58 protein-coding genes, 2 tRNA genes, 3 other RNA genes and 1 other annotated feature (2 of these 64 running past the window's edge) are annotated in these 56,953 nt (G+C 51.3%); of the genes, 28 read left to right on the forward strand and 35 right to left on the reverse strand.

All coding sequences use genetic code 11. The features are described from left to right. The 7 genes from NAZ64_RS00435 to NAZ64_RS00465 all read right to left on the reverse strand — a co-directional run. Positions 1-51, reverse strand: a non-coding RNA gene (locus NAZ64_RS00435) — RtT sRNA; it reaches 173 nt to the left of the window's first position. Positions 52-95: 44 nt separating this feature from the next. Continuing rightward, positions 96-227: non-coding RNA, RtT sRNA (locus tag NAZ64_RS00440), on the reverse strand. A gap of 44 nt (positions 228-271) precedes the next feature. Then, a tRNA-Tyr gene (locus NAZ64_RS00445) sits at positions 272-356 on the reverse strand. A 34-nt stretch (positions 357-390) separates the two neighbouring features. Further along, a non-coding RNA gene (locus NAZ64_RS00450) (RtT sRNA) lies at positions 391-522 on the reverse strand. 44 nt (positions 523-566) lie between these two features. Next, positions 567-651: transfer RNA gene (locus tag NAZ64_RS00455), tRNA-Tyr, on the reverse strand. Positions 652-809: 158 nt separating this feature from the next. After that, the gene (purU, locus tag NAZ64_RS00460; RefSeq protein WP_001191156.1) at positions 810-1,652 is read right to left on the reverse strand and encodes a formyltetrahydrofolate deformylase; all 843 of its coding nucleotides are present in this window, start codon (positions 1,650-1,652) and stop codon (positions 810-812) included. A gap of 50 nt (positions 1,653-1,702) precedes the next feature. Continuing rightward, positions 1,703-2,161 carry a YchJ family protein gene (locus NAZ64_RS00465; protein WP_001540172.1) on the reverse strand — a complete coding sequence of 153 codons (459 nt, stop codon included), beginning with the start codon at positions 2,159-2,161 and terminating at the stop codon, positions 1,703-1,705. Between the two features lie 110 nt (positions 2,162-2,271). Here NAZ64_RS00465 and rssA point away from each other — a divergent pair, with 110 nt between their 5' ends. The 3 genes from rssA (at position 2,272) to galU (ending at position 5,392) form a co-directional block, all read left to right on the forward strand. Beyond that, positions 2,272-3,177, forward strand: coding sequence for a patatin-like phospholipase RssA (gene rssA, locus NAZ64_RS00470; RefSeq protein ID WP_076726670.1), 906 nt, complete (start codon positions 2,272-2,274; stop codon positions 3,175-3,177). A 90-nt stretch (positions 3,178-3,267) separates the two neighbouring features. Beyond that, positions 3,268-4,281, forward strand: a complete 1,014-nt coding sequence (gene rssB / locus NAZ64_RS00475) for a two-component system response regulator RssB (RefSeq protein WP_000193432.1) — start codon at positions 3,268-3,270, stop codon at positions 4,279-4,281. 202 nt (positions 4,282-4,483) lie between these two features. Further along, complete coding sequence (gene galU, locus NAZ64_RS00480) at positions 4,484-5,392, forward strand: UTP--glucose-1-phosphate uridylyltransferase GalU (protein ID WP_000729450.1); 909 nt, start codon at positions 4,484-4,486, stop codon at positions 5,390-5,392. Between the two features lie 131 nt (positions 5,393-5,523). Here the strand turns inward: galU and hns are convergent, their stop codons facing one another. After that, positions 5,524-5,937, reverse strand: a complete 414-nt coding sequence (gene hns, locus NAZ64_RS00485) for a histone-like nucleoid-structuring protein H-NS (protein WP_001287383.1) — start codon at positions 5,935-5,937, stop codon at positions 5,524-5,526. A gap of 662 nt (positions 5,938-6,599) precedes the next feature. Here hns and tdk point away from each other — a divergent pair. Next, complete coding sequence (gene tdk, locus NAZ64_RS00490; RefSeq protein WP_000068097.1) at positions 6,600-7,217, forward strand: thymidine kinase; 618 nt, start codon at positions 6,600-6,602, stop codon at positions 7,215-7,217. Positions 7,218-7,415: 198 nt separating this feature from the next. Here tdk and adhE read toward each other — a convergent pair whose 3' ends face one another. After that, positions 7,416-10,094, reverse strand: a complete 2,679-nt coding sequence (gene adhE, locus NAZ64_RS00495) for a bifunctional acetaldehyde-CoA/alcohol dehydrogenase (RefSeq protein WP_000301678.1) — start codon at positions 10,092-10,094, stop codon at positions 7,416-7,418. 476 nt (positions 10,095-10,570) lie between these two features. Between adhE and NAZ64_RS00500 the strand changes: the two genes are divergently transcribed. The 7 genes from NAZ64_RS00500 (at position 10,571) to NAZ64_RS00530 (ending at position 18,496) form a co-directional block, all read left to right on the forward strand. Continuing rightward, positions 10,571-11,218, forward strand: coding sequence for a YchE family NAAT transporter (locus NAZ64_RS00500; protein ID WP_000615840.1), 648 nt, complete (start codon positions 10,571-10,573; stop codon positions 11,216-11,218). 776 nt (positions 11,219-11,994) lie between these two features. After that, complete coding sequence (gene oppA, locus NAZ64_RS00505) at positions 11,995-13,626, forward strand: oligopeptide ABC transporter substrate-binding protein OppA (protein ID WP_061380500.1); 1,632 nt, start codon at positions 11,995-11,997, stop codon at positions 13,624-13,626. A gap of 122 nt (positions 13,627-13,748) precedes the next feature. Then, complete coding sequence (gene oppB, locus NAZ64_RS00510) at positions 13,749-14,669, forward strand: oligopeptide ABC transporter permease OppB (RefSeq protein ID WP_000911097.1); 921 nt, start codon at positions 13,749-13,751, stop codon at positions 14,667-14,669. Positions 14,670-14,683: 14 nt separating this feature from the next. Continuing rightward, positions 14,684-15,592 carry an oligopeptide ABC transporter permease OppC gene (gene oppC / locus NAZ64_RS00515; RefSeq protein ID WP_000979653.1) on the forward strand — a complete coding sequence of 303 codons (909 nt, stop codon included), beginning with the start codon at positions 14,684-14,686 and terminating at the stop codon, positions 15,590-15,592. Positions 15,593-15,603: 11 nt separating this feature from the next. After that, complete coding sequence (oppD, locus tag NAZ64_RS00520; RefSeq protein WP_000058857.1) at positions 15,604-16,611, forward strand: ABC transporter ATP-binding protein; 1,008 nt, start codon at positions 15,604-15,606, stop codon at positions 16,609-16,611. Further along, positions 16,608-17,612: a murein tripeptide/oligopeptide ABC transporter ATP-binding protein OppF gene (oppF, locus tag NAZ64_RS00525; RefSeq protein WP_000994697.1), complete on the forward strand. Its 1,005-nt coding sequence runs from the start codon at positions 16,608-16,610 to the stop codon at positions 17,610-17,612. The genes oppD and oppF overlap by 4 nt, the downstream gene beginning before the upstream one ends. Positions 17,613-17,659: 47 nt before the next feature. Continuing rightward, entirely contained in the window at positions 17,660-18,496 is an 837-nt protein-coding gene (locus tag NAZ64_RS00530) for an ion transporter (RefSeq protein ID WP_000059073.1), read from the forward strand. Positions 18,497-18,543: 47 nt separating this feature from the next. Here the strand turns inward: NAZ64_RS00530 and NAZ64_RS00535 are convergent, their stop codons facing one another. After that, entirely contained in the window at positions 18,544-18,873 is a 330-nt protein-coding gene (locus NAZ64_RS00535; protein ID WP_000425070.1) for an HI1450 family dsDNA-mimic protein, read from the reverse strand. A gap of 33 nt (positions 18,874-18,906) precedes the next feature. Beyond that, positions 18,907-20,367 (reverse strand): cardiolipin synthase, encoded by a 1,461-nt coding sequence (gene cls / locus NAZ64_RS00540; protein ID WP_000206886.1) that lies wholly within the window; start codon positions 20,365-20,367, stop codon positions 18,907-18,909. Positions 20,368-20,509: 142 nt separating this feature from the next. Here cls and NAZ64_RS00545 point away from each other — a divergent pair, with 142 nt between their 5' ends. Next, positions 20,510-20,683, forward strand: coding sequence for a YciY family protein (locus NAZ64_RS00545; protein ID WP_001531561.1), 174 nt, complete (start codon positions 20,510-20,512; stop codon positions 20,681-20,683). 43 nt (positions 20,684-20,726) lie between these two features. Here the strand turns inward: NAZ64_RS00545 and NAZ64_RS00550 are convergent, their stop codons facing one another. Continuing rightward, positions 20,727-21,023, reverse strand: coding sequence for a YciI family protein (locus NAZ64_RS00550; RefSeq protein ID WP_000967605.1), 297 nt, complete (start codon positions 21,021-21,023; stop codon positions 20,727-20,729). A gap of 223 nt (positions 21,024-21,246) precedes the next feature. Between NAZ64_RS00550 and tonB the strand changes: the two genes are divergently transcribed. Next, positions 21,247-21,969, forward strand: a complete 723-nt coding sequence (gene tonB, locus NAZ64_RS00555) for a TonB system transport protein TonB (RefSeq protein WP_001531563.1) — start codon at positions 21,247-21,249, stop codon at positions 21,967-21,969. A gap of 59 nt (positions 21,970-22,028) precedes the next feature. On the opposite strand, the gene yciA is transcribed toward tonB, so the two are convergent. From yciA to NAZ64_RS00575, 4 genes are all read right to left on the reverse strand, one after another. After that, complete coding sequence (gene yciA, locus NAZ64_RS00560; RefSeq protein ID WP_000210317.1) at positions 22,029-22,430, reverse strand: acyl-CoA thioester hydrolase YciA; 402 nt, start codon at positions 22,428-22,430, stop codon at positions 22,029-22,031. A 160-nt stretch (positions 22,431-22,590) separates the two neighbouring features. After that, on the reverse strand, positions 22,591-23,130 hold the full coding sequence (locus NAZ64_RS00565) for a septation protein A (RefSeq protein WP_000808682.1): 540 nt from the start codon (positions 23,128-23,130) through the stop codon (positions 22,591-22,593). 56 nt (positions 23,131-23,186) lie between these two features. Then, a complete protein-coding gene (locus NAZ64_RS00570) occupies positions 23,187-23,930 on the reverse strand; it encodes a YciC family protein (RefSeq protein WP_000028507.1) in 744 nt (247 codons plus the stop codon). 25 nt (positions 23,931-23,955) lie between these two features. After that, positions 23,956-24,360, reverse strand: a complete 405-nt coding sequence (locus tag NAZ64_RS00575; protein ID WP_000114955.1) for a YkgJ family cysteine cluster protein — start codon at positions 24,358-24,360, stop codon at positions 23,956-23,958. Positions 24,361-24,695: 335 nt separating this feature from the next. On the opposite strand from NAZ64_RS00575, the gene ompW reads away from it, so the two are divergent. Further along, entirely contained in the window at positions 24,696-25,334 is a 639-nt protein-coding gene (gene ompW / locus NAZ64_RS00580) for an outer membrane protein OmpW (RefSeq protein ID WP_000714801.1), read from the forward strand. An 81-nt stretch (positions 25,335-25,415) separates the two neighbouring features. Here ompW and NAZ64_RS00585 read toward each other — a convergent pair whose 3' ends face one another. The 10 genes from NAZ64_RS00585 to trpL all read right to left on the reverse strand — a co-directional run bounded on the left by NAZ64_RS00585 (position 25,416) and on the right by trpL (position 34,816). Then, positions 25,416-26,294 (reverse strand): manganese catalase family protein, encoded by an 879-nt coding sequence (locus NAZ64_RS00585; RefSeq protein WP_076935304.1) that lies wholly within the window; start codon positions 26,292-26,294, stop codon positions 25,416-25,418. 19 nt (positions 26,295-26,313) lie between these two features. Next, the gene (locus NAZ64_RS00590) at positions 26,314-26,820 is read right to left on the reverse strand and encodes a ferritin-like domain-containing protein (RefSeq protein WP_001109977.1); all 507 of its coding nucleotides are present in this window, start codon (positions 26,818-26,820) and stop codon (positions 26,314-26,316) included. Between the two features lie 73 nt (positions 26,821-26,893). Further along, the gene (locus NAZ64_RS00595) at positions 26,894-27,397 is read right to left on the reverse strand and encodes a YciE/YciF ferroxidase family protein (protein WP_001022826.1); all 504 of its coding nucleotides are present in this window, start codon (positions 27,395-27,397) and stop codon (positions 26,894-26,896) included. 89 nt (positions 27,398-27,486) lie between these two features. Further along, positions 27,487-27,669 carry a con-10 family general stress protein gene (locus tag NAZ64_RS00600; RefSeq protein ID WP_000807657.1) on the reverse strand — a complete coding sequence of 61 codons (183 nt, stop codon included), beginning with the start codon at positions 27,667-27,669 and terminating at the stop codon, positions 27,487-27,489. Between the two features lie 479 nt (positions 27,670-28,148). Beyond that, on the reverse strand, positions 28,149-28,955 hold the full coding sequence (trpA, locus tag NAZ64_RS00605; RefSeq protein WP_000443031.1) for a tryptophan synthase subunit alpha: 807 nt from the start codon (positions 28,953-28,955) through the stop codon (positions 28,149-28,151). Further along, complete coding sequence (gene trpB, locus NAZ64_RS00610; protein WP_000209485.1) at positions 28,955-30,148, reverse strand: tryptophan synthase subunit beta; 1,194 nt, start codon at positions 30,146-30,148, stop codon at positions 28,955-28,957. Before trpB ends, trpA begins: the two co-directional genes overlap by 1 nt. A gap of 9 nt (positions 30,149-30,157) precedes the next feature. Continuing rightward, positions 30,158-31,516, reverse strand: coding sequence for a bifunctional indole-3-glycerol-phosphate synthase TrpC/phosphoribosylanthranilate isomerase TrpF (gene trpCF / locus NAZ64_RS00615; RefSeq protein WP_045341240.1), 1,359 nt, complete (start codon positions 31,514-31,516; stop codon positions 30,158-30,160). Between the two features lie 3 nt (positions 31,517-31,519). Further along, a complete protein-coding gene (gene trpD / locus NAZ64_RS00620) occupies positions 31,520-33,115 on the reverse strand; it encodes a bifunctional anthranilate synthase glutamate amidotransferase component TrpG/anthranilate phosphoribosyltransferase TrpD (RefSeq protein WP_220569853.1) in 1,596 nt (531 codons plus the stop codon). Next, complete coding sequence (locus tag NAZ64_RS00625) at positions 33,115-34,677, reverse strand: anthranilate synthase component 1 (RefSeq protein ID WP_220569854.1); 1,563 nt, start codon at positions 34,675-34,677, stop codon at positions 33,115-33,117. The genes trpD and NAZ64_RS00625 overlap by 1 nt, the downstream gene beginning before the upstream one ends. Positions 34,678-34,699: 22 nt before the next feature. Next, positions 34,700-34,795 (reverse strand) — a sequence feature (Trp leader region). After that, on the reverse strand, positions 34,772-34,816 hold the full coding sequence (trpL, locus tag NAZ64_RS00630) for a trp operon leader peptide (RefSeq protein WP_010989026.1): 45 nt from the start codon (positions 34,814-34,816) through the stop codon (positions 34,772-34,774). Its footprint overlaps the feature before it by 24 nt. Before the next feature lie 121 nt (positions 34,817-34,937). Here trpL and rnm point away from each other — a divergent pair, with 121 nt between their 5' ends. From rnm to rluB, 3 genes are all read left to right on the forward strand, one after another. Continuing rightward, positions 34,938-35,819, forward strand: coding sequence for an RNase RNM (gene rnm, locus NAZ64_RS00635; RefSeq protein WP_000500448.1), 882 nt, complete (start codon positions 34,938-34,940; stop codon positions 35,817-35,819). A 7-nt stretch (positions 35,820-35,826) separates the two neighbouring features. Then, positions 35,827-36,447: an L-threonylcarbamoyladenylate synthase gene (locus NAZ64_RS00640; RefSeq protein WP_000077250.1), complete on the forward strand. Its 621-nt coding sequence runs from the start codon at positions 35,827-35,829 to the stop codon at positions 36,445-36,447. Between the two features lie 100 nt (positions 36,448-36,547). Beyond that, positions 36,548-37,423, forward strand: coding sequence for a 23S rRNA pseudouridine(2605) synthase RluB (gene rluB, locus NAZ64_RS00645; RefSeq protein WP_001291233.1), 876 nt, complete (start codon positions 36,548-36,550; stop codon positions 37,421-37,423). 86 nt (positions 37,424-37,509) lie between these two features. Here rluB and cobO read toward each other — a convergent pair whose 3' ends face one another. Then, complete coding sequence (gene cobO, locus NAZ64_RS00650; protein ID WP_001278862.1) at positions 37,510-38,100, reverse strand: cob(I)yrinic acid a,c-diamide adenosyltransferase; 591 nt, start codon at positions 38,098-38,100, stop codon at positions 37,510-37,512. Further along, on the reverse strand, positions 38,097-38,858 hold the full coding sequence (locus NAZ64_RS00655; RefSeq protein ID WP_000559309.1) for a YciK family oxidoreductase: 762 nt from the start codon (positions 38,856-38,858) through the stop codon (positions 38,097-38,099). Before NAZ64_RS00655 ends, cobO begins: the two co-directional genes overlap by 4 nt. A gap of 237 nt (positions 38,859-39,095) precedes the next feature. Here NAZ64_RS00655 and sohB point away from each other — a divergent pair, with 237 nt between their 5' ends. Continuing rightward, positions 39,096-40,142, forward strand: coding sequence for a protease SohB (gene sohB, locus NAZ64_RS00660; RefSeq protein WP_000422082.1), 1,047 nt, complete (start codon positions 39,096-39,098; stop codon positions 40,140-40,142). A 41-nt stretch (positions 40,143-40,183) separates the two neighbouring features. Here sohB and NAZ64_RS00665 read toward each other — a convergent pair whose 3' ends face one another. Next, a complete protein-coding gene (locus tag NAZ64_RS00665) occupies positions 40,184-40,435 on the reverse strand; it encodes a YciN family protein (protein ID WP_000548616.1) in 252 nt (83 codons plus the stop codon). 402 nt (positions 40,436-40,837) lie between these two features. On the opposite strand from NAZ64_RS00665, the gene topA reads away from it, so the two are divergent. The 5 genes from topA to acnA all read left to right on the forward strand — a co-directional run bounded on the left by topA (position 40,838) and on the right by acnA (position 48,466). After that, positions 40,838-43,435 carry a type I DNA topoisomerase gene (gene topA / locus NAZ64_RS00670; RefSeq protein WP_000513593.1) on the forward strand — a complete coding sequence of 866 codons (2,598 nt, stop codon included), beginning with the start codon at positions 40,838-40,840 and terminating at the stop codon, positions 43,433-43,435. A 404-nt stretch (positions 43,436-43,839) separates the two neighbouring features. After that, complete coding sequence (gene cysB / locus NAZ64_RS00675) at positions 43,840-44,814, forward strand: HTH-type transcriptional regulator CysB (RefSeq protein ID WP_079785504.1); 975 nt, start codon at positions 43,840-43,842, stop codon at positions 44,812-44,814. 280 nt (positions 44,815-45,094) lie between these two features. Then, positions 45,095-45,235 carry a YmiA family putative membrane protein gene (locus tag NAZ64_RS00680; protein WP_213083417.1) on the forward strand — a complete coding sequence of 47 codons (141 nt, stop codon included), beginning with the start codon at positions 45,095-45,097 and terminating at the stop codon, positions 45,233-45,235. A 280-nt stretch (positions 45,236-45,515) separates the two neighbouring features. Next, positions 45,516-45,608 (forward strand): small membrane protein YmiC, encoded by a 93-nt coding sequence (gene ymiC, locus NAZ64_RS00685; protein WP_223148964.1) that lies wholly within the window; start codon positions 45,516-45,518, stop codon positions 45,606-45,608. Between the two features lie 182 nt (positions 45,609-45,790). Continuing rightward, positions 45,791-48,466, forward strand: coding sequence for an aconitate hydratase AcnA (gene acnA / locus NAZ64_RS00690; RefSeq protein ID WP_000099475.1), 2,676 nt, complete (start codon positions 45,791-45,793; stop codon positions 48,464-48,466). Positions 48,467-48,521: 55 nt separating this feature from the next. Here the strand turns inward: acnA and ribA are convergent, their stop codons facing one another. Next, positions 48,522-49,112 (reverse strand): GTP cyclohydrolase II, encoded by a 591-nt coding sequence (gene ribA / locus NAZ64_RS00695; RefSeq protein WP_001176284.1) that lies wholly within the window; start codon positions 49,110-49,112, stop codon positions 48,522-48,524. 195 nt (positions 49,113-49,307) lie between these two features. On the opposite strand from ribA, the gene pgpB reads away from it, so the two are divergent. The 5 genes from pgpB to yciH all read left to right on the forward strand — a co-directional run bounded on the left by pgpB (position 49,308) and on the right by yciH (position 52,960). Then, entirely contained in the window at positions 49,308-50,072 is a 765-nt protein-coding gene (pgpB, locus tag NAZ64_RS00700; protein ID WP_000948636.1) for a phosphatidylglycerophosphatase B, read from the forward strand. Between the two features lie 149 nt (positions 50,073-50,221). Next, positions 50,222-50,530, forward strand: coding sequence for a LapA family protein (locus NAZ64_RS00705; protein ID WP_000876301.1), 309 nt, complete (start codon positions 50,222-50,224; stop codon positions 50,528-50,530). Between the two features lie 6 nt (positions 50,531-50,536). Beyond that, positions 50,537-51,706, forward strand: a complete 1,170-nt coding sequence (lapB, locus tag NAZ64_RS00710; protein ID WP_000891378.1) for a lipopolysaccharide assembly protein LapB — start codon at positions 50,537-50,539, stop codon at positions 51,704-51,706. Between the two features lie 190 nt (positions 51,707-51,896). Next, entirely contained in the window at positions 51,897-52,634 is a 738-nt protein-coding gene (gene pyrF / locus NAZ64_RS00715; RefSeq protein WP_134944755.1) for an orotidine-5'-phosphate decarboxylase, read from the forward strand. Further along, entirely contained in the window at positions 52,634-52,960 is a 327-nt protein-coding gene (yciH, locus tag NAZ64_RS00720) for a stress response translation initiation inhibitor YciH (RefSeq protein WP_483640841.1), read from the forward strand. The genes pyrF and yciH overlap by 1 nt, the downstream gene beginning before the upstream one ends. Before the next feature lie 119 nt (positions 52,961-53,079). On the opposite strand, the gene osmB is transcribed toward yciH, so the two are convergent. From osmB to NAZ64_RS00745, 5 genes are all read right to left on the reverse strand, one after another. After that, positions 53,080-53,298: an osmotically-inducible lipoprotein OsmB gene (osmB, locus tag NAZ64_RS00725; protein ID WP_000481166.1), complete on the reverse strand. Its 219-nt coding sequence runs from the start codon at positions 53,296-53,298 to the stop codon at positions 53,080-53,082. A 258-nt stretch (positions 53,299-53,556) separates the two neighbouring features. Beyond that, the gene (gene yciT / locus NAZ64_RS00730) at positions 53,557-54,309 is read right to left on the reverse strand and encodes a DNA-binding transcriptional regulator YciT (RefSeq protein WP_001088594.1); all 753 of its coding nucleotides are present in this window, start codon (positions 54,307-54,309) and stop codon (positions 53,557-53,559) included. A gap of 86 nt (positions 54,310-54,395) precedes the next feature. Continuing rightward, positions 54,396-54,575 (reverse strand): YciZ family protein, encoded by a 180-nt coding sequence (locus tag NAZ64_RS00735; RefSeq protein ID WP_001279854.1) that lies wholly within the window; start codon positions 54,573-54,575, stop codon positions 54,396-54,398. A gap of 121 nt (positions 54,576-54,696) precedes the next feature. Beyond that, on the reverse strand, positions 54,697-56,679 hold the full coding sequence (gene pdeR / locus NAZ64_RS00740) for a cyclic di-GMP phosphodiesterase (RefSeq protein WP_076936412.1): 1,983 nt from the start codon (positions 56,677-56,679) through the stop codon (positions 54,697-54,699). A gap of 261 nt (positions 56,680-56,940) precedes the next feature. Then, on the reverse strand, positions 56,941-56,953 hold the 3' end of the coding sequence (locus NAZ64_RS00745; protein ID WP_000485041.1) for an exoribonuclease II. The gene runs 1,922 nt beyond the window's last position; 13 of the gene's 1,935 nt are visible here — the last part of the coding sequence; its start codon lies beyond the right edge, outside the window; the stop codon is at positions 56,941-56,943.

The following is a 56,953-nucleotide window of genomic DNA, read 5'->3' on the forward strand; positions in this document are numbered from 1 at the left end:
TCGAATCGAACCTTAGTCGAAGCTTCTCATCCTTCCCCGTACAGAGAGATATGAGACACTGTGCTTAACGGGGATAAGATACGCGACGGGAGTGATGGTGGTGGGGGAAGGATGACTCAGCGCTGCGCGCTTCGCCCTTCGGGTCGTTGCCGTTGGCAACGCTTTCTCGCTTTCGCTCGAATCGAACCTTAGTCGAAGCTTCTCATCCTTCCCCGTACAGAGAGATATGAGACACTGTGCTTAACGGGGATAATATACGCGACGAGAGTGATGGTGGTGGGGGAAGGATTCGAACCTTCGAAGTCGATGACGGCAGATTTACAGTCTGCTCCCTTTGGCCGCTCGGGAACCCCACCAGGGGTAATTCAAATTGTAGGTAAAGCTTGAAGATGGTGGTGGGGGAAGGATTATTCGTCGCTTCGCTCCTCACCCTACGGGCCGTTGCCGTTGGCAACGTTCTCTCGCTTTCGCTCGAGTCGAACCTTAATCGAAGGTTCTCACCCTTCCCCGACAAGTGCAAACTTCTGCATTGCTCATCGAGTTAACTACATCGCTGTAGTGAATAATGGTGGTGGGGGAAGGATTCGAACCTTCGAAGTCGATGACGGCAGATTTACAGTCTGCTCCCTTTGGCCGCTCGGGAACCCCACCACGGGGTAATGCTTAATACTGGCCCGCTTCCTTTCGGAAAGCGGGGCGCATCATATCAAATGACACGCCGCTGTAAAGCATTCCTTTGCCTGAAATGAACTGTTTGCGTACTTTTCATCCGTAACGGATTAAAGCTAATCAATTCATATTACTGACGATTAAAGAATAATCGTCCGATTGCCGTAAACAAAGACCCGCTGCGCCAGAACCTGATACAGCGCGCGGCTTAATACGTTTTTCTCAACGTCGCGCCCGGCACGCATCATATCTTCTGCTGTGTAGGTGTGATCGACGTGAATCACATCTTGCATAATGATCGGACCTTCATCCAGATTATCATTCACATAGTGCGCGGTAGCGCCGATGATTTTCACGCCGCGCTCATAGGCCTGATGATAAGGGCGCGCGCCGATAAATGCCGGCAGGAATGAGTGGTGGATATTGATAATTTTGTTCGGAAAGCGCGCCACAAAACCTGGCGTCAAAACACGCATATACTTGGCCAGCACCACATAGTCCGGTTGATGAGCATCAATGGCGTCCGCCATCTTCGTGTCATGCTCTTCACGCGTTAATCCCTCATGGCTGACCAGTTCGAAAGGAATCTCAAAACGTTCAACCAGCGAGCGTAACGTTTCATGGTTGCCAATGACCGCAGCGATTTCAACATCCAGCCCGCCATAGTTGGCTTTCATCAGCAGGTCGCCCAGACAATGCGCCTCTTTGGTAACCAGAATCACTACCCGACGGCGTCCGGCGGGATTGAGTTCACGAACAGAGCCTTCCGGTAAGGCGCTGTCCAGATCGGCCAGAAGAGTGGAATCATTGAAGATGCCTTCCAGCTCGGTCCGCATAAAAAAGCGTCCGGTGCGATGGTCCACAAATTCATTGTTTTGCACAATATTAAGCTCGTGCTTATAGCAAATGTTGGTAATCCGCGCGATAAGGCCTTTTTGATCGGGACAAATAGTACGCAGAACTTTACGTTGTAGTGATTGCATTGCCGGAAAAATCCTGTTGAGAGTGTTTGTTGTATCGATACTGTCAGGCATCACTGGCCGCAGCACTTTTTAAATTTTTTGCCTGAACCGCACGGGCAGGGATCATTTCGACCCAACTGCGGGCGGGTACCGTCAATATAATACCACTGACCGTTTTCTTTGATAAAACGAGAGCGTTCGATAATCGCCCCGGTTTTCCCTTGTTCGGAAAAGCGCGCGATAAAACTAACATACCCTGTATTTTCTGCTTCTGACCAGGTATGTTCAAAAATAGTCAGGCCGAGCCACCTGGTATTGGCAAATCCGGCGATGATATCATCACGAAACGCGGCCGCATTGCAGGTTGGATGCCAGCTCTTAATTAAGTAATCTGCGTCTTTCATCACAAAAGCGCAGTAACGAGAGCGCATGAGATGTGACGGATCGGGTGCTACTCGTTCTCCGGACACAATACGACCACAACATAGGCTATACTCGTCAGCGCTACCACAGGGACAAGGCTGAGACACAATAATCTCCCTGAATATAAAAAACGGCGTTGAACGCCAGGGTGGCATTATGTTAACTGAGCAGTGGCGATGTTGCTACGTCTTGAAGCCAGGGGAAGTCGTTAAGTACGATGAGAAAAATGAAAATAGGGCTGGCGCTGGGATCTGGCGCAGCAAGAGGATGGTCTCATATTGGGGTCATCAAAGCCCTCAAGCAAACAGGCATTGATATTGATATCGTTGCGGGATGCTCAATAGGTTCACTGGTCGGCGCCGCGTATGCCTGTAATAAATTATCGGCGCTTGAACAGTGGGTATGTTCATTCCGCTACTGGGATGTTTTACGCCTGATGGATGTATCCTGGGGCAGAGGAGGGTTGCTTCGCGGCGAACGCGTATTTAATCACTATCGGGATATTATGCCCGTCACGGATTTTGACCACTGTTCAAGACGTTTTGGCGCGGTCGCGACGAATCTTAGCACGGGACGAGAGCTATGGTTTACTGAAGGCGATCTACACCTTGCTGTACGCGCGTCGTGCAGTATGCCAGGGCTGATGTCTCCGGTTGAACATAACGGTTACTGGCTGGTAGATGGCGCGGTCGTTAATCCGGTACCTGTTTCGTTAACCAGGGCGCTGGGAGCTGATATCGTTATTGCGGTAGACCTGCAACATGATGCCCACCTCATGCAGCAAGATTTGCTCTCTGTAAATGTCGGGAATATCAATGAAGAGAGCGATGATGCGCTGCCCTGGCATAAGCGTTTAAAAGAACGTTTCAGTGGCCTGACTTCACGCCGTGGCGTGAGTTCGCCTGGGGCAATGGAAATCATGACAACCTCCATTCAGGTGTTGGAAAATCGTCTTAAACGTAACCGTATGGCTGGCGATCCGCCTGATATTCTCATTCAACCATTCTGTCCGCAAATCTCTACGCTGGATTTTCATCGCGCCCATGCCGCTATTGCGGCGGGTCAGTTAGCCGTAGAGAAAAAGATGGACGAACTTATACCCTTGGTGCGTACCGACGTTTAATGTACCTTTTACGATCACTTAAGCAAATTCTGACAGGCGCAAGCGGCAATACCATGCCACTATTGATTAAAGCCAGTCAGGGGAGAGAACATGACGCAGCCATTGGTCGGAAAACAGATTCTTATTGTTGAAGACGAGCCTGTATTTCGCTCGCTTCTGGATTCGTGGTTTTCCTCTTTGGGAGCGACAACGGCATTGGCAGGCGACGGGGTGGATGCCCTGGAGTTGATGGGGCGTTTTACCCCTGATCTCATGATATGTGATATCGCTATGCCGAGAATGAACGGTCTCAAACTGGTAGAAAACTTACGTAATCGCGGAGACCAGACGCCTATTCTGGTTATTTCCGCAACAGAAAATATGGCGGATATCGCCAAAGCGTTACGCCTTGGGGTTGAAGATGTCTTGCTGAAGCCGGTAAAAGATCTCAACCGCTTGCGGGAAACCGTATTCGCTTGCTTATACCCTAATATGTTTAACTCGCGGGTTGAAGAAGAAGAACGCCTGTTTCGTGACTGGGATGCAATGGTGAGTAATCCGACCGCCGCAGCGCAATTGTTGCAGGAATTGCAGCCCCCGGTACAGCAGGTGATTTCTCATTGCCGCATTAATTACCGGCAGCTCGTCTCCGCCGATCAGCCTGGACTGGTGCTGGATATTGCGCCGCTATCTGATAACGAACTGGCATTTTATTGCCTGGATGTCACCCGGGCGGGCGATAACGGCGTGTTAGCCGCATTGTTGCTGCGGGCGCTATTTAACGGCTTATTGCAGGATCAGCTCGGCCAACAAAAGCACCGTTTACCGGAGTTAGGCGCGCTATTAAAACAGGTAAATCATCTGCTCAGACAAGCCAATTTACCTGGGCAATTCCCGCTATTTGTCGGCTACTATCACAGTGAGCTCAAAAATTTGATTCTCGTCTCCGCCGGATTGAACGCCACTTTAAATACGGGCGCTCATCAGGTTCAAATTAGCAGCGGCGTGCCGCTAGGAACATTGGGTAACGCCTACCTTAACCAATTAAGCCAGCGTTGCGACTCATGGCAGTGTCAAATATGGGGCGCAGGAGGGCGTCTGCGATTGATGTTGTCTGCGGAATGACCAAACGGAAGAGTGAGCGGAAATTGCTTTACCGGCCTTTCCCGACGAGTGTTACTATCTGCGGCAGATTTATAAGTATTTGTCTTAATTATACCAATATAAGTCCTTTTTGGACCTGAGGCTTGTTCTGGTACTGATATACTGGAACACGATACAGATTAATGAACACGTTCAATACATGAACAGTCCAGGAGAATTTTAAATGGCTGCCCTTAATTCGAAAGTCAAAAAAGCCGTTATCCCGGTCGCGGGATTGGGAACCAGGATGCTGCCAGCGACCAAAGCTATCCCGAAAGAGATGCTGCCGCTGGTTGATAAGCCATTAATTCAGTACGTCGTGAACGAATGTATCGCTGCTGGCATTACTGAAATCGTGCTTGTTACGCACTCGTCTAAAAACTCTATTGAAAACCACTTTGATACCAGTTTTGAGCTGGAAGCGATGCTGGAAAAACGCGTTAAGCGTCAGCTTCTGGAGGAGGTTCAGTCTATTTGCCCTCCGCATGTCACTATTATGCAGGTACGTCAAGGGCTGGCAAAAGGCCTGGGCCATGCCGTATTGTGCGCGCATCCCGTTGTCGGAAACGAACCTGTCGCTGTTATTCTGCCAGACGTTATTCTTGACGAATATGAGTCCGACCTGTCTCAGGATAACCTGGCTGAAATGATCCGCCGTTTCGACGAAACCGGCAATAGCCAGATTATGGTTGAGCCAGTAGAAGATGTGACTGCATACGGCGTGGTCGATTGCAAAGGCGTTGAGCTGGCGCCGGGCGAAAGTGTGCCGATGGTTGGCGTGGTTGAAAAACCAAAAGCGGATGTCGCGCCGTCTAACCTTGCGATTGTCGGGCGTTATGTGTTGAGCGCGGATATCTGGGCGTTGCTGGCGAAAACCCCTCCGGGCGCCGGGGATGAAATTCAGTTGACCGATGCTATCGATATGCTGATCGAAAAAGAAACGGTTGAAGCCTACCACATGAAGGGTAAAAGCCATGACTGTGGTAATAAGTTAGGATATATGCAGGCATTCGTTGAATATGGCATCCGTCATAATTCGCTGGGTGCTGAATTTAAAGCCTGGCTTGAAGAAGAAATGGGTATTAAGAAGTAACGATACGTTATAAATTTTTTAACAGAAGCGCTGGTAAATCCGGCGCTTTTTTTATGCCTGGGGTCGTCAACGGAGAACTCAGGCAAAAAAAATCCCGCCAGCGGCGGGATTTTAAGCATCCAGGAAGTAAATTATTCCTTGATCAGGAAATCTTCCAGTTGCTTACCTTGTTCTTCCATTGCTTTTTTGATTACAGCCGGTGTACGACCCTGGCCAGTCCAGGTTTTAGTTTCACCGTTTTCGTCAACATAGCTATATTTAGCCGGACGAGCTGCGCGTTTAGCTTTGGTGCCGGATTTAGCGGCAGCCATGCTATTCAGCAGTTCATTCGGGTCAATGCCGTCGGCAATTAACATTTCACGATACTGTTGCAGTTTACGAGTGCGTTCTTCCACTTCAGCAGCAGCAGCGCTTTCTTCTTCACGACGCTCATTAACGACAACTTCTAATTTTTCCAGCATTTCTTCAAGCGTTTCCAGAGTACATTCTCTTGCCTGCGCACGAAGAGTACGGATGTTGTTCAGAATTTTAAGTGCTTCGCTCATTGTAGTAATCTCAAACTTATATTGGGGTGGTTTGTTGAGCTAATAATAGAGCGATAAATTCAGTTGTGCAATAGCCAGGAATGTAAGGAATTCAAAATTACGCTTTATTAAGCACACGTTTTAATTATCTCAACTTAAATTTTCCTTGAGGCGCCGCACAAAAAAGAGCTTATTGGCAGGGGGGATACTCATCGTCTGTCGCTAAAAATTTAGGAGTTAGGTCACATTTTATCATGATGAAATACGATCTCATTGCAGAGATATCAATCTCTTGTATTAGCTTTCCTTACAAGAAAACCCTATTACTTTGCACCGGGTATGAGTAACGGTAACAATAAGTACAAGGTTTTCATATTGGCGGGTGATGATAAGCATTGTTGATGAATTTTAACGGCATAATTTGTGAAGGAATGTGTATATACCCTTCATACTTCAAGTTGCTTATGTGTTGGCTACGCTCGTTCACCCCAGTCACATAGTTATCTATGCTCCTGGGGACTCACTCCCTTGCCGCCTTTAAGCAACTCGAATTATTTTGGGTATAGTGAGCGATGTTTGTACAATTCTTAATACTCACCGGAGCGTGAGCCGCGCCGTCGCGTCGGTAAATTATGGTACAATCCCGCCAATCTTTATTTCACTCAGGTGAGGTCCTGCGACCAATGGCACAGCTATATTTCTACTATTCGGCAATGAATGCGGGTAAGTCGACTGCACTGCTGCAATCTTCATACAATTATCAGGAACGCGGGATGCGTACCGTCGTATATACGGCGGAAATCGACGATCGTTTCGGCGCAGGCAAAGTCAGCTCTCGTATCGGTTTGTCGTCGCCGGCAAAATTGTTTAACCAAAATACATCCTTGTTTGAAGAGATTCGTGCCGAGAGCGCGCGGCAGACAATACATTGCGTGTTAGTCGACGAAAGCCAGTTTTTGACTCGCCAGCAGGTTTATCAATTATCCGAGGTTGTCGACAAATTAGATATTCCAGTACTTTGCTATGGGCTACGAACAGACTTTCGTGGGGAGCTCTTTGTCGGCAGCCAATACTTGCTGGCATGGTCAGATAAGCTGGTGGAATTAAAAACTATCTGTTTCTGCGGTCGTAAAGCCAGTATGGTTCTGCGCCTTGATCAGGACGGCAGGCCTTATAACGAAGGCGAACAGGTGGTTATTGGCGGGAATGAACGCTACGTTTCAGTTTGCCGTAAGCATTATAAGGACGCGCTGGAGGAGGGCTCACTGACGGCGATTCAGGAGCGTCATCGGCACATATGATACCCGAGGTAACGATCGGCTTATAAAACGCCCTGTAGCGCTTTGGACGTCATTATTCAGGCCTCCTGACGAAGGGCGTGCCGTGAGCGCGTAGGCCAGGTGATAAGCATAGCGCCTTCAGGCATCAGATAAACCGGTAAAACAAAAAAAAACGGCCTCAATTGAAGCCGTTATTGTCATGCTAAAGCAGATAACGAATTAAGCGGATTTTTTCGCTTTTTTCTCTGCTTTCGGTGCGGCAACGACGTCTTTCTTCGCTGCAACTTCACCTTCGGTGAAATCACGACCGTAGTAGGTATCCAGCAGAATCTGTTTCAGTTCGGAGATCAGCGGATAACGCGGGTTAGCGCCGGTGCACTGGTCATCGAAGGCATCTTCAGACAGTTTGTCAACGTGTGCCAGGAAGTCAGCTTCCTGCACGCCTGCTTCACGGATAGACTTAGGAATGCCCAGCTCAGCTTTAATGCTTTCCAGCCATGCCAGCAGTTTTTCAATCTTAGCGGCGGTACGGTCGCCCGGCGCGCTCAGGCCCAGGTGGTCAGCAATTTCAGCGTAACGACGGCGTGCCTGCGGACGATCGTACTGGCTGAAAGCGGTCTGCTTGGTCGGGTTGTCATTCGCGTTGTAGCGGATAACGTTACAAATCAGCAGGGCGTTCGCCAGACCGTGCGGAATGTGGAACTGAGAGCCCAGTTTGTGCGCCATGGAGTGACATACACCGAGGAAGGCGTTGGCAAACGCGATACCGGCGATAGTCGCTGCACTGTGAACACGTTCACGCGCAACCGGGTTTTTAGACCCTTCGTGGTAAGACGCCGGCAGGTTTTCTTTCAGCAGTTTCAGGGCCTGCAGAGCCTGACCGTCAGAGAACTCAGAAGCCAGTACGGAAACATAAGCTTCCAGGGCGTGAGTTACCGCATCCAGACCACCGAACGCACACAGGGACTTCGGCATATCCATCACCAGGTTGGCGTCGACAATCGCCATATCCGGGGTCAGGGCGTAGTCAGCCAGCGGATATTTCTGACCGGTTGCATCGTCGGTCACAACCGCAAACGGTGTGACTTCAGAACCGGTACCGGAAGTGGTGGTGACGGCGATCATTTTCGCTTTCACGCCCATTTTCGGGAACTTGTAGATACGTTTACGGATGTCCATAAAGCGCAGCGCCAGTTCTTCGAAGTGAGTTTCCGGGTGTTCGTACATGACCCACATGATTTTCGCGGCGTCCATCGGGGAACCGCCGCCCAGCGCGATGATTACGTCCGGTTTGAAGGAGTTCGCCAGCTCAGCGCCTTTGCGAACAACGGAAAGCGTCGGGTCGGCTTCAACTTCGAAGAAGACTTCGGTTTCAACGCCAGCCGCTTTCAGCACAGAGGTGATCTGGTCTGCATAGCCGTTGTTGAACAGGAAGCGGTCAGTCACGATGAGCGCACGTTTGTGGCCATCAGTAATCACTTCATCCAGCGCGATGGGCAGAGAGCCACGGCGGAAGTAGATAGATTTCGGAAGTTTGTGCCACAACATGTTTTCAGCTCGCTTAGCAACGGTTTTCTTGTTGATCAGGTGTTTCGGACCAACGTTTTCAGAGATGGAGTTACCACCCCAGGAACCACAACCCAACGTCAGGGAAGGTGCGAGTTTGAAGTTGTACAGGTCACCGATACCACCCTGAGAGGCCGGGGTGTTGATCAGGATACGCGCGGTTTTCATCATCTGGCCGAAGTAAGCAACGCGTTCTGGCTGGTTATCCTGGTCAGTGTACAGGCAGGAGGTGTGACCGATACCGCCCATAGCGACCAATTTTTCTGCTTTTTCTACCGCTTCTTCGAAATCTTTCGCACGATACATCGCCAGAGTCGGAGACAGTTTTTCGTGTGCGAACGGTTCGCTTTCGTCAACGACCGTAACTTCACCGATCAGAATCTTGGTGGTTTCTGGTACGGAGAAGCCTGCCAGTTCAGCAATTTTGTAGGCTGGCTGACCGACGATAGCGGCGTTCAGAGCGCCATTTTTCAGGATAACGTTTTGAACCGCTTTCAGCTCCTGGCCCTGCAGCATGTAGCCGCCGTGGCTGGCGAAACGTTCGCGAACGGCATCATAGACGGAATCAACAACGACAACAGACTGTTCAGAAGCACAGATTACGCCGTTATCGAAGGTTTTAGACATCAGAACAGACGCCACAGCGCGTTTGATATCCGCGGTTTCATCAATCACTACCGGGGTGTTGCCTGCGCCTACGCCGATAGCCGGTTTACCGGAGCTGTATGCAGCTTTAACCATGCCTGGACCGCCAGTGGCGAGGATCAGGTTAATATCCGGGTGGTGCATCAGCGCATTAGACAGTTCTACGGAAGGTTGATCGATCCAGCCAATCAGATCTTTCGGCGCGCCGGCAGCGATAGCCGCTTGCAGAACGATGTCTGCCGCTTTGTTGGTTGCTTCTTTAGCGCGCGGATGCGGAGAAAAGATGATGGCGTTACGGGTCTTCAGGCTAATCAGTGATTTGAAGATCGCGGTAGAGGTTGGGTTAGTGGTTGGAACGATACCGCAAATAATGCCGATAGGTTCAGCAATGGTGATGGTCCCGAAGGTGTCGTCTTCAGACAGCACGCCGCAGGTTTTTTCATCTTTATAAGCGTTGTAAATGTATTCAGAAGCGAAGTGGTTTTTAATCACTTTGTCTTCCACGATACCCATACCGGATTCGGCGACGGCCATTTTGGCCAGCGGAATGCGGGCATCAGCGGCTGCCAGAGCGGCGGCGCGGAAGATTTTGTCGACCTGTTCTTGAGTGAAACTGGCATATTCACGCTGGGCTTTTTTTACACGCTCTACGAGTGCGTTAAGTTCAGCGACATTAGTAACAGCCATAATGCTCTCCTGATAATGTTAAACTTTTTTAGTAAATCATCTGCGCGATACGTGAGTATAGACAGATCGACGATACTTTGTATAAATGCCTGAAATTCAGGTGGTTACTTAACGTCCGTTTCGCTCTGATTTACTAAAAGAGCTTCTGCGTTAGTATCATTTAACTCTAACGCGTTACGTCCAGGTGGCGTAAGCAAGATTACTCACTTCTGAGTAGCGATTGTGTGATCTAAATCAAGATTACGCAAAGCTGACACCTTTCAGCAGGCCATTTTAGCCTTTTATGTAAATTGTTAAGAAATCGTTGTCATGAAGAGTAAGTGGATTAGCATAACGAGTACATATAAATAACAGCGATGAATGGATGAAATTAGGTGTAGATAAGAGGTGAACTATGCGAATAAAAGGCGTATCTTCTGCGCGTTTTGATCATTAACGAACATTGACTTCATCCGGCTAACGCTTCGGAGCTAACCGTGATTCAACCGCTTTTTGATTTTCCTGTTTACTTTAAGTTCTTTATCGGGCTCTTTGCGCTGGTTAACCCGGTGGGGATTATTCCCGTTTTCATCAGCATGACCAGCTACCAGACGGCCACGGCGCGTAATAAAACTAACCTCACCGCGAATCTGTCGGTCGCGATTATCTTGTGGAGTTCCTTATTCCTCGGCGATGGCATCCTGCAGCTGTTTGGTATTTCTATTGATTCGTTCAGAATTGCGGGCGGTATCCTGGTTGTCACCATTGCAATGTCGATGATCAGCGGGAAGCTGGGGGAAGATAAACAAAACAAGCAAGAAAAGTCAGAGACGGCCATACGCGAGAGCATTGGCGTTGTGCCGTTAGCGCTGCCGTTAATGGCGGGGCCAGGGGCGATTAGCTCCACTATCGTCTGGGGAACGCGTTATCACAGCATCGCGCATTTGCTTGGTTTTTCAGTTGCCATTGCGCTTTTTGCGCTTTGCTGCTGGGGCGTGTTCCGTATGGCGCCGTGGCTGGTTCGTTTGCTGGGGCAAACCGGTATCAACGTTATTACCCGAATCATGGGGTTGTTGTTAATGGCGCTCGGCATCGAATTTATTGTCACAGGAATAAAAGGCATTTTCCCCGGCTTGCTCAACTAAACTCCCACCTGTTGATTTACAGGCGGCGCCCTAAGAGGGCCGCCTTGTGACATTTCCAGTGACATTCCCACGTAACACTTCTTAATTTGATAAGCATTCAGCGTTTTAATGATAAAAAATACTAATATAATCTAACGATATTTATTTTTATTAATCAAACTATTATCAACATTACTGAGTCCGTGAGAAGCGGCAGGTCTGTTATTTTATTCACACCATACTCTGGGGCTTGATGAAGGATTATTGAAATGTTATTAGTTGTTTCAGCTCCATCGTAGATGAATGTGCTAAATAATGAGCATTTGTTAAATTTGTGTGTGTTTTCTGGCGCAGGTATATCCTACGATGTGACAGCGAGACGACTTTCTTTCAAGTTATTGATTATAAAGAATAAATTAAAGCTTTTTAACATTCTTTAACTGTTTTTCTGGGCAGGAAATTTTCCATAAAAGAGAATTGGTTAACAAAATTGTAAAATGAATTGGCGGTTCAGAAACGCATTTGATACTTTTCGGCCAAACATTTTGCAGAAGATTTCACATTGTTGATAACTATTTTCATTTAGATGGTTGTCAGAAATAACATGCGACGTGGGCAGGTACGTCGTATACCGAATCGACGAAAGGCGATCGAACGAATCGTCAGAATAAATAAAGTCGGTGATAGCAAAAGCAGTGACAGACCTGGCAGTACACCACCAGTGCTGTACAGGAGCCCTGACGGGATTAAACAGGCTGGTAAAAACCAGTAATTATAATGAGTGGAGTACAAACACAATGTCTAACATCACGAAAAAAAGTTTAATTGCAGTGGGAATACTCACTGCGCTCATCGCCGCCAGCGCCGCGACTGCGGCAGACGTGCCCGCCGGTGTTCAGTTAGCCGACAAGCAAACGTTGGTACGTAATAATGGATCAGAAGTGCAGTCTCTCGACCCGCATAAAATTGAAGGCGTGCCGGAATCGAACGTCAGCCGTGATCTCTTTGAAGGCTTATTAATTAGTGATGTCGAGGGGCATCCTTCACCGGGCGTCGCGGAGAAATGGGAAAATAAAGATTTTAAAGTCTGGACATTCCATCTACGTGAAAATGCGAAATGGTCAGATGGTACGCCCGTCACCGCCCATGATTTCGTTTATAGCTGGCAACGCCTGGCCGATCCTAATACGGCATCGCCGTACGCCAGCTATCTGCAATACGGTCATATCGTTAATATCGATGACATTATCGCCGGTAAAAAACCCGCCACCGATCTGGGGGTAAAAGCGCTTGATGATCACACCTTTGAAGTGACCTTAAGTGAGCCGGTGCCTTATTTCTACAAATTGTTGGTCCACCCTTCAGTGTCTCCTGTACCGAAATCAGCGGTCGAAAAATTTGGCGATAAATGGACGCAACCAGCCAATATTGTCACTAACGGCGCTTATAAGTTAAAAAACTGGGTGGTGAACGAACGTATCGTGCTGGAGCGTAACCCGCAATACTGGGATAACGCCAAAACCGTCATCAATCAGGTAACTTATTTGCCGATCTCTTCGGAGGTGACGGATGTCAACCGCTACCGCAGCGGCGAGATCGATATGACTTATAACAATATGCCGATCGAATTATTCCAGAAACTGAAAAAAGAGATCCCGAATGAAGTCCGCGTAGACCCTTATTTGTGTACCTATTATTACGAAATTAATAATCAAAAAGCGCCGTTTAACGATGTCCGCGTGCGTACCGCGCTGAAACTGGCGTTAGATCGCGACATTATTGTTAATAAGGTTAAAAATCAGGGCGATTTACCCGCTTATAGCTACACGCCGCCGTATACCGATGGCGCAAAACTGGTAGAGCCTGAGTGGTTCAAATGGTCCCAGCAAAAGCGTAATGAAGAAGCGAAGAAATTGTTGGCTGAAGCCGGCTTTACGGCGGATAAGCCCTTAACATTCGACCTGCTGTATAACACCTCCGATCTGCATAAAAAACTGGCCATTGCCGTGGCGTCTATCTGGAAGAAAAATCTGGGTGTCAATGTGAATCTGGAGAATCAGGAATGGAAAACCTTCCTGGACACCCGTCATCAGGGCACCTTTGATGTCGCCAGAGCCGGGTGGTGCGCAGATTATAATGAACCGACCTCGTTCCTGAATACCATGTTGTCCGACAGTTCAAATAATACCGCGCATTATAAGAGCCCGGCGTTTGATAAGCTGATTGCCGACACGCTGAAAGTAGCGGACGATACGCAGCGCAGCGAACTCTACGCTAAAGCGGAGCAGCAGTTAGATAAAGACTCGGCTATTGTGCCGGTGTATTACTACGTTAACGCGCGCCTGGTGAAACCCTGGGTGGGCGGGTATACCGGTAAAGACCCGCTGGATAATATTTATGTGAAAAACTTATATATTATCAAACATTAATGGCAAGACATGGGACAACTGCGGTTGTCCCATGGTGTCTTTTTTCATCGCACTATAACGTTCCCTGGCGGATCTGTTTGTCACGTCCGGGAAGTAAAGGCACAGGCCAGAAGGTACGGGCAATGTTGAAATTTATTTTACGCCGCTGTCTGGAAGCGATTCCGACGCTGTTTATTCTTATTACCATCTCTTTCTTTATGATGCGCCTCGCGCCGGGTAGCCCTTTTACCGGCGAGCGCGCATTGCCGCCGGAAGTGCTGGCCAATATTGAAGCAAAATATCATCTGAACGATCCCATCATGACGCAGTACTTCAGCTACCTGAAGCAGCTGGCGCATGGCGATTTTGGACCATCGTTTAAATACAAAGATTACACGGTCAACGATCTGGTTGCCGCCAGCTTCCCCGTTTCGGCGAAACTTGGCGCCGCCGCTTTTTTACTGGCGGTCATTATTGGTGTCAGCGCTGGCGTGATTGCCGCGCTAAAGCAAAATACGCGATGGGATTATACGGTGATGGGATTTGCCATGACCGGCGTCGTTATCCCCAGTTTTGTGGTAGCGCCGCTACTGGTGATGGTCTTTGCGATAACCTTGCAATGGCTGCCTGGCGGCGGCTGGAACGGCGGGGCGTTAAAATTTATGATCCTGCCGATGGTCGCGCTTTCACTGGCCTATATTGCCAGCATCGCTCGTATTACGCGCGGCTCAATGATTGAAGTTCTGCATTCGAACTTTATTCGTACCGCGCGGGCAAAAGGATTACCGATGCGCAGAATCATCTTCCGCCATGCGTTAAAACCTGCGCTGCTGCCGGTTTTATCCTATATGGGGCCAGCCTTTGTCGGCATTATTACCGGCTCAATGGTGATTGAAACGATTTATGGCTTACCGGGCATTGGGCAGCTTTTCGTTAATGGCGCGCTCAACCGCGATTACTCGCTGGTGTTAAGTTTGACCATTTTAGTCGGGGCGCTGACCATATTGTTTAACGCCATTGTCGATGTGCTCTATGCCGTTATCGACCCGAAAATTCGCTATTGATACTGGAGCTCTCGATGATGTTAAGTAAGAAAAACAGCGAGACGCTGGAAAATTTCAGTGAAAAGCTAGAGGTGGAAGGTCGCAGCCTTTGGCAAGATGCCCGTCGGCGCTTTATGCATAACCGTGCGGCGGTGGCCAGTCTTATTGTCCTGTTTCTGATAGCCCTGTTCGTGACAGTGGCGCCTATGCTGTCGCAATTTACCTATTTCGATACCGACTGGGGCATGATGTCCAGCGCGCCGGATATGGCGTCCGGCCACTATTTCGGCACTGACTCTTCCGGGCGCGATCTGTTGGTGCGCGTTGCCATCGGCGGGCGTATCTCGTTGATGGTCGGGATTGCCGCCGCACTGGTGGCGGTCATTGTCGGAACGCTGTATGGCTCGCTGTCCGGGTATCTGGGCGGCAAAATTGATTCTGTGATGATGCGGTTGTTGGAGATCCTCAACTCGTTCCCGTTTATGTTCTTTGTGATTTTGCTGGTGACGTTTTTTGGGCAGAACATTCTGTTGATTTTCGTCGCCATCGGCATGGTCTCCTGGCTTGATATGGCGCGTATTGTGCGTGGTCAAACCCTAAGTCTTAAACGTAAAGAGTTCATCGAAGCCGCGCAGGTGGGTGGTGTGTCGACCGCCAGCATTGTGATCCGCCATATTGTGCCTAACGTCCTGGGCGTAGTAGTAGTGTATGCATCGTTGCTGGTGCCCAGCATGATTCTGTTTGAGTCTTTCCTCAGTTTCCTGGGGCTTGGGACGCAGGAACCGTTAAGCAGTTGGGGAGCGTTGTTGAGCGATGGCGCAAATTCAATGGAAGTCTCACCGTGGCTGCTGCTGTTTCCGGCTGGCTTTCTCGTGGTGACGTTATTCTGTTTTAACTTTATTGGCGATGGCCTGCGTGATGCCCTCGACCCGAAAGATCGTTAAGGAGTACAGCCATGAGCTTATCAGAAACCGCAACTCAGGCGCCGCAACCGGCGAATGTACTGCTGGAGGTAAACGATCTTCGTGTTACGTTCGCTACGCCTGATGGCGATGTGACGGCGGTCAACGATCTGAACTTTACGCTTCGCGCGGGAGAAACGTTAGGTATTGTTGGCGAGTCTGGATCGGGGAAATCGCAAACGGCGTTCGCATTAATGGGATTGCTGGCGACGAATGGCCGAATCGGCGGTTCTGCGACCTTCAACGGACGTGAAATTCTTAATCTACCTGAGCGCGAACTGAATACGCTGCGCGCAGAACAGATTTCGATGATTTTTCAGGACCCGATGACCTCGCTAAATCCTTATATGCGCGTTGGGGAGCAGTTAATGGAAGTCCTGATGCTGCATAAAGGGATGAGCAAAGCGGAAGCTTTTGAAGAGTCCGTCAGAATGCTGGATGCCGTAAAAATGCCGGAAGCGCGCAAACGGATGAAAATGTACCCGCACGAATTTTCCGGCGGAATGCGTCAACGTGTGATGATTGCGATGGCGCTGTTGTGCAGGCCGAAACTGCTTATTGCCGATGAGCCTACCACCGCGCTTGATGTTACCGTGCAGGCGCAGATTATGACCTTGCTTAATGAGCTAAAGCGCGAATTTAATACCGCCATTATCATGATTACCCACGATCTGGGCGTGGTCGCGGGTATTTGCGATAAGGTCCTGGTAATGTATGCCGGGCGTACCATGGAATACGGTAAGGCGCGCGATGTCTTTTATCAGCCCGTTCATCCGTATTCGATAGGCCTGCTTAATGCGGTGCCGCGTCTGGATAGCGAGGGGGCGGAAATGCTGACGATTCCGGGCAATCCTCCCAATTTATTGCGTTTGCCTAAAGGTTGTCCGTTCCAGCCGCGTTGTCCTCATGCGATGGAGATCTGCAATAATGCGCCGCCACTTGAAGCGTTCAGTCCTGGTCGATTGCGCGCCTGCTTTAAACCGGTGGAGGAACTGCTATGAATGCTGTGATTGAACAACGTAAAGTTCTCCTCGAAATCGCCGATCTGAAAGTACATTTTGATATCAAAGAAGGGAAGCAGTGGTTCTGGCAACCGCCGAAAACCCTGAAAGCGGTGGACGGCGTTACGCTACGCCTGTATGAAGGCGAAACGCTGGGCGTGGTGGGGGAATCCGGCTGCGGCAAGTCGACGTTTGCGCGCGCCATTATTGGTCTGGTGAAGGCGACAGACGGTAAAGTCGCCTGGCTGGGAAAAGATCTGCTGGGCATGAAAGCGGATGAGTGGCGCGAGGTGCGCAGCGATATCCAGATGATTTTTCAGGACCCGCTGGCGTCACTCAACCCGCGAATGACGATTGGCGAAATTATCGCTGAACCGCTGCGTACTTATCATCCTAAGCTTTCGCGCCAGGACGTGCGTGACCGCGTGAAAGCCATGATGCTGAAAGTGGGGCTGCTGCCGAACCTCATCAACCGTTATCCCCATGAATTTTCCGGGGGGCAGTGCCAGCGCATCGGTATCGCCCGGGCGTTGATCCTGGAACCTAAGCTCATTATTTGCGATGAACCGGTGTCGGCGCTGGACGTTTCTATTCAGGCGCAGGTGGTGAATTTGCTCCAGCAGTTACAGCGAGAGATGGGGCTGTCGTTGATTTTTATTGCGCACGATCTGGCGGTCGTAAAGCACATATCCGATCGTGTCCTGGTGATGTATCTCGGTCATGCGGTAGAATTGGGCACCTATGATGAGGTGTACCATAATCCACTGCATCCTTATACCAAAGCGCTGATGTCGGCGGTACCGATTCCCGATCCCGATCTGGAGCGAAATAAGAAGATACAATTGCTGGAGGGCGAATTACCTTCGCCCATTAACCCGCCTTCCGGCTGCGTGTTCCGTACACGCTGTCCGCTAGCCGGGCCAGAATGCGCGCTAACGCGACCGGTGCTGGAAGGGAGTTTTCGCCATGCCGTTTCTTGCCTTAAAGTAGACCCGTTATAATCGCAAGGGCTGACAATTCGTCAGCCCTTCTTTTAGGTGAGGTTACCGTGTCACTTTCTTTGTCGTCGGTTCGCCGTCGTCTTTATCATAATCTGTTCGATTTGACTACGCGCTCAGGTCGCCGTTTTGAAGGGTTATGCGCGCTGTTTGCGCTGCTTAGCGTACTGGTCATTTTTGTTGAATCAGGCGTAGGAACGGAATATCACCTGACATTTGATGAATGGCATATTTTTGTCTGGCTGGAGCTCTGCGTTACCCTGATATTTACCGGTGAATACTTGCTCAGACTGTTTAGCTGGCCCGACCCGACAAAATACGTTTTTAGTTTTTGGGGATTTATTGATCTGGTGACGATTTTGCCGCTGTACGTCATGTGGCTGTGGCCGGAAATTAGCCTGAACTATATGTTTGCCTGGCGCGCTATGCGAGCGATTCGCGTGCTGCGTATTCTTAAACTGCTACGCTTTATGCCATCCCTGCGGGTATTCTGGAGCGCCATTATTAGCGCGCGTCATCAGCTTATTCTGTTCTATTCATTTATTGCGATCGTGATGATTATTTTCGGTGCCCTGATGTATCTTATTGAAGGACCGAAATATGGCTTCACGACGCTTAATGCCTCGGTGTATTGGGCGATAGTGACAGTTACAACCGTGGGGTACGGTGATATTACGCCGCATACGCCGCTGGGACGTATTGTCGCGTCGGTGCTTATTTTGATTGGTTATTCGGTGATTGCGATTCCTACAGGACTGATTACCACGCACATGAGCAGCGCGTTTCAAAAACGTCACTGGCAGCGAAAATGTCCGCAGTGCCAGCAAAGCCAGCATGAACATAGCGCGCAATATTGTAACCGATGCGGCAGTAAGCTACCGGATTAAACAGGCTTGCCGGAGGGCGCAATCAAACGCCATCCGGCCTGAACCGCTTATTCGCGCCAGAGAATATGGCACAGCTTGTGGTCCTTTTCCCGGCATAGCAGAACGCGGGCGAAAATGTCGTTAATTTCGCCGTCTTCGGTATCCGCCAGGCCAATCACCACCTCGGCAAAAAAGTCTGGATTCAGGTCAAAATCAACGTGCTCTTGCCAGTCTTCAGCGGGATCAAACAACTCCGCACCGCCGCGCTCCTCGAATTGCAAATTGAACAGAATGATATCAGCCGGATCAAGATTATCTGCCGCCAGCTCAAGAAAAATATCGTAAGCCTGCTCAAGCGTTTCGTCTTCAGTCAGGCGATTGTTCAGATCCATTTCCATAGTGACTACCTGTTTACTCATGTTGGTCACGTTTTACAGCAATGGACTAAAGAAGTAAAACAATCGCTCGGTAATACGCTGCCATAACGGACGTTTTACCCACAAACGCGCATCTAACAGGCGGGAGCGCGAAATATAATCGTCCTGTACCGCAGCCAGATCGGCGCCGAAACCCGTATCATCAATGACCAGCGTAATCTCGAAATTAAGCCACAGGCTACGCATGTCGAGATTCACGGTACCGACCAGGCTCAGTTCGCCATCGACCAGCACGCTTTTGGTATGCAACAGCCCGCCTTCGAACTGATAGATTTTCACGCCCGCCGCCAGTAACTCGCTGAAAAAGGCGCGACTGGCCCAGCCGACGAGCAGTGAATCATTTTTACGGGGCAGGATAATACTGACATCCACGCCGCGCTGCGCAGCGGTACAAATGGCGTGCAGCAGATCGTCGCTGGGGACGAAATATGGCGTGGTCATAATTAAATATTCGCGCGCAGCATAGGTGGCGGTTAATAGTGCCTGGTGAATGAGATCTTCCGGAAAACCAGGACCGGAAGCAATGGTATGAATGGTATGCCCGCTGGCCTGCTCAAACGGCATAATATTCACATCCGGCGGGGGAGGCAGAATGCGTTTACCCGTCTCGATTTCCCAATCGCAGGAGTAAACAATCCCCATTGCTGTCGCCACGGGGCCTTCCATACGCGCCATCAAATCGACCCATTGTCCAACGCCGGCATCCTGTTTGAAAAAACGCGGATCCACCATATTCATACTGCCGGTATAGGCGATGTAATTGTCAATCATCACCATTTTACGGTGCTGGCGAAGATCCATACGGCGTAAAAAGACGCGCATCAGATTCACCTTCAGCGCCTCTACGACTTCAATGCCAGCGTTACGCATCATGGCCGCCCAGGGGCTGCGGAAGAAAGCGACGCTACCCGCGGAATCCAGCATAAGCCGGCAGTGGATGCCGCGGCGGGCGGCGGCCATTAGCGATTCAGCGACCTGATCCGCCATGCCGCCTGGCTGCCAGATGTAAAACACCATTTCGATATTATGCCGCGCCAGTTGGATATCGCGAATAAGCGCCTGCATGACATCATCGGAGTCGGTAAGTAATTGCAACTGGTTGCCTTTGACGCCCGCAATCCCCTGACGTCGTTCGCACAGCTTAAACAAGGACGATGCGACGCTACTGTTTTCTTGCGCGAAAATGTGTTTGCAGGCTTTGAGGTCATTCAACCATTTGGCGGTAGACGGCCACATGGCGCGGGCACGCTCGGCGCGACGTTTGCCTAAATGCAATTCGCCCACGGACAAATAGGCGATGATCCCGACCAGCGGAAGGATATAGATGATTAATAACCAGGCCATTGCGGAGGGAACTGCGCGCCGTTTCATTAGAATACGTAATGTGACGCCGGCAATGAGAACCCAGTATCCCAAAATGACCAGCCAACTCACCACGGTGTAGAAGGTTGTCATAACTTTAAAAATCCTTTAGAAAGCGTGTTGTTAAGAGTTTACGCGTCAGGATTCACATGGCAAATAAAAACACGGGAAAAGCGCTGGTCTGCATCCGGCGAGGGGGTATAATGGCGCTTCTGTTACAGTGAGAGTCGTAAACATGAAGCGTAGTAGAACGGAAGTGGGGCGCTGGCGAATGCTACGTCAGGCGAGCCGCCGTAAAGCGCGTTGGCTTGAAGGGCAATCACGCCGTAATATGCGTATCCATACCATCAGGAAATGCATCTTTAATCGTCAGCGTAATTCATTACTCTTTGCGATTCACGGTGTGTGAGCCAGAAAGGGCACCGTATGCGGTGCCCAACAGGCCATCCTTTTCAAAAGATCTTCTTATATGGTTTGACCGAAACCTGCGCATAGACGCCCGCTGCGACGTAGGGGTCCGCATCAGCCCAGGATTGCGCCGCTTCTAAAGATTCAAATTCAGCAATCACCGTTGACCCGGTAAATCCGGCTACTCCAGGATCGTTACTGTCCACTGCGGGCATCGGCCCGGCAGTTAATAATCGCCCTTCATCATGCAGAAGTTGCAGGCGCGCCAGATGCGCGGGCCGTACCGAGAGGCGTTTTTCAAGCGAGTTGGCATTATCCTGAGCGTAAATAACATACAGCACGGGTAGAGCTCCTTAATCGGTAAAAGTTGCTGATTACGTTATTGGAAAGGGCATTTAACTGCAATGTAAAGATACCGACTTTGTTAAACATGCACATTTTGTGTGGTGTTTTTGCGCGATATCATCTTTTAAATGCCGCTATCGGCAATGCCTTATTGAATATGATTGCTATTTGCATTTAAAATTCAGCTCTGGTTTTTCAACTGAAACGATTATGACTTCAATGACCCTTGATTTACCTCGTCGCTTTCCCTGGCCGACACTCCTTTCCGTAGGCATTCATGGTGCTGTAGTGGCAGGTTTGCTCTATACCTCGGTACATCAGGTTATTGAATTGCCTGCGCCAGCGCAGCCTATCACGGTGACAATGGTTTCACCCGCTGACCTGGAGCCGCCCCAGGCGGTTCAGCCGCCGCCGGAGCCGGTGGTTGAACCCGAACCGGAGCCAGAGCCGATCCCTGAACCGCCTAAAGAAGCGCCCGTGGTGATTGAGAAACCCAAACCTAAGCCAAAACCCAAGCCGAAGCCGAAACCGGTGAAAAAGGTTGAAGAGCAGCCGAAGCGCGAAGTCAAACCAGCCGCGCCGCGTCCTGCCTCACCGTTTGAAAATAGCGCCCCGGTGCGGCCAACAAGCAGCACCGCATCGGCGACCAGCAAGCCCGCGGTGAGCGTGCCCACTGGACCTCGCGCTCTGAGCCGTAACCAGCCGCAGTATCCGGCGCGAGCACAGGCGTTACGTATTGAAGGCCGCGTAAAGGTGAAGTTTGACGTGACCTCTGCTGGGCGAGTGGAAAATGTACAGATTCTATCCGCGCAGCCAGCCAATATGTTTGAGCGTGAAGTTAAGAATGCGATGCGCAAATGGCGCTATGAAGCAGGCAAGCCGGGTTCCGGGCTGGTTGTCAATATTATCTTCCGTCTGAACGGTACGGCGCAGATTGAGTAATCTCTGGCGCCGCCAGCCAGGAATATACCATCACCTGCTGGCGGCGTAAGCGGGTATACTTAACCCTGAACCGGGAGCGGGCGAGGTTTACCGTCCGGATCGACGGCAACATAAATAAACAGCGCCTCGGTGGCCTTGTAGCGCTGTCCAATCGGTTCTGACGCGACTTTTTTCACCCAGACTTCAATATTGATGCTAATAGACGTCGTGCCGCGTTTAACGCAGCGCGCGTAGCAGCATACGACATCGCCAACCGCGACGGGGCGCAGAAATGTCATTCCTTCCACGCGTACGGTTACAACCCGACCGTGCGCGATCTCTTTGGCCAGTATCGCGCCGCCAATATCCATTTGCGACATCAGCCAGCCGCCAAAAATATCGCCGTTCGCATTGGTATCGGCAGGCATGGCCAATGTACGTAAAACCAGCTCGCCCTGAGGAGTATTATCCATTGTTGTCATTGTAAAACCGACTATCAGAAAAAATTACAGCCGCGATGCTACTATGAATTTTGTGTGGAGAATAGTGGGAATAAAGGTACTGACGGGAAAGCGCAGGGCGTAAAGGCGGAGAAAATATCGCCAGGCGTTCGCAGTCTGGCGATGATAAGTCACGGGAGGGTTATGATTTATCTTCCTGTGGCAGATGCCGGTAGATATAGACGCCGCTCAGCAGGGTAAAAATGAGCGTCAGCGCCGTGAGTCCAAAGACCTTAAAGTTGACCCAGATATTTTGCGGCAACCAGAAGGCGATATAAATGTTAGCCAGACCGCACGCAATAAAAAACAGCGCCCACGCCAGGTTCAGCTTTGACCAGACCTGCTGCGGCAACGCCAGTTCTTTACCTAACATACGTTGGATTAACGGTTTTTTCATCACCCACTGGCTTATTAACAGCGCGCCGGCGAACAGCGCATAAATAACCGTCACCTTCCATTTAATAAATTCATCGTTATGGAAGAAGAGCGTCAGACCGCCGAAGACGGCAACCAGAACAAAGGTAATCAGCGCCATCTTCTCTATTTTCCGATAGCGCACCCAGCTATAAATCAGCACGATTGCCGTCGCGACAATCAGTGCGGAGGTCGCCGCATAGATGTCATAAAGTTTATAAAACGCAAAAAAGACAACCAGCGGTAAAAAATCCAGAAACTGCTTCATTCTTCGATTCCATCATCAACGAGCGTCGAATGCGCCGCGTAACGGCGCATTGCGGATTATTGGCGAATCAACATATACAGGCGGAATAAGTAGATAAGCAATACTGCGGAAATCAGATTGCTCAACGTATTCGCCAGTACAGCGCCTACATTTGGGGTCAGTACAGCGAAGCTGGGCGCGAACAGCAATAGCAATGTTTTAGCCAGTAACCAGCCTATCACCGCAGGCGCGACCAGTCTCATGTTAGCCCAGGCTAAACGCATACTGCTGCGCATTGCGGCAAACACGCCCATTTTCTCTTCAACCAACATCACTGGCGCAAGCGCCAGCACAATGGCCATAATAATCCCCGGAACGACAATCAGCATTATACCGATTTGCACTAACAGGGTAGTCAGAAAAATGAGAATAAACAGTTTAGGCAATGCAGGGGCGCTGGCGCCAATAGCGCGCAGCGCGCTAACCCGATGTCCCGCTGAAACTAACTGAATCATCAGGATGATACCGCCGGCCAGAATAGCGTTGCCGATAAGCCCGGAAAACGTCGAGGCGGCAGAGGCGCGCAACAGGATCTGCTGCTGCTCCGGCGTCATATTTTGTACCAGCTCAAACAGGCCAGCGCTGCCTGCCAGATGTTCTCCTTCACTGAGTTGCGCGATTTGCGCATCGCTGGGTGAAAAGGCATGACCTAAGACCACCGTGATAAATGCGCACAGCAACGAAACCAGCAAGATAGTAATAAATTGATTTCGGAAAAAATTTCCGGCGTCACGGTAAACGGACTTCGCCGTGATAGACATGCACTCTCCTTGAGTTTTGCAGGTGTTAATTTGCGGGCAATTGTACCCTGGATAACTCTACAGTGGCAGCATCAGCAGTTGTATGGAAAAGCATATCTTTGTAAAGCGGCGGTAATCCGTATCGCGCGCGGGCGCGATTACACGCCTCATTCACTTCGCCTCCTTCGCCCGATATCGAAAATTCGCGACAGGTTGAAGGGCGGTTTTCATAAATAGCGCAACTGACGTTTTCACCCGGCGTGCCAATTAGCGCTTTACAGTGCGGCTGTTTTTGGTTGGTACCGGCCATACAACGTAAAAAAGGGGTAACGGGCTCGGTTAATGACGCCGGAACGCGTCCGCTGGCATCGTCGCCTTCAGCCCAATAAAAGGAGACACGAAAATAGGCACAACAGGCACCGCATGTCATGCATGGGTTAAGAACGCTCATGATTCACCTGCAAAAACTCACGTATCAATAGATTACAACGGAAATTAATCTGTCCCGCAGTGTTCGCGAATCTTAACGCCACGCGCCATTGCGGGACATTGATTACCTTAGCCAGCCTTTATCGCCAGGGCAACAGAGCAGACAAATATTTGCATAACGTGAATATGTCAAAATTGATCTGAATTCCTATAACCAGGATTTTCAATACAAGTTCTAAATTAATCTGGATCAATAAATGTTAAATTATAAGAACAAATGTGATCTGTGTTAGATCACTTATTACTTCATTGTGGGTATATTCATCACGCTTTTATAACCATAACGATGGAGCGGGTATGAAAAAATTTACAGTGGCGGCACTGGCGTTAACAACTCTTCTCTCAGGCAGCGCGTTCGCGCACGAAGCCGGAGAATTCTTTATGCGTGCAGGTCCGGCAACCGTCAGACCTACAGAAGGGGCGGGTGGTACGCTGGGGCATTTAAACGGGTTTGATGTGAGTAATAACACGCAACTCGGCCTGACATTCACTTACATGGCGACGGACAATATCGGGGTTGAATTGCTGGCGGCCACGCCGTTCCGCCATAAGGTGGGTACGGGCGCGACGGGCGATATCGCCACGGTCCACCTGTTACCGCCAACATTAATGGCGCAGTGGTACTTCGGCGATTCCAGCAGCAAAGTGCGTCCTTATGTCGGCGTAGGGGTGAACTACACCACCTTCTTCGATAACGGCTTTAACGATAATGGTAAAAATGCCGGGCTGTCCGATCTGAGCTTTAAGGATTCCTGGGGCGCGGCAGGACAAGTTGGGGTAGATTACCTGATTAACCGCGACTGGTTAATTGGCGCCTCTGTCTGGTACATGGATATTGATACTACCGCCAATTATAAAATGGGTGGCGTTCAGCATCATGACAGCGTGCGTCTGGACCCATGGGTATTTATGTTCTCGGCAGGCTATCGTTTCTAATCGCGTGATGTTGTGACGAAAAAAGACCCCGCCAGGCGGGGTCAAAAAAGGACATGACACACGGATTTTACTTGTCGGAACTCACTTGTCTTCTTTCGGTTCGCCGCAGCCTAGTTCTGCGCCAGTGAGAGGATCAACGGTGGGGTCCGATTTCGTTCTTTCTGCCATCGCTTTGAGCAGCGCCAGCTGCTCGCGCGGCAATTTCACTGTCGCCAGGCCATCGCCGCCATCAACAGCAGGCATCGGTTCTGCGACATAGTTGAAGTTCTCATCGCTATTCCAGCTACCTCGCGGATCGTCGCCTTGCGACATGTTGTAGTACACGTCGGTATACTGTTCTACCGGCGGTAATTTACCCGGCGGGAAGTTGTTACGAATCGAATACAGCGCCTTTTCAAAAGAGAGCTGGTGCGCGACTTCACGGGTCATTAAGAAACTGAGCGTGTCTTTTACGCCAGGATCGTCGGTCAGATTAATCAGGCGTTCATAAATGATCTTCGCTCGCGCCTCTGCCGCGATGTTTGAGCGTAGATCGGCTGTGACTTCGCCGATAGTATCAATATAAGCCGCGGTCCACGGTACGCCGCCGGAGTTCGTCAACGCAGGGCCGCCGCCATACAGCAGAGAGGTGATATGGCTGTCATTACCATTCTGCGTCAGCGAGCGATAAAGTTCTGCTTCGTTTTCGGTGCCTTCCGCTAGCTCGCCTTTAGCGCCTTTATTAAGCATTCCTACCAGTGAGCCGATAATTTCCAGATGACTCAGCTCCTCGGTGGCGATGTCCATTAACATCTCTTTACGACCGGCATCATCATCGCTTAAACCTTGCGTGAAGTAGCGGCAGGCGGCCGCCAGTTCGCCCTGCGGGCCGCCAAACTGTTCCAGCAGCAGGTTCGCTAATCCAGGATTAGGTTCGCTCACTCGCACAGTATATTGAAGTTGTTTTACGTGTCGAAACATATTGCCTCCTGCTTATTATTTATTTTTTGGCTTCAACGCCATCTGCTTCAGATCGCAGTAAAAATTGTTCGGTTGTCTGCGGAATATGTTTGATCAGCCAGTCAGCCATTTGCATTTCTTCTTTCAGAATGGCTTCAATCGTCGGGATTGAGGCAGTGTCGCCAGCTTTTTTTGCCGCCGCCAGCAGGGAGGTATAACAAGCAATTTCGAACTGCTCGAAAACATAACCGCTAATTGAACCTTTGACAATTTCATCGGAAGGGAACATGCCACCGATAGATTGCCCCATTGCTGCCATTTTACTCATGGAGTCTTTCAACACCGAACGGGAAATGCCATTACGGTCCAACACTTCTTCGAGCATGGTAATTTGATGTTTGGTTTCACTAATATGTTGTTCAATTCTGGCTTTTATATCAGGATAATTTTCAATACGGCTGGCCATAGATTCAAGCATCGATTCTGCCTGTTTTTCCATGGCATGGGCGTCACGAAGCCAGTCATGATAATGTTCAGTATAATTCATTTTACATTCCTCAATGCGTGATAATCTGCTCCGATAATAAAATCGGAATCATGCAAGCTGATAATTAAAAATATTATTTCGATTTGCGTTCAGCACTTTTATTAACATTGCTGACTGCTAAATCGGTAAGTTTTAAATCAGTTTGTTTTTCCTCGTCGAGGGTTTCTTTGAGCAGTTTTAATGCCTTGCTATAGCCGAGCTGCTCGGCCAGGGTGGCTAGCGTGCCGTAGCTGGCGATTTCGTAATGCTCGACTTTTTGCGCCGCGGCGATAAGCGCTGCATCGCGTACTTCGTTTTTCTCCGTACTTTCGATGACTTCATTGGCTTCTTCAATCAGCCCTTCCATAGCGACGCATTTCATTCTTTTCAGTTTAATGCCAGATTCAGATTCGACGATCTGATCAATACGTTCAATCTGACCCTGGGTTTCTTCAAGATGAGATTGAAAGGCCTGGCTTAATTTTTCATTGGACGTGGCTCTGGCTAGTTTAGAAAGAGCCTTGGTTAATTGTTTTTCTGCACTATAGGTATCTGAAAGTAGATGGATAAAAAGGTCTTCAACGGTTTTAATATTCATAAATCTAATTCTCCTGGGCAAAATACTGCGAGCCAGAAGACTCGCAGATTGCTTGATAAAAGCCTGTGTTATATTTACATTACAGTAAATCAGGAATTATCGGATTTACGTCCGCCGTGACTATTCTGACCACCTTTTTTACCGGCTTCAGAAGCTCGTTGCGGATCGTTTTTGAAATTCCCACCGCTATGCTGACCGCCTTTGCGGCCCGCTTCAGATGCTTTTTCACGATTCTCGGCGAAATTTCCTGAACCACCACGATGTTCGGCCATATTATTTCTCCTGTCTCGTTGCTTGCTGAAAAAATCGGTTTTAACCGTGTCGACACCCTATTAAAATTAGTTGGTTAAACCGATTAGTCAAATTGACGGAAATAGTTGTGATTTACCGCGTAAATAACGCACAAAAAATGGTTTAGAGATAATATATTCTATATTTTCTTTTAGAATAAGCGATTTAACAGAAAATGCTTTGCATTGTTATTAATAACAAGCGTCACTATCTGCGGCCACAAAAACGTTAATGCATTGTTTGTTGACATTTCTTTACATAAAGGCGGGGGAAATTGACGTGAAAACGCTAAATTTTTCGGCGTGATTAAGAGTTTTCTTAGCAAAAATTGACTTCAGACTTTTTGAAAGCTGGACAGGGAATAACACCAAAAAGATTGATGATCTACGTCTGAATCGTGATTCTGGTTCGGCGCCAACCTCTCATTAAGCCGCCAGCGTTATGCTGACGGCTTAACCCGTTATGCGCGGCTGGCGGCTTTCATCGCTGAGACAAAGGACCTGAGCTCCGCCAACATCTGTTCGGGAGACGCGTGGTTTTTCTCGATAATGTTGACAATGGCTGAGCCGGAGATAGCGCCAGCCGCCCCGGCACGCACGGCCGCAGACACCTGTTCCGGCGAGGAGATACCGAAGCCCTGTAACGCAGGCGCGGCATGGTACTCTTTAAGCTTCTCAATGAGATGATGCAACGGCAATGCGCCACGGTTTTCCGCGCCGGTGACGCCCGAACGCGAAAGCAGGTAGGTGTAACCGCGGCCGTAAGATGCGACCTGGCGCAGAAGATCGTCATCCGCATTTGGCGGGCAGATGAAGATCGGCGCGATATTATGCCGTAACGCCGCCTGGCGGAAGGGGGCCGATTCTTCAACCGGGACATCTGCGACCAGCACGGAATCTACGCCAACCTGTTCACAACGGGCATAGAACGCATCTATGCCGTTATTGAACACCAGATTCGCGTACATTAGCAGGCCAATCGGAATGGTCGGGTGTTTTTCACGAATCAGCGCCAGCATTTCAAAACACTGAGCCGGCGTGACGCCAGCGGCGAAGGCGCGTAAGTTCGCATTCTGGATGGTAGGGCCATCGGCCAGCGGATCGGAGAAGGGAACCCCCAGTTCCAGAGCGTCGGCGCCAGCGTCAATCAGTGTGTCGATAATTTTCAGTGACTGTTCAATGCCAGGGTCGCCCAGGGTGACGAAGGGGACAAAAGCGCCTTCCCGGCGATCGTTGAGTTGGGCAAATAAATTTTCGTAGCGTTCCATCAGATTTCCCCTCGCGCTTTCAGGATATCGTGTACGGTAAAAATGTCTTTATCTCCGCGGCCAGAGAGATTGACCACCAGCAGTTGCTCTTTTTCCGGCTGCTCGCGCATCATTTTCAGAGCGTGCGCCAACGCGTGGGAGGATTCCAGCGCCGGGATAATTCCCTCATGGCGGCACAACGTTTTGAAGGCTTCCAGCGCCTCATCATCGGTAATGGAGACATAATCCGCGCGTCCGATGCTGTTCAGGTACGCATGTTGCGGCCCAACGGATGGGAAATCGAGCCCGGCGGAAATGGAATAGGACTCTTCAATTTGCCCGTCCGCTGTTTGCATCATCGGCGCTTTCATCCCGAAATAGATGCCAACGCGACCATGTTTAAGCGGCGCGCCATGCTCGCCGGTTTCAATACCGTGACCGCCAGGTTCAACGCCTATTAGCCCGACGCTGGTATCATTAATAAAATCCGCAAACATCCCGATAGCGTTTGAGCCGCCACCGACGCAAGCGATAACGGCATCTGGCAGACGGCCCTCTTTGTCGAGGATTTGCGCTTTCGTCTCTTCGCCAATCATGCGCTGGAACTCGCGAACGATGGTGGGATAGGGATGCGGTCCTGCCGCCGTGCCGAGCATATAGTGCGCGGTTTCGTAACTACCGGACCAGTCGCGCAGCGCCTCGTTACAGGCATCTTTTAGCGTAGCGGAGCCGCTATGAACCGGGATGACCTCAGCGCCCATCAGACGCATACGGAAGACGTTCGGCGACTGGCGCTCAACGTCTTTGGCGCCCATATAAATACGGCATTTCAGACCCAGCAGGGCGCTGGCGAGCGCAGAGGCGACGCCGTGCTGACCGGCGCCGGTTTCAGCGATAATCTCGCTTTTCCCCATCCGTTTGGCCAGCAGCGCCTGACCCAGTACCTGATTGGTTTTGTGCGCGCCGCCGTGCAGTAAATCTTCGCGCTTTAAATACAACGTGGTACGCGTACCGGCGGTAATGTTCTGGCATTTCGTCAGCGCGGTGGGGCGTCCCGCGTAGTTTTTTAGCAGATCGGCGAATTGCGCCTGAAATTCAGGATCTTTTTGCGCGCTGACGAAGGCCTCTTCAAGCTGGTTCAGCGCAGGCATCAGGATCTGCGGCACATACATGCCGCCGAATTCACCAAAGTAGGGATTGAGAAGTGTTGTCATGTTTTTTCCTTAATATGCGCGCAGTGTCTGAAAAACTGAGGCCAGAAGACGAGCATCTTTGATGCCCGGCTGTGACTCCACACCTGAATTAAAATCGAGACCGGCACAGCCGACTTGCGCCGCCTGGACGCAGTTATCGGCCGCCAGCCCGCCCGCCAGTAATACATTATCCAGCGGTTGCCCCTGTAGCAGTGACCAGTCGAAGCGCTGCCCGCTGCCGCCTTGCCCATTGTCGAAAATGTATTTATCGACATGGTGATAATCGCGTGCGGGAAGGGCATCGCTAACGCTCAGCGCCTTCCAGATTTGCACATTGCGCGGCAACGCCTCGCGCAGCGCGTTGACATACGCCTGGTCTTCGCTGCCATGTAGCTGTACGGCAGAAAGCGACAGGACGGCGGCTTTCTGGCAAACATCGGCGATATCAGCGTTCTTGAAAACGCCGACATACTGCAATGGCGCGCCGCTTATCACTTCTCGCGCCTGCTCAACGCTAACCGCGCGCGGAGATGAGGGCACAAAAATCAACCCGCCATATATTGCGCCAGCGTCACAGGCCGCTTTAGCGTCCTGGGCGCGGGTCAGGCCGCAGACTTTATTCTCGCCAAGCAGCACGCGACGGACGGCGGCGTTAAGATCGTCATGCGCCATTAACGCGGAACCAATTAAAAAACCGTTGGCGAAGTGGCTCAGTTCGCGTACCTGACCATAGGTGTTAATCCCGGACTCGCTGATGACAGTCACGCCGTGGCCCAGTTTTGGCGCCAGCTGGCGGGTGCGATTCAAATCAATCGACAGATCGCGCAGATCGCGATTGTTGATACCTACCACTTTTGCGCCTAACGCTATCGCGCGCTCCCGTTCTTCGTCATTACTGACCTCCGTGAGCACGCCCATTTTCAGACTGTGCGCGACGGCGGAGAGTTGGCGATACTGTTCGTCATCCAGAACCGAGAGCATCAGTAAACAGGCATCGGCCTGATAGTAACGGGCAAGGTAGATCTGATAGGGATCGATAATAAAATCCTTACACAGAATCGGCTGCGGCGCGCTTTGGCTAACGACCGGCAGAAAATCGAAGCTCCCCTGAAAATATTTTTCGTCGGTGAGCACCGAGATTGCCGAGGCGTAATGTTGATAAATACTGGCAATACGCGCCGGATCGAAATCATCGCGAATCACGCCTTTTGATGGCGATGCTTTCTTACACTCCAGAATAAAGGCGGTACGCGCGCCCTGGAGCGCATCATAAAAATGGCGTGTACTTGGCTGGATCTCATTTTGAAAACTGGCCAGCGGCTGTTGCTGTTTGCGGGCTTCTACCCAAATCGCCTTGTCTGCGACGATTTTCGCTAAAACGGTTTGCATTATTTACCCTCTTGCCGCCAGTGCGGTGACTCTGTCATATGCGGTGCCGTTGCGCAGAACATCAAGCACGGTTTGCGCGTTGGCCTTGAGATCTTCCTGACCATGCAGACGCATCAGCATCGCCACGTTCGCGGCGACGGCGGCCTCATGCGCGGCATCGCCTTTACCTTGTAGTAACCGCGTCAGAATGTCACGGTTTTCTTCCGGCGAGCCGCCAGCCAACTGATCCTGATGGTAAGGCGTCAGGCCAAAATCCTCCGCCGTAAGTTGATAGCTTTTAATTTCGCCATCATGCAGCTCCGCGACAATCGTCGGCGCATGGAGTGAAACCTCATCCATGCCGCCGCTATGTACCACCGCCGCACGCTGATAGCCCAGTACCTTTAAGGTTTCCGCAATCGGCAGCACCAATTCCGGGCTATAGACGCCAATCAACGCCAGCGGCGGATGCGCCGGGTTGATCAGCGGGCCGAGTACGTTGAACAGGGTTCGCGTTTTTAACTGTTGGCGAACCGGCATCGCGTGACGGAATCCGGTGTGATATTTCGGCGCAAACAGGAAACAGACGCCCAGTTCATCTAACGCCTGGCGTGATTTATCGGCGTTCATATCCAGATTAATGCCGAACGCCGCCAGCAGATCGGATGACCCCGATTTGCTGGACACGCTACGGTTGCCGTGTTTCGCCACTTTCAGTCCACAGGCCGCCGCGACAAAGGCGCTGATGGTAGAGATATTGATACTGTTACTGCCATCGCCGCCGGTACCAACGATATCCGCAAACAGATAGTCCGGGCGCGGGAACGGGGCGGCATTTTCCAGCAACGCAGTGGCGGCGCCGGCAATTTCATTGGGATGCTCGCCGCGAATTTTCATGCTCACCAGCGCGGCGGCGAGCTGTTCAGGCTTAAGTTCGCCGCGGACGACCGCCGAAAACAACTGATGGCTCTCTTGTTGCGTCAGTGTTTGCGCCTGATAGAGTTTCTCCAGAATCGGCTGTAGGGTGTTTGTCTGTTCCAGCTTTTGCTGCGCCCAGGCTAATGTTTGCTCCAGCAGGCGCGCGCCCTGCGTCGTCAGGATGGACTCAGGATGAAATTGAAAACCGCAAACGCGATCCGCATCATGACGTACCGCCATCACCATGCCGTTGAAATGGGCGTTAATGGTTAGCCCGGCAGGAACATTACTGCCGACCAGCGAATGATAACGCGCGACCGGTAGCGGATTCGCCAGCCCGGCGAACATCGCCTGACCGTCATGCTCAATGCTGGAGGCTTTGCCATGCAGGATTTCTCCCGCCTGACCGACATAACCGCCGTAAGCTTCGACAATCGCCTGATGTCCCAGACAAATGCCGATGATTGGTAACTTGCCGCGTAGTCGGGTCAGCAGCTCCGGCATACAGCCTGCCTCGCTGGGAACGCCCGGACCGGGGGAGAGCATTAGCACCGGGTTTTTCATTGTCGCCAGGCGATCGATAAGCGTCTGCGCCGGAATATGGTTACGGTAAATCACCACGTTATGACCGTTGGTCCGTAGCTGATCTGCCAGGTTCCAGGTAAACGAGTCGATGTTATCGAGCAGCAGAATATCAGCCATCAGAAGGTCTCCTGTGCATGATGCGCGGTGGCGATAGCACGCAATACGGCGCGCGCTTTATTACGGGTTTCATCGGCTTCAGACTGCGGAACAGAGTCCAGCACAATTCCGGCGCCCGCTTGTACGGTGGCGATACCGTTCTCCACCAGCGCGGAGCGGATAACAATACAGGTGTCCAGATCGCCGTGGGCGGTGAAGTAGCCGACCGCGCCGCCATAGCTGCCGCGGCGCTGTCCTTCCGCATCGGCAATCAACTGCATGGCGCGTACTTTCGGCGCGCCGCTCAGGGTGCCCATGTTCATGCAGGCGCGATAGGCGTGCAGCGCGTCGAGATCGTGACGCAGTTCGCCCACTACCCGGGAAACCAGATGCATCACGTACGAATAGCGGTCAACTTTTGTCAGATCGGCAACGTAGCGACTGCCCGGCGTACAGATGCGCGCCAGGTCATTGCGCGCCAGATCGACCAGCATCAGATGTTCGGAAAGCTCTTTATGGTCGGTACGCATGTCCAGCTCAATACGGCTGTCGAGATCTCTGTCCAGCGTACCATCAGCGCGGCGACCGCGTGGACGGGTACCCGCGATGGGGTAAATCTCAATCTGACGGCTGGTGGCGTCATATTTCAGCGAGCTTTCCGGTGACGCGCCGAAAAGCGTGAAATCTTTATCCTGCATAAAGAACATATACGGGCTGGGGTTGCTCTTTTTCAGCACGTAGTAGGCAGCCAACGGCGACGGGCAGGGCAGTGAAAAGCGGCGTGACGGCACCACCTGAAATATCTCGCCCGCGCGGATGGCTTTTTGCAACTGGCGTACCACCGCGCCGAACGCGTCATCGCTCTGATTGCATTCACAGCGCATGTCCGGCACCGGCGTCACCGGCAACGGCGGCGCAGGCTGGGTTAACTGTTGGCTAAGGTACGCCAGGCGGGCGTTCAGACGCTGTTTTTCCCTGTCGCTGGCGGTGAACAGACTGGCCTGAATACGGGTGCTTTTTTTCTGATGATCTATCACCATCAGCGTTTCCGCTAAATAAAAGCAGTAGTCCGGGCAGTTATTGCCAGCCTCAAGGTGTGGCAGCGCTTCAAAGCCAGCGACCAGGTCGTAGGCAAACAGACCGCCGAAAAACATAGCCTCCCGCTCTTGCGTCGGTATGTTCACCACTCCCTGTAACAGACGGAACGCATCAAATACCGACAGAGAGCATAAACGGGCGTCTTCATCTAATAATGGGCTGACGGGCGGGAAGCGTAGAACGCGACCGGCAGGCAGGACTTCGTTCTCCACGCCAGCGGGCAGGGCGGTATCCAGTAGCGGCAATAACGAGGCGCCATTATCAGATAACGCCTGAATGGTGACAGTGTCACCTAAAGCGGTAATGCGCAGCGCGCTATCTACCAGCAGCAGGCTTTTTAAATCGTCTTTACTGTCGATATCCGCGGATTCCAGCAGCAGCGTTGCCGGGCGATCGCCGCAGACCTGGTGAAAAAGCGCCGTTGGGTTTTCCCGATAGGCGGCATCGCAGGTCAACAGTTCGAGCGTGGGTTTTGGTGTTTGCATGGTTATTCTCATTATTTTGTTCAAAAAAAAGCCCGCTTAACAGGCGGGCCGGGTATCGTTTGGCTGATTACAGCTGTTCATACACCGCCCGCTATCAGGAAGTGCGCCACCAACCGTGTAATGCAAATGTCGCTGCCATTTTAGATACCCTCTTCATGTGAACTTTCGTACTAGTTAACTAGTTCGATGGAATAATGTCAACACCTATTTCAGTATATTTGCCGGAACCGTTATGATGTACATGACATACCTTTATCTCTATGGGAGCCGCCTTGAGCGACACGAATTACGCAGTGATTTACGATCTGCACAGTCATACCACGGCGTCCGATGGACTGTTGACGCCAGAAACATTAGTACACCGTGCGGTAGAGATGCGAGTCGGCACGCTGGCGATTACCGATCATGACACCACAGCCGCGATTCCTGCGGCAAGAGAAGAAATTTCACGTTCCGGGCTGGCCCTGAATCTTATTCCCGGCGTGGAGATTTCAACGGTCTGGGAGAATCATGAGATTCACATTGTGGGTCTGAATATTGATATTGCGCACCCGGCAATGCGCGATTTTCTGGCGCAGCAGACACAGCGGCGTCAGGCGCGTGGTCGGCTCATTGCGGAGCGTCTGGAAAAAGCCCATATTCCCGGCGCGTGGGAAGGGGCATTGAGACTGGCCAATGGCGGCGCGGTGACGCGCGGCCACTTCGCCCGCTTTCTGGTGGAGTGCGGCAAAGCCGCGACCATGGCGGATGTTTTTAAAAAATATCTCGCGCGTGGGAAAACCGGTTACGTTCCGCCGCAGTGGTGTACAATAGAACAAGCTATTGATGTCATTCATCATTCTGGCGGTAAGGCGGTGTTGGCCCATCCGGGACGCTACGACCTTAGCGCTAAGTGGCTGAAAAGATTAGTGGCGCATTTTGCCGACCATCACGGCGACGCGATGGAAGTGGCGCAGTGCCAACAATCGCCCAATGAACGCACCCAACTGGCAACGCTTGCGCGTCAGCATCATTTATGGGCATCGCTTGGATCTGATTTCCATCAGCCCTGCCCGTGGATTGAGTTGGGGCGTAAACTCTGGCTGCCCGCTGGCGTTGAAGGCGTATGGCAGACATGGGAACAGCCGCAAATATCACAGTGAGGGAAGTATGAGCCAGTTTTTTTATATCCATCCGGATAACCCACAGCAACGGCTGATTAATCAGGCCGTCGACATTGTGCGTAAAGGCGGTGTTATTGTTTATCCAACCGATTCCGGCTATGCCCTTGGTTGTAAAATTGAAGACAAAGGCGCAATGGAGCGCATTTGCCGCATCCGTCATCTGCCGGACGGCCACAACTTCACGCTGATGTGCCGCGATTTGTCCGAGTTGTCGACCTACTCCTACGTCGACAACGTGGCGTTTCGTCTGATGAAAAACAATACGCCGGGTAACTACACCTTTATCCTGAAGGGAACAAAAGAGGTGCCGCGCCGTCTGTTGCAGGAAAAGCGTAAAACTATCGGCCTGCGCGTACCGTCAAACCCGATTGCGCTGGCGTTATTGGATACGCTGGGCGAACCAATGCTCTCGACGTCGTTGATGCTGCCTGGCAGCGATTTTACCGAGTCGGACCCGGAGGAGATTAAAGATCGGCTGGAGAAGCAGGTGGATCTGATCATCCACGGCGGTTACCTCGGTCAACAGCCTACCACGGTAATCGATTTGACCAATGACTCCCCGGTGGTGCTGCGCGAAGGCGTCGGCGACGTTACACCTTTCTTATAAGGGTGTAAGCCTGTATACTACGCGGCCTTAAAATGGCGCGGCAACGCGCCGTTCATTCTCCTGTTCGACGCCTGTGAAGGCGACACCTGAAGGAAGCTCTATGAGCGAAAAGTTACAAAAAGTGCTGGCGCGCGCTGGCCACGGCTCTCGCCGTGAAATCGAATCCATTATTGAAGCGGGACGTGTCAGCGTTGACGGTAAAATCGCCACGCTTGGCGATCGTGTTGAAGTCACTCCCGGTTTGAAAATCCGTATCGACGGTCACCTGATTTCGGTGAAAGAGTCGGCGGAACAAATTTGCCGCGTTCTGGCCTATTACAAACCAGAAGGTGAACTGTGTACCCGCAATGACCCTGAAGGGCGGCCAACCGTTTTTGATCGCTTACCGAAACTGCGCGGCGCGCGGTGGATTGCGGTAGGACGTCTGGATGTCAACACCTGCGGGCTATTGTTGTTTACCACCGACGGTGAACTGGCGAACCGCCTGATGCATCCTAGCCGTGAAGTTGAACGTGAATATGCCGTGCGCGTGTTCGGTCAGGTGGATGAATCGAAACTGCGTGATTTAAGCCGTGGCGTACAGTTGGAAGATGGCCCGGCGGCATTTAAGACCATTAAATTCAGCGGCGGCGAAGGCATTAACCAGTGGTATAACGTGACGCTGACGGAAGGGCGCAACCGCGAAGTTCGCCGACTGTGGGAAGCGGTAGGCGTTCAGGTCAGCCGTCTGATCCGCGTTCGTTACGGCGATATCCCGCTGCCGAAAGGCCTGCCGCGCGGCGGCTGGACTGAGCTCGACCTCGCGCAAACGAACTATCTGCGTGGTCTGGTAGAGCTCCCGCCGGAAACCTCGTCGAAGGTTGCCGTCGAAAAAGACCGTCGTCGTATGAAAGCGAACCAGATCCGTCGGGCGGTAAAACGCCACAGCCAGATAGCTGGCGGACGCCGCTCCGGTGGGCGTAATAACAACGGGTAATCTCTACCGCGGTTTATAGGCCGAGAATCATCAGACAAGAGGGTTTGTGCCGGATGGCGGCGCAAACGCCTTAATCCGGCCTACGGTTAATAATCAATTCCCATCTGGGCTTTTACGCCCGCGTCGAAAGCATGTTTAACCGGACGCAGTTCGCTGACGGTATCCGCAAGATCAAGAATATCCCGGTGACAGCCGCGACCTGTAATAATCACCGTCTGGTGACCAGGGCGCGCGTTTAGCGCGCTTATGACCTCTTCCAGCGGCAAATAGTCATACGCCACCATATAGGTCAGCTCATCCAGTACCACCATATCAAGCCGCGGATCGGCCAGCATCCGTTTCCCATGCTGCCAAACGGCCATACATGCTGCGGTGTCTGCCTCGCGATTTTGCGTCTCCCAGGTAAATCCCGTTGCCATCACCTGAAATTCGACGCCATGCGGTTCCAGCAGATTACGCTCGCCGTTGGGCCAGGTGCCCTTAATAAATTGCACCACGCCTACGTTTTTACCGTGTCCTACGGCGCGGGCGGCAGTCCCGAAAGCCGCCGTGGTTTTGCCCTTACCATTGCCAGTAAACACGATAATAATACCGCGCTCTTCCTGTGCCTGGGCGACACGGGCGTCAACCCGATCTTTTACCTTCTGCTGGCGCTGCTGATAACGTTCATCACTCATTGGGCGATTCCTGGTTTACGGCCCGGTTGGGCGTCAAAGGTCATACCGGTTTTACGGCGACTGTCGTCGCCCATAAGCCACAGGTAAAGCGGCATAATATCGGCAGGCGTTTTTAATTTCTGTGGATCTTCCGTCGGAAAGGCGCTGGCGCGCATACCGGTGCGCGTGCCGCCCGGGTTAATGCAGTTAACACGCAGAGAACGGTTCTGGTATTCGTCCGCCAGCACCTGCATCATTCCTTCAGTAGCAAACTTCGAGGTGGCATAGGCGCCCCAGTTGGCGCGCCCCTGACGGCCAACGCTTGATGACGTAAAGACCAGCGAGCCGGCATCGGACTTCAATAATAACGGTAACAGCGCCTGGGTGAGCATAAAGGTGGCGTTAACGTTTACCTGCATGACATCCTGCCAGATCTGCGGATCTTGTTCGCTCATTGGACCGATTTCCCCCAGTAACCCGGCATTGTGCAGGACGCCATCCAGGCGGGGATAGTGCGCGGCGATGCGATCGGCCACTTGCCGGCACTCTTCAGCGGTGCAGGTCAGTAGATCAAGCGTAAACCACTGTGGTTGAACATGTTGCTCGTCAGCAATGTGCTGCGCGACCCGACGCAGTTTCTCTTCGTTGCGTCCCAGCAGAATCACCGTTGCGCCGTAACGCGCATACGTGAGCGCGGCTTCCCGCCCAATGCCATCGCTGGCGCCAGTGACCAGAATAATGCGGTTTTGCAATAGATCTTGTTTCGGTTGGTAATGCATGGCTACTCCTCAACGGCGTGGTGCACCGTCCTGCCAGGTTGTCTTATCTTCGCGTTAACTTTTCGGGTTTATGCCTGAAAGCGCCTTTTTTTTCAATCAGACAGGGGCGATAACGCCGTAAAATGAACGTCTTGTCATACTTTTTCTTCCTCAACAGGCATACGGATGAAGAGAGACTGACTTCGATGCCTGTTGTACACTGAGCGCAAGTCGCGTTATTTAATCAAGGTGGGAGTCGTGGAATTGTTGTCTGAATATGGCTTATTTTTGGCAAAAATCGTCACCGTTGTGGTGGCCATTGCCGTCATTGTGCTGCTGATCGTGAATGCTACGCAACGCAAACGTCAGCGCGGCGAGCTGCGCGTGACCAATTTGAGCGAGCAGTATCAGGAGATGAAGGATGACCTTGCTGCGGCGTTGATGGATGGCCATCAGCAAAAACTGTGGCATAAAGCGCAGAAAAAAAAGCATAAGCAGGAGGCGAAAGCCGCCAAAGCGAAAGCGAAGCTGGGGGACATTGCGACATCGGACAAACCGCGTGTATGGGTGATAGATTTCAAAGGCAGTATGGATGCTCACGAAGTTAATGCGTTACGCGAAGAGGTCACGGCGGTGCTGGCAGTGGCGAAACCCGGCGATCGGGCGGTTGTGCGTCTGGAAAGCCCCGGTGGCGTTGTGCATGGCTATGGCCTGGCGGCATCGCAATTGCAGCGCCTGCGCGATAAAAATATTCCGCTGACCGTGACGGTGGATAAAGTCGCGGCAAGCGGAGGCTACATGATGGCCTGCGTGGCGGAAAAAATTATCGCGGCGCCGTTCGCTATTGTGGGGTCAATTGGTGTTGTCGCGCAAATCCCGAACTTTAACCGCTTTCTCAAAAGTAAAGACATTGATATTGAACTGCATACCGCAGGGCAGTACAAACGTACCCTGACATTGTTAGGCGAGAATACGGAAGAAGGGCGGCAGAAGTTTCGTGAAGATCTCAACGAAACGCACCATCTGTTCAAAGAGTTTGTGCAGCGGATGCGTCCGGCTCTGGACATTGAACAGGTCGCCACGGGCGAACACTGGTACGGTCAGCAGGCGCTGGAGAAAGGACTGGTTGATGAGATTAACACCAGCGATGAGGTTATCCTCGGCCTAATGGAAGGGCGTGAGGTGCTGAATGTGCGCTATATGCAGCGTAAAAAACTGATCGATCGTGTTACCGGCAGCGCGGCGGAAAGCGCGGATCGGCTACTGCTGCGCTGGTGGCAGCGTGGACAAAAGCCATTGATGTAAACCGCTATTGCCGGATGGCATTCAGCGCCATCCGGCATGGATTAATCCACCAGGTGATACTTCTCAGACAGCACATGCGCCAGGTGTTTAAACATGTTAAACACCGCGGTGCTTTTAGGGGTCGGTAACCCTTGCTCGTCTAAAAAGTAATCGCCGCTGAAAACCAGCACGCCATTTCTCTGCGTTACGCCGGTGGCGACAATACCTGCCATCGTGTCTTCATGTTCCCGAATAATTTTGTTGGCTTCAAGCAACAGTGTTTCGCGATCGATAGGTTGCGTCTCTTTATGCATTTTTTACTCCTTAAACAAGGAGATTAGTCTACGCTGAGCACTTCTGATGGGCAAATATTCTCACAGGAAATTGATGGATTTGTCATGTTGCGTTCACTGGCAAGATTTGTTTTTGCATGCTAATAAAGTTGCGTATCGAATTTTATCAGGTACAGTGTGACGCTTTCGTCAATCTGGCAACAGAATTGCTTGACATTCGACCAAAATTCCGTCGTGCTATAGCGCGTGTGTGCAAAAAAGCCTGTTAACTCAGTCACCTGAGGGTTACATTTCGTACACAAAGCCAGTACAAGGGGTTGATATCCGCAGACGCAGAGACCATATATCGTTGTCTCGTCGCCAGTGGAAGGTGAATCAACGTGCGACGCATTCCTGGAAGAATCAACTTAGGTAAAGGTGAATATGGGTAAAGCTCTTGTCATCGTTGAGTCCCCGGCAAAAGCCAAAACGATCAACAAGTATCTGGGTAATGACTACGTGGTGAAATCCAGCGTGGGTCATATCCGTGATTTGCCGACCAGTGGCTCAGCAGCTAAAAAGAGCGCCGACTCTACCTCCACCAAAACGGCTAAAAAGCCCAAAAAGGATGAACGTGGCGCTCTCGTCAACCGTATGGGGGTTGACCCGTGGCACAACTGGGATGCGCACTATGAAGTGCTGCCCGGTAAAGAGAAGGTCGTCTCTGAACTGAAACAGTTGGCGGAAAAAGCCGACCACATCTATCTCGCAACCGACCTTGACCGCGAAGGGGAAGCCATTGCATGGCACCTGCGGGAAGTGATCGGCGGCGATGACGCGCGCTACAGTCGCGTAGTCTTTAACGAAATAACCAAAAATGCCATTCGCCAGGCGTTTGAACAGCCGGGCGAGCTGAACATTAACAGGGTCAACGCCCAGCAAGCGCGCCGCTTTATGGATCGCGTGGTAGGCTATATGGTCTCGCCGTTGCTGTGGAAAAAGATCGCCCGTGGTTTGTCGGCAGGTCGCGTTCAGTCTGTCGCGGTCCGTCTGGTCGTTGAACGCGAGCGCGAGATTAAAGCGTTTGTTCCGGAAGAGTTCTGGGAAATTGACGCTAATACGACGACGCCGTCTGGCGAGGCGCTACCGCTACAGGTCACGCATCAGAACGACAAGCCATTCCGGCCGGTAAATCGTGAGCAGACGCTTGCCGCCGTCAGCTTGTTGGAAAAAGCGCGCTATAGCGTACTGGAGCGTGAAGACAAACCGACCAGCAGCAAACCTGGCGCGCCGTTTATCACCTCCACGCTACAACAGGCGGCCAGCACCCGGCTGGGCTTTGGCGTGAAGAAAACCATGATGATGGCGCAGCGTCTGTATGAGGCGGGCTACATCACCTATATGCGTACAGACTCCACCAACCTGAGTCAGGATGCGGTCAACATGGTGCGTGGTTATATTGGCGATAATTTCGGCAAGAAATACCTGCCGGATAACCCGAACCAGTACGCCAGCAAAGAAAACTCTCAGGAAGCGCACGAAGCGATCCGTCCTTCTGACGTTGCTGTCATGGCGGAGTCGCTGAAAGACATGGAGGCTGACGCGCAGAAGTTGTATCAACTAATTTGGCGTCAGTTTGTCGCCTGTCAGATGACGCCAGCACAATATGACTCTACTACGCTTACCGTTGGCGCAGGCGAGTTCCGCCTGAAAGCGCGTGGGCGTATTTTGCGCTTTGACGGCTGGACAAAAGTGATGCCGGCGCTGCGTAAAGGCGATGAAGATCGCACCTTGCCTGCCGTGAATAAGGGCGATGCGCTGACGCTACTTGAATTGACGCCTGCTCAGCACTTTACTAAACCGCCAGCCCGGTTTAGCGAGGCTTCTCTGGTTAAAGAGCTTGAGAAGCGCGGTATTGGTCGTCCGTCTACCTATGCGTCGATTATCTCGACCATTCAGGATCGCGGCTATGTTCGCGTTGAAAACCGTCGTTTCTATGCGGAAAAAATGGGTGAAATCGTCACCGATCGGCTGGAAGAAAACTTCCGCGAATTGATGAACTACGATTTTACCGCGCAGATGGAAGATAGTCTGGATCAGGTTGCAAATCACCAGGCCGAGTGGAAAGCGGTACTGGATAACTTCTTCAGCGATTTTACTCAGCAGCTCGATAAAGCCGAGAAAGATCCGGAAGAAGGGGGGATGCGCCCTAACCAGATGGTGCTGACCAGCATCGACTGTCCAACCTGTGGCCGTAAAATGGGAATTCGTACTGCCAGTACGGGGGTTTTCCTTGGATGTTCAGGTTATGCGCTTTCGCCGAAAGAGCGTTGTAAAACGACCATTAACCTGGTGCCGGAAAATGAAGTTCTGAACGTGCTGGAAGGCGACGATGCCGAAACCAACGCCCTGCGCGCCAAGCGTCGCTGTCAGAAGTGCGGTACGGCGATGGACAGCTATCTGATCGATCCGAAGCGTAAATTGCATGTATGTGGTAATAACCCGACCTGTGACGGCTACGAGATTGAAGAAGGCGAGTTCCGCATCAAAGGGTATGACGGCCCGATCGTTGAGTGTGAGAAATGTGGTTCCGAAATGCACCTGAAAATGGGGCGTTTTGGTAAGTACATGGCCTGTACTAACGACGAATGTAAAAATACCCGTAAGATCTTGCGTAATGGCGAAGTTGCGCCGCCGAAGGAAGATCCTGTTCCATTGCCGGAACTGCCGTGTGAAAAATCGGACGCGTACTTTGTGCTGCGCGATGGCGCCGCAGGGATATTCCTGGCGGCCAATACGTTCCCGAAATCACGCGAAACGCGCGCGCCATTAGTCGAGGAGCTTTACCGGTTCCGCGATCGCCTGCCGGAAAAACTGCGTTATCTGGCGGATGCGCCGCAGCAGGATCCGGAAGGTAATAAAACCGTTGTTCGCTTTAGCCGCAAAACAAAACAGCAGTACGTTGCGGCGGAAAAAGACGGGAAGGCGACGGGATGGTCAGCGTTCTTCGTCGACGGCAAGTGGGTTGAAGGCAAGAAATAACCCCTGCCTGTCGCCACTGTAGTCAAGCGGGCCGCGTAAGCGGCCCTTTTTTTATATCCCCTTCATACTTCAAGTGGCTTATGTGTTGGCTACGGATTACTCGGCCCGTCCATGGGCCTCGCCCTGACGGGCCGTCGCACGCGACGTTCAAATCTGCTCCCGGCAGATTTGTCGCTCATCTCAGTCACCTTATGCTCCTGGGGACTCACTCTCTTGCCGCCTTTAAGCACTCGAATTATTTTGGGTAGAGCGGTCTTATTATTTTATCGCGTCGGCTATACAGTTCAGATATAAATGATATAGTGGTTATAGTTAACACCTTTTTTATTATTAAATCGTATTAGCAGCCCGATTAAGTCTGCAGATAAACGATGGCCTGATGGCGCTAATCTGGATGATGTATTATGAAATTGCAGCAGCTTCGTTACATTGTTGAAGTGGTTAATCATAACCTTAACGTCTCCTCTACCGCTGAGGGGTTGTATACTTCCCAGCCGGGGATCAGCAAGCAGGTTAGGATGCTGGAAGATGAGCTTGGCATCCAGATTTTCGCCCGCAGCGGTAAGCATCTGACTCAGGTGACGCCTGCAGGACAGGAGATTATTCGTATTGCGCGTGAGGTGCTTTCCAAAGTCGATGCCATTAAGTCGGTCGCCGGCGAGCACACCTGGCCGGATAAAGGCTCGCTCTATATTGCGACTACCCATACTCAGGCGCGTTACGCATTGCCAGGCGTGATTAAAGGCTTCATCGAGCGTTATCCGCGCGTTTCGCTGCATATGCACCAGGGGGCGCCAACGCAGATTGCGGAAGCGGTATCGAAAGGGAACGCCGATTTCGCGATTGCCACGGAAGCGCTGCATTTATATGACGATCTGGTGATGTTGCCATGCTACCACTGGAACCGTTCGATAGTGGTGACGCCGGATCATCCATTGGCGGCAACGTCTTCCGTAACGATTGAAGCGCTGGCGCAGTATCCGCTGGTGACGTATACCTTCGGCTTTACCGGGCGTTCCGAACTGGATACCGCTTTTAATCGCGCAGGATTAACGCCGCGGATCGTCTTTACTGCAACCGATGCGGATGTGATTAAAACCTATGTCAGGTTGGGGCTGGGCGTTGGCGTCATTGCCAGCATGGCGGTAGATCCGCTTGCCGATCCTGATTTAGTGCGGATTGACGCGCACGATATTTTTAGCCACAGCACCACAAAAATTGGTTTTCGCCGTAGTACTTTTTTACGCAGTTATATGTATGATTTTATCCAGCGTTTTGCGCCGCATCTGACGCGTGATGTGGTGGATACGGCGGTGGCGTTGCGTTCTAATGAAGAAATTGAAGCGATGTTTCAGGATATAAAGCTGCCTGAAAAGTAATAGCACCGTCGGTTTGCGTCGTAGTGGCATGGCAGACAAAGCCGCTTTTTGCAATATCCCTCAAAGTATTACGGGTAATGATCAGCAAAATAGTGTTGAATTACCCGTCCCGCCAGTTTCTTTTTCCAAATAGTTATCTTGAGTCAAAAGATTGATTTATTCACTGGCAACGATTCGTAAATTGACTGGATTTTTGACTAAAGTTTATTTAGGATTTGTCTCATCTGATGATTAATTGTACCGATTGTTTGGTGCTGAAATGATAAGTGATACCGATAGCATGAGGTTAGTAATGCCTTCTGAAAACCAGGAACCGCGCCGCGACCCTGAGCTCAAACGTAAAGCATGGCTGGCGGTTTTTGTGGGTTCTGCGCTGTTCTGGGTAGTGGTAGCGCTTGTTATCTGGCATTGGTGGGGCTAAGTGAGCATTACGTCGGAACGCGAGCGCGTGGTCGCGCCCCCGATTCAATCTTGTGACGATGATAACACCCCGAATACGACCGTTTTTCGGTCTGTTCCGCAACACTGGACGCTCACACCGCAGCAGCGGGCATTTATTGATGCTTTTGCTGATGAGGTGTCACAAAAATAATATCCGTCTTTTTATTGGCGTTATTGTTTTATTAACGCTGTCTTATTACACCGCAGCAACCGTGTGCTGAGCGCCTCTCAGTATTGATTAAACACAGTTGGTGTCGCCTATGTTAACTTCAAATATAAAGTATTGGTCATGGACTGGCGCGTTTATATTATCGCTACTGTTCTGGGCCGAGTTAATCTGGATTGCCGTCTAATCTCGTCAAAGCCCGATAATGCGCTATTTATCGGGCTTTTTCATCTTCGCTCCTCGCCTGTTAGGTTTCTCCTCTTTTAGCAATTTGGGTTGTTATCAAAACGTTACATTTTGTTTGTGTTATCTTTAATACAACCCTGTGGAGAATCAGGGTAACGCAACCCTGTCATTTAAGGAGGAGCTATGTCGTCAACCCTACGAGAAGCCAGTAAGGATACATTGCAGGCCAAAGATAAAACGTATCATTACTACAGTCTGCCGCTGGCTGCCAAATCCCTGGGCGATATCGCCCGTTTGCCCAAATCACTTAAAGTGTTACTGGAAAACCTGTTGCGCTGGCAGGACGGCGAATCTGTGACTGATGAAGATATTCAGGCGCTGGCCGGTTGGCTTAAAAATGCCCATGCCGATCGTGAAATTGCCTGGCGGCCCGCCCGTGTCCTGATGCAGGACTTTACCGGCGTGCCTGCCGTTGTCGACCTGGCGGCGATGCGTGAAGCCGTTAAACGCCTCGGCGGCGATACGTCGAAAGTGAACCCGTTATCGCCGGTTGATCTGGTTATTGACCACTCTGTGACGGTCGATCATTTCGGCGATGACGATGCGTTTGAAGAAAACGTGCGGCTGGAAATGGAACGTAACCATGAGCGTTATATGTTCCTGAAATGGGGAAAGCAGGCATTCAGCCGTTTCAGCGTGGTGCCGCCCGGAACCGGCATTTGCCATCAGGTTAACCTGGAATACCTGGGTAAAGCCGTCTGGAGCGAATTACAGGACGGGGAGTGGATTGCTTACCCGGACTCGCTGGTGGGGACTGACTCCCATACGACCATGATTAATGGTCTGGGCGTATTGGGGTGGGGCGTGGGCGGTATCGAAGCGGAAGCGGCGATGCTTGGTCAGCCCGTGTCGATGCTTATCCCGGATGTCGTCGGCTTTAAGTTAACCGGTAAGCTTCGGGAGGGGATCACCGCCACTGACCTGGTGCTCACCGTCACGCAAATGCTGCGTAAGCATGGCGTCGTGGGTAAATTTGTTGAATTTTATGGTGATGGTCTGGATTCGCTGCCGTTGGCGGATCGCGCGACCATCGCTAATATGTCGCCGGAATATGGCGCAACCTGTGGTTTCTTCCCTATTGACGCCATCACCCTGGAATATATGCGATTAAGCGGACGTAGCGACGATCTGGTCGAGCTGGTTGAAACCTACGCGAAGGCGCAGGGAATGTGGCGCAATCCCGGTGATGAACCAGTATTTACCAGTACGCTGGAACTGGATATGGGCGATGTCGAGGCCAGCCTGGCCGGGCCGAAACGCCCACAGGATCGCGTGGCGTTAGGCGATGTGCCGAAAGCCTTTGCCGCCAGCGCCGAGCTGGAGCTGAATACCGCGCAAAGAGATCGCCAGCCGGTTGACTATACGATGAACGGACAGCCATATCAGCTTCCGGATGGCGCTGTCGTCATTGCCGCCATCACCTCCTGCACGAATACCTCGAATCCCAGCGTGCTGATGGCGGCGGGATTACTGGCGAAAAAAGCAGTAACGCTGGGGTTGAAGCGTCAACCGTGGGTCAAGGCTTCTCTGGCGCCGGGGTCAAAAGTGGTATCTGACTATCTGGCGCAGGCCAAACTTACGCCTTATCTGGATGAGCTCGGTTTTAACCTGGTCGGTTATGGCTGTACGACCTGTATCGGGAACTCCGGTCCGTTGCCGGAGCCTATTGAGACCGCGATTAAAAAAGGCGATCTGACGGTAGGGGCCGTGCTTTCCGGTAACCGAAATTTTGAAGGGCGTATCCATCCGCTGGTGAAAACGAACTGGCTGGCGTCGCCGCCGCTGGTGGTCGCGTATGCGCTGGCCGGAAACATGAATATTAACCTCGCGACAGACCCGCTGGGGTACGATCGTAAAGGCGATCCGGTATACCTGAAGGATATCTGGCCTTCAGCGCAGGAAATTGCCCGCGCCGTTGAACTGGTATCATCGGATATGTTCCGTAAAGAGTATGCGGAAGTGTTTGAGGGCACGGAAGAATGGAAATCGATTCAGGTTGAATCGTCCGATACCTACGGCTGGCAGTCGGATTCAACCTATATTCGCCTGTCGCCTTTCTTTGATGAAATGCAGGCCCAGCCTGCGCCAGTCAAAGATATCCACGGCGCGCGTATCCTGGCGATGCTGGGGGATTCGGTAACGACCGACCATATTTCTCCGGCCGGCAGTATCAAGCCGGACAGTCCCGCCGGACGTTATCTGCAAAACCACGGCGTTGAGCGGAAGGATTTTAACTCCTATGGATCACGGCGCGGCAACCATGAAGTGATGATGCGTGGTACGTTCGCCAATATTCGTATTCGCAACGAAATGCTGCCCGGCGTCGAAGGTGGGATGACGCGGCATTTGCCGGGTACGGAAGCGATGTCGATTTATGATGCCGCGATGCTCTACCAGCAGGAAAAAACGCCGCTGGCGGTAATTGCCGGGAAAGAGTATGGGTCGGGATCGAGCCGTGACTGGGCGGCAAAAGGTCCTCGGCTGTTAGGTATTCGCGTGGTGATCGCCGAGTCGTTCGAACGTATCCATCGTTCAAACCTGATTGGGATGGGGATCCTGCCGCTGGAGTTTCCACAGGGCGTAACGCGTAAAACGCTGGGACTGACCGGGGAAGAGGTGATTGATATCGCGGATCTGCAAAACCTGCGCCCTGGCGCGACCATTCCGGTGACGTTAACGAGATCGGACGGCAGCAAAGAAACGGTGCCTTGTCGCTGTCGCATTGATACCGCCACCGAGCTGACTTACTACCAGAATGACGGCATATTGCACTATGTCATTAGAAATATGCTGAACTAAAGCCGTTTATCGGGCCTGCCGTAAACAGGCAGGCCCGCGCTTTAATACCGGTGGCTTATTTGCTTAGCAGGTGGCCCATTTTGGCCGCTTTAGTATCGAGATAATGCTCATTATTTGGATTACGACCCACAATGAGCGGAACGCGTTCCACGATATTAATTCCCGCCTCGGTCAGTATTTCGACTTTCTTCGGATTATTGGTCAGCAGGCGAACTTCATCCACGCCCAGTAATTTGAACATATCCGCGCACAGGGTGAAATCACGCTCATCGGCGGCAAAGCCGAGCTGATGATTGGCCTCCACCGTGTCATAGCCTTGATCCTGTAACGCATAAGCGCGAATTTTATTAAGCAGGCCGATATTGCGGCCTTCCTGACGGTGGTAAATCAGAATACCGCGTCCTTCTTCCGCAATATGCGTCAGCGCGGCTTCCAGTTGAAAACCACAATCACAGCGCAGACTAAAAAGCGCGTCCCCGGTAAGACATTCGGAATGAACGCGAGCCAAGACCGGCGTTTTACCTGAAATATCGCCAAAAACCAGCGCGGCATGGTCGTGTCCGGTTGCCAGTTCTTCAAATCCCACCATCAGAAAGTCACCCAATGGGGTTGGCAGTTTGGCTTCTGCCACACGTTTAAGCTGCATGTATTTCTCCAGATTATGCTGACGCCTGCGGTGTCGTCGCCTGTTGGCTTGTATCCCGCTATTTTGCCATAAGGCGGCGGACATCACCTAATCACTACCACGTAATTGCTCAGGAATGGCACAAATTTGTCAATTTTCCAGTCCGGCGAGAATTTTCAGTTATGATTGTGATACTTACTTATAAAAGGAGCATCCATGCTTTCAATTGCGAAGCGCACCGCGGCAGGAGCCGCCCTGTTGCTTATCATGCCGCTTGCCGTATGGGTATCAGGCTGGCAGTGGCAGCCAGGACATCAGGTCTGGTGGCTAAAAACGCTATTCTGGATAACGGAAACCGTGACCAAACCCTGGGGCGTTATCACGCATGTGATTCTTTGTGGATGGTTCTTATGGTGCCTGCGATTTCGCCTGCGCGCCGCCATTATGCTGTTTGCGATTCTCGGTGGGGCGATTATCGTCGGGCAGGGCGTGAAGTCATGGGTAAAGGAGCGCGTACAGGAGCCGCGGCCATTTGTGGTCTGGCTTGAAAAAACGCACCATATTCCCGTCGATGAGTTCTACACTTTAAAGCGTACAGAACGCGGACATTTAGTGAAAGAGCAGTTGGCCGGGCAACAGAACATCCCCGTTTTCCTGCGTCAGCACTGGCAAAAAGAGACGGGCTTTGCGTTTCCCTCCGGACACACCATGTTTGCAGCGAGCTGGGCGCTTTTGGCCGTGGGTCTGTTATGGCCGCGCAGACGGACTTTCACCATCGCGTTTTTGTTAGTCTGGGCGACCGGCGTAATGGGCAGCCGTTTGCTTCTGGGAATGCACTGGCCGCGAGATTTAGTGGTCGCCACGCTCATCTCCTGGCTATTAGTTACCCTGGCGACCTGGCTGGCGCAGCGAATTTGCGGGCCGCTTATGCCGCCTCGTGAAGAAGCGCAAGAAATTGCTGAACGCGAGCAGGAAAGCTGACAACGGTTGATTTTCTGACTATTGCCCTTAAATCATCTGATGGCGGGCGCATTTCCATTTCGCGCGAGGCGGGAAAATGGTAATTTAGAAGGCTGGATGCGGTAAGTTGGACACGATTTATTCGCGCAAACCACATAACGGGAAGTAATGTGAAATATTTACTCATTTTCTTACTGGTATTGGCGATTTTTGTTATTTCGGTGACGCTGGGCGCGCAGAATGATCAACAGGTGACGTTTAACTACCTGCTGGCGCAAGGGGAGTATCGTATCTCCACGTTGCTTGCTGTGTTGTTCGCCGTCGGTTTTGCGATTGGCTGGCTGATTTGCGGCCTGTTCTGGCTGCGGGTCCGCGTTTCCCTTGCCCGCGCTGAGCGTAAAATTAAACGACTGGAAAACAAGCTCTCGCCAGCAACCGACGTTGCGGTCCCTGCCGATTCGTCGGTTGTAAAGGAATAATCATTTATGTTGGAGTTGTTATTTCTGCTGTTGCCTGTAGCCGCTGCCTATGGGTGGTATATGGGTCGCAGAAGTGCGCAACAAACAAAACAGGATGAAGCTAACCGCCTGTCGCGCGATTATGTCGCAGGGGTTAACTTCCTGCTGAGTAACCAACAAGATAAAGCGGTGGATCTGTTCCTCGATATGCTTAAAGAGGATACGGGCACCGTTGAGGCTCATCTCACTCTCGGTAATCTGTTTCGCTCTCGCGGCGAAGTCGATCGCGCCATTCGTATTCATCAAACGCTCATGGAAAGCGCTTCATTGACCTATGAACAGCGTTTACTGGCTGTTCAGCAACTGGGGCGCGACTATATGGCCGCCGGTTTATATGACCGCGCGGAAGATATGTTTAACCAACTTACCGACGAAACGGAATTTCGCGTAGGCGCGTTACAGCAGCTCTTGCAAATCTATCAGCTAACCAGCGACTGGCAAAAGGCGATCGAAGTAGCAGAACGGCTGGTGAAACTGGGCAAAGATAAACAGCGTATCGAAATCGCCCATTTTTACTGTGAGTTAGCGTTACAGCAGATGGGCAACGACGATATGGATCGCGCGATGGCGTTGCTGAAAAAAGGTGCCGCCGCAGATAAAAATAGCGCCCGGGTGTCTATCATGATGGGTCGCGTTTATATGGCGAGAGGGGATTACGCCAAAGCGGTCGAAAGCCTGCAACGTGTGATCGTTCAGGATAAAGAGCTGGTCAGCGAAACGCTGGAGATGCTGCAAACCTGTTATCAACAGCTCGGTAAAAATGCCGAGTGGGCGGAGTTTTTACGTCGCGCCGTTGAGGAGAATACCGGTGCTGGCGCTGAGTTAATGCTTGCCGATATTCTGGAAGCGCGTGAAGGTAGTGACGCAGCTCAAGTCTATATCACGCGTCAGCTACAGCGACATCCTACCATGCGGGTGTTCCATAAGCTGATGGATTACCATCTCAACGAGGCGGAAGAAGGGCGAGCGAAAGAAAGCCTGATGGTACTGCGTGATATGGTTGGCGAGCAGGTGCGCAGTAAACCGCGGTATCGTTGTCAGAAATGCGGTTTTACCGCCTATACCTTGTACTGGCACTGTCCGTCCTGCCGGGCATGGTCGACCATTAAACCTATTCGCGGACTTGATGGGCAGTAGTATATAAAAAAAGCTTCACTTTAGTTACAACATGCTAAATGACGTAAAGCTAGAAACGACGCTGGCATCGGCAGGCAAGGCTTATCAGGTTATCAATCGAACCTGTTAATTTCCCTGCGCCGCAGGTAGAATGCACGCCGTTTATCCAATTTGCGCCACTTCCGGTGCCCATCATCAAGAAGGTCTGGTCATGACGTTTACTGCTTCATCTTCTTCCTGCGCTATTACTGAATCGCCTGTCGTTGTGGCGTTGGATTACCATGAACGCGATAAAGCCCTGGCGTTTGTCGATAAAATCGATCCTCGCGATTGTCGCTTAAAAGTGGGCAAAGAGATGTTCACGCTGTTTGGTCCACAGCTCGTTCGGGATCTCCAGCAACGTGGGTTTGATGTCTTTCTTGATCTAAAATTTCATGATATTCCCAACACCACGGCCCGGGCAGTCGCTGCAGCGGCAGACCTGGGCGTCTGGATGGTAAACGTTCATGCGTCTGGCGGGGCGAGAATGATGGCCGCAGCGCGCGACGCGCTGGTGCCATTCGGTAAAGATGCGCCGTTGCTCATTGCCGTGACCGTGTTGACCAGTATGGAAACCAGCGATCTGCGCGATCTGGGCGTGACGTTGTCACCGGCGGAACATGCGGAGCGGCTGGCGCGCCTGACGCAGCAATGCGGGCTGGATGGCGTGGTCTGTTCCGCTCAGGAAGCGGTCAGATTTAAACAGGCCTTTGGCGCTGCATTTAAGCTGGTGACGCCGGGCATTCGGCCCGCAGGCAGCGAGGCAGGCGACCAGCGACGCATTATGACGCCCGAACAGGCATTATCCGCCGGCGTCGACTATATGGTGATTGGCCGCCCGGTTACGCAATCGGTAGATCCGGCGCAAACGCTGAAGGATATTAACGCGTCACTGAAACGGGAGGCATAATGAGCGATTCCAATAGTCGTCTGGTTTATTCAACACAGACGGGGCGCATTGAAGAACCTAAAACGGCACCAGTTCGTCCCAAAGGGGATGGTATCGTTCGCATTCAGCGTCAAACCAGTGGCCGTAAGGGTAAAGGCGTATGTTTGATTACCGGTATCGAGATGAATGATGCGGAATTAACCAAACTGGCGGCTGAACTGAAGGAAAAATGCGGCTGTGGCGGGGCAGTAAAAGAAGGGATTATTGAAATTCAGGGTGATAAACGCGACTTGATAAAATCATTGCTGGAAGCTAAAGGAATGAAAGTAAAATTAGCTGGCGGCTAATGAAAACGCCACGGTTGTAAATTACCGTGGCGTAAAAGTCAACTTTGTCTATTTTTGTAATCCAGACCTGAAAAGAATAAACGTATTATTTTGAGCCGTTCAATATTTAAACGTCTGGATTATTTTCCAACCTGGTGACCAATCACGCCGCCGACCGCCGCGCCGCCCAGGGTGCCTAATGTACTGCCGTCCGTTAACACTGCGCCGCCTAACGCCCCCGCACCTGCGCCAATAGCCGTGTTGCGATCGCGCTTGGACCAGTTTGAGCAGGCGCTCAGAGACATTGCTACGGTGATTGCCAGCACAGCAGCGGCCATTTTTTTGCTCGTCATAAACATAATACTCTCTCCTGAATTAACGATTCACGGAATTAAGCTCACTATAACTATAGTTAAAATAAAACCTGTTAAGAGATTTTCCGTAAAACCTGATTGCGCAGGGGTATATCACGCAGGTGATAGTCACTTCCTGTTATTTCGCTAATATTAATTTTACGACGTTACGCTCGTTACAACAGGTAAATAGTCTTAATTGGGATGTCAGAAAAGTCTTAGAGAGAGGATGATTTGCCATAGGGCAAACCATCGGGAAATATTTTAAACGGATGAGCCAATAACATTGACTAGCAGCCCTGCATGTTCTAACTGCATTTGATCGCTGGCGGAAATTCTGGAATCCGTAATGACACGATGGAAGCGAGAGAGCGGGCCCAGGGGATAGGGATGCACACAGCCAAATTTGGAGCTGTCGGTGAGGACAATCGCTTCTGAGCCTTTTTCCAGAACAGCGTTAACCACATCCGATCGCATCATATCGCGTCCGGTAAAGCCGGTATCAGCCTGCCAGCCATCAATACCGATAAATGCTTTGCTGAAATGCACTTGATGGATAAACTGTCGCGTCAACGGCCCTACCATGCTTTCACTTTTTTTCTGATAGATTCCACCGAGGAGAATGACTTCGCAAGGGGTCTCTTTGAGCAGGTGCGCGATATAACTGCTCACGGTGATGATCGTGACATCTTTTTGTTCCGCCAGCGTCCGGGCCAATAGCGCATTGCTGCTGCCATTTTCAATAAAAACGGATTCCCCTGGACTGACCAGCGAGGCGGCGAACTCCGCCAGTCGGCGTTTTAACGTGTAGTTCGTCATCATGCGAGTCTCTACGTCATCGCTCTCAAGCGAAACGGCGAAACCGTGCGCACGGCGTAAATAGCTCTGCTTTTCCAGGGTATTCAGATCCTGACGAATCGTGACTTCAGATACGCCGGTAATTTTCGCCAGTTCAGCAACGCTCATCTGGCCTTTATCAACCACCATTTGCAAAATTGATTGTTGTCGGGAGTTCATAGTATTAATTTTATACGTTAAGAGGAGTCAACAGACAGTCAGAGAGCCGGGAAGGGCTAACGGCCATCCCGGACAAATAATCGCTATCAGATTTCCCAGGGCGACCCGGGAGCCTGGGATGGCGAGATACCGTCTTTAACCTGATCTAACAGCTCTGCTCTCAATATTTCAAGGTTATTGATGGCCGAGTGGTAATCGCCAGCAACAAGGATATCCAGCACGGTATCAATGCGTGCGGCAATTCGTTGTGCTTCGATATCAGACATGTTTGTCATCCTTAATGTCAGAAAAGGTTTCAATTCATGATGCAGAAATTAATCTGAAAAGAGAAGGGAAAAATAGGGCTATGCCTGTCTACACAGGCTGTTCTCCCTATTATCGCCGCCATTAACGCATTTTTTTCGTCTGATAACGTTTGTACCAGCGTTCAAAAGAAACGGCGGGCATAGGTTTGGCGAATAAAAAGCCCTGTCGTTCATTGACGCCGTTTTTTGTCAGGAAGGCATCTTCTTTAGCATTTTCTACGCCTTCGGCAATCACTTGTAAATTTAGCGCCTGAGCCACCGCGACAATCGCCCGAACCAGAGATTGCGACAGCGGTTGCTTATGGATATCTCTGACGAAAGCCTGATCCAGTTTAACGGCATCAATAGGGAACCGGGCGAGTTGAGAAAGCGAAGAATACCCGGTGCCAAAATCATCCAGATGAATCTGGGCGCCGAGCTGACTAAATTGCTGGATAACCGATAGCGCCAGCGTGTCGTTTTCGATCAGGCAACTTTCCGTTAGCTCGACATCGATCGGGCAATACTCAAAATTCAGATCGTACAAAGCCTGTTTAAGCGCAGTAAAAAGCGTCTGGTCGGCCAGTTGTCGCGCCGAAAAGTTAACGGCTACGCGCAAGTTAATCCCTTTATCGCGCCATTTCGCAATCTGGCGAACCACATCCAGAATCACCCAGCGGCCCAGCGGGACGATGAGTCCTGACTCTTCGGCGTATGAGATGAACTCCAGCGGCGGAATTAATCCGCGTTCCGGCGATTGCCAGCGTACCAGCGCTTCCAGGCTACGTACTTCGCCGCGCCAGGTAATTTTGGGCTGATAGTGAATAAGTAACTGGTCGTTTTCCAGCGCTTTTCGTAGGTTTGTATCCAGCCAGTGATAGTCAAATACGCGCTGATTCATTTCCGGCGAAAAAACGCAGAACTGACCGCGGCCGCCTTCTTTGGCGTTATACATTGCGGTGTCGGCAGTGCGAATGAGACTTTCGCTGTCCTGTCCGTGCCGGGGGGCCAACGAAATGCCAATGGCGCATCCCGTGTAAACTTCAATGAGTCCAATACGAAACGGTTGCCGCAGACGGGTAAGGATTCGTGAGGCTACTGCTTCCAGCGCGGCCTGAGACGTATGGGCAGCGAGGACAATGAATTCATCTCCCCCCAGTCTGGCCAGCAATTGATCTTCCTCCAGACAACTCAACAGCGCCAGCGAAACGGCCTGTAAGAGCTGATCGCCAAACATATGCCCATAGGCGTCATTAATTTTCTTGAAGTTATCCAGATCGAGATAAACGATACCCACCTGCGACTCGCCAGCCGAGGCAATAGCATGATCAATAAATTCATGAATAGCATTGCGATTGGGCAGGCCGGTGACGGTATCTGTATTCGCCAGTATGCGTAAACGCTCCTGAGCCCGCCTTTCTTCGGTGATATCCGTGCCTGCGCAGATCAGGAAAATTTCGTTTTTTCCGCTACCGTTATGGATGAATTTATTACGAAATAAGAACAGGCGTTGGCCTTTACGGGTCTTTATCCAGCGTTCGATTTCATAGGCATTGCCATTGCGAAAAAAATTCTCAATGTAGTGCCGGGAGGCAACCGCCTCCCGGCGACTCATAAATAATTTAAAGACGCTTTGACCAATTACATCTTGCTCTTTTAAGCCTGTGTACTCTTCGCATAACCGATTAAATCGACAGATTTTTCCCCGACTATCCAGTATCGCAATGACTGAGTTGGCTTCTGATACGATTTGCTCGGCAAAAGAGAGTTCCTGCGCCTGCGTTGGCGCGACGGCAGGCGTATCAGGCCAGGTTGCCAGGCTGCCAGCCCATTCACGGTTATTAATCTTACGGCCTACCAGGTGCACAGCGGTAACCTGTTTTTCTATCAACAACGTTATCAGCAGACTGGACGTAATCGCCGTTATTTCCCGGATACGCCCGGCTTGCTCCGGCGATAGCTCGACCGTTTTTTCTGTATCCGTTTCACCTGTCGGGGAGAGATACAGCACGTTGTGGTCATCAGCCAGACGCCAGTGAGAGTGAAGGGAACTTAGCGCCGTTTGTTCCTGAATCTGTTTCATCATGCGTACCATCCCATTTAAGCGCCAGGTGCCCGAAAAGAAAGGTTAGCCATGTTATAAATAAGGGTAATTATGGCTGAACGTATTGTTTTATCTATATATTCATATGTAATCCAGATTCTGGAAAAAGCATAGTCGCCAGCTAAAAATAACAAGAAATGGGGCGTTTGAATAAGATTAAACGCAGAGCATGACGGAAGGGAGAAGAAGAAAAGAAACGGCCTTTGCCTTCTCAGCAAAGGCCGTTGAGCGAGCTAAGCGTGGTTACGCTGCCGGT

This window comes from Salmonella sp. A1325 (assembly GCF_056991255.1).

Bases quoted from the DNA above. Each gene is read 5' to 3' on its own strand.
- purU (WP_001191156.1), bottom strand. From the start codon at position 1,652: ATGCAATCACTACAACGTAAAGTTCTGCGTACTATTTGTCCCGATCAA.
- rssA (WP_076726670.1), top strand. From the start codon at position 2,272: ATGAGAAAAATGAAAATAGGGCTGGCGCTGGGATCTGGCGCAGCAAGA.
- rssB (WP_000193432.1), top strand. From the start codon at position 3,268: ATGACGCAGCCATTGGTCGGAAAACAGATTCTTATTGTTGAAGACGAG.
- galU (WP_000729450.1), top strand. From the start codon at position 4,484: ATGGCTGCCCTTAATTCGAAAGTCAAAAAAGCCGTTATCCCGGTCGCG.
- hns (WP_001287383.1), bottom strand. From the start codon at position 5,937: ATGAGCGAAGCACTTAAAATTCTGAACAACATCCGTACTCTTCGTGCG.
- tdk (WP_000068097.1), top strand. From the start codon at position 6,600: ATGGCACAGCTATATTTCTACTATTCGGCAATGAATGCGGGTAAGTCG.
- adhE (WP_000301678.1), bottom strand. From the start codon at position 10,094: ATGGCTGTTACTAATGTCGCTGAACTTAACGCACTCGTAGAGCGTGTA.
- oppA (WP_061380500.1), top strand. From the start codon at position 11,995: ATGTCTAACATCACGAAAAAAAGTTTAATTGCAGTGGGAATACTCACT.
- oppB (WP_000911097.1), top strand. From the start codon at position 13,749: ATGTTGAAATTTATTTTACGCCGCTGTCTGGAAGCGATTCCGACGCTG.
- oppC (WP_000979653.1), top strand. From the start codon at position 14,684: ATGATGTTAAGTAAGAAAAACAGCGAGACGCTGGAAAATTTCAGTGAA.
- oppD (WP_000058857.1), top strand. From the start codon at position 15,604: ATGAGCTTATCAGAAACCGCAACTCAGGCGCCGCAACCGGCGAATGTA.
- oppF (WP_000994697.1), top strand. From the start codon at position 16,608: ATGAATGCTGTGATTGAACAACGTAAAGTTCTCCTCGAAATCGCCGAT.
- NAZ64_RS00535 (WP_000425070.1), bottom strand. From the start codon at position 18,873: ATGGAAATGGATCTGAACAATCGCCTGACTGAAGACGAAACGCTTGAG.
- cls (WP_000206886.1), bottom strand. From the start codon at position 20,367: ATGACAACCTTCTACACCGTGGTGAGTTGGCTGGTCATTTTGGGATAC.
- NAZ64_RS00545 (WP_001531561.1), top strand. From the start codon at position 20,510: ATGAAGCGTAGTAGAACGGAAGTGGGGCGCTGGCGAATGCTACGTCAG.
- tonB (WP_001531563.1), top strand. From the start codon at position 21,247: ATGACCCTTGATTTACCTCGTCGCTTTCCCTGGCCGACACTCCTTTCC.
- yciA (WP_000210317.1), bottom strand. From the start codon at position 22,430: ATGACAACAATGGATAATACTCCTCAGGGCGAGCTGGTTTTACGTACA.
- NAZ64_RS00565 (WP_000808682.1), bottom strand. From the start codon at position 23,130: ATGAAGCAGTTTCTGGATTTTTTACCGCTGGTTGTCTTTTTTGCGTTT.
- NAZ64_RS00570 (WP_000028507.1), bottom strand. From the start codon at position 23,930: ATGTCTATCACGGCGAAGTCCGTTTACCGTGACGCCGGAAATTTTTTC.
- NAZ64_RS00575 (WP_000114955.1), bottom strand. From the start codon at position 24,360: ATGAGCGTTCTTAACCCATGCATGACATGCGGTGCCTGTTGTGCCTAT.
- ompW (WP_000714801.1), top strand. From the start codon at position 24,696: ATGAAAAAATTTACAGTGGCGGCACTGGCGTTAACAACTCTTCTCTCA.
- NAZ64_RS00585 (WP_076935304.1), bottom strand. From the start codon at position 26,294: ATGTTTCGACACGTAAAACAACTTCAATATACTGTGCGAGTGAGCGAA.
- NAZ64_RS00590 (WP_001109977.1), bottom strand. From the start codon at position 26,820: ATGAATTATACTGAACATTATCATGACTGGCTTCGTGACGCCCATGCC.
- NAZ64_RS00595 (WP_001022826.1), bottom strand. From the start codon at position 27,397: ATGAATATTAAAACCGTTGAAGACCTTTTTATCCATCTACTTTCAGAT.
- NAZ64_RS00600 (WP_000807657.1), bottom strand. From the start codon at position 27,669: ATGGCCGAACATCGTGGTGGTTCAGGAAATTTCGCCGAGAATCGTGAA.
- trpA (WP_000443031.1), bottom strand. From the start codon at position 28,955: ATGGAACGCTACGAAAATTTATTTGCCCAACTCAACGATCGCCGGGAA.
- trpB (WP_000209485.1), bottom strand. From the start codon at position 30,148: ATGACAACACTTCTCAATCCCTACTTTGGTGAATTCGGCGGCATGTAT.
- trpCF (WP_045341240.1), bottom strand. From the start codon at position 31,516: ATGCAAACCGTTTTAGCGAAAATCGTCGCAGACAAGGCGATTTGGGTA.
- trpD (WP_220569853.1), bottom strand. From the start codon at position 33,115: ATGGCTGATATTCTGCTGCTCGATAACATCGACTCGTTTACCTGGAAC.
- NAZ64_RS00625 (WP_220569854.1), bottom strand. From the start codon at position 34,677: ATGCAAACACCAAAACCCACGCTCGAACTGTTGACCTGCGATGCCGCC.
- rnm (WP_000500448.1), top strand. From the start codon at position 34,938: ATGGGAGCCGCCTTGAGCGACACGAATTACGCAGTGATTTACGATCTG.
- NAZ64_RS00640 (WP_000077250.1), top strand. From the start codon at position 35,827: ATGAGCCAGTTTTTTTATATCCATCCGGATAACCCACAGCAACGGCTG.
- rluB (WP_001291233.1), top strand. From the start codon at position 36,548: ATGAGCGAAAAGTTACAAAAAGTGCTGGCGCGCGCTGGCCACGGCTCT.
- cobO (WP_001278862.1), bottom strand. From the start codon at position 38,100: ATGAGTGATGAACGTTATCAGCAGCGCCAGCAGAAGGTAAAAGATCGG.
- NAZ64_RS00655 (WP_000559309.1), bottom strand. From the start codon at position 38,858: ATGCATTACCAACCGAAACAAGATCTATTGCAAAACCGCATTATTCTG.
- NAZ64_RS00665 (WP_000548616.1), bottom strand. From the start codon at position 40,435: ATGCATAAAGAGACGCAACCTATCGATCGCGAAACACTGTTGCTTGAA.
- topA (WP_000513593.1), top strand. From the start codon at position 40,838: ATGGGTAAAGCTCTTGTCATCGTTGAGTCCCCGGCAAAAGCCAAAACG.
- cysB (WP_079785504.1), top strand. From the start codon at position 43,840: ATGAAATTGCAGCAGCTTCGTTACATTGTTGAAGTGGTTAATCATAAC.
- NAZ64_RS00680 (WP_213083417.1), top strand. From the start codon at position 45,095: ATGAGGTTAGTAATGCCTTCTGAAAACCAGGAACCGCGCCGCGACCCT.
- ymiC (WP_223148964.1), top strand. From the start codon at position 45,516: ATGTTAACTTCAAATATAAAGTATTGGTCATGGACTGGCGCGTTTATA.
- acnA (WP_000099475.1), top strand. From the start codon at position 45,791: ATGTCGTCAACCCTACGAGAAGCCAGTAAGGATACATTGCAGGCCAAA.
- ribA (WP_001176284.1), bottom strand. From the start codon at position 49,112: ATGCAGCTTAAACGTGTGGCAGAAGCCAAACTGCCAACCCCATTGGGT.
- pgpB (WP_000948636.1), top strand. From the start codon at position 49,308: ATGCTTTCAATTGCGAAGCGCACCGCGGCAGGAGCCGCCCTGTTGCTT.
- lapB (WP_000891378.1), top strand. From the start codon at position 50,537: ATGTTGGAGTTGTTATTTCTGCTGTTGCCTGTAGCCGCTGCCTATGGG.
- pyrF (WP_134944755.1), top strand. From the start codon at position 51,897: ATGACGTTTACTGCTTCATCTTCTTCCTGCGCTATTACTGAATCGCCT.
- yciH (WP_483640841.1), top strand. From the start codon at position 52,634: ATGAGCGATTCCAATAGTCGTCTGGTTTATTCAACACAGACGGGGCGC.
- osmB (WP_000481166.1), bottom strand. From the start codon at position 53,298: ATGTTTATGACGAGCAAAAAAATGGCCGCTGCTGTGCTGGCAATCACC.
- yciT (WP_001088594.1), bottom strand. From the start codon at position 54,309: ATGAACTCCCGACAACAATCAATTTTGCAAATGGTGGTTGATAAAGGC.
- NAZ64_RS00735 (WP_001279854.1), bottom strand. From the start codon at position 54,575: ATGTCTGATATCGAAGCACAACGAATTGCCGCACGCATTGATACCGTG.
- pdeR (WP_076936412.1), bottom strand. From the start codon at position 56,679: ATGATGAAACAGATTCAGGAACAAACGGCGCTAAGTTCCCTTCACTCT.